Below are 55,912 nucleotides of genomic sequence, written 5' to 3'. Positions count from 1 at the left end.
CAACTGGCCCTGATCGGCCTGGCCGCGTTCACAGTGCTGGCCACATGGGGAATCAACTCCGATGATGTTCTCGGCTCCGTCTCGTCGGCGTTCTTCGGCTTCTCGATAGGGCAATTCACCATCTCGCCTTCGGCCATTCTCGGTGCCATCGTCGTTCTGATCGTCGGCATGGCAGCGACAAGGGCGTTGCAACGATGGCTCGATGGCCGTTTCCTTCCGGAAACCAATCTGGATCTCGGCGTCCGCAGCTCGATCCGTACCGGCGTCGGCTATCTCGGCATCATCCTGGCCGTGATTGTCGCGCTTTCATATGTCGGCCTCAACCTGCAGAATATCGCGATCGTCGCGGGCGCGCTGTCTGTCGGTATCGGGTTCGGTCTGCAGTCCATCATCAACAACTTTGTCTCGGGACTGATCCTATTGGTCGAGCGACCGATCAAGGTTGGGGACCGGATCGAGGTTGGTGCCCGCATGGGCGTTGTCAAACGCATCAATGTCCGTGCCACCGAGATCGCGACCTATGACAATGTCTCAGTCATCGTCCCCAATGCCGATCTCATCAGCGGCCAGGTCGTCAACTGGATGCACGGCAGCTATACGGCGCGCCTGTCGGTCATGGTGCGCACCGCCTACGACACGGATCCCGACCAGGTCATTGCAACTCTGCTTGATATCGTCAGCCAGCATGAGCGGGCGCTGAAGATACCCGAGCCATTCGCCATCCTTGGCAATTTCGGCGCTGATGCGCTGGAATTCACCGTGTTCTTCCATGTCGGCAATATCAGCACCGATGCGGGCGTCGCCAACGACGTCCGGCTGGAGATCTTGAAACGATTCCGGCGCGAAGGCATCGAGATCCCGTTCGCGCAGCGCGATCTCCGACTGCGCGACCTCGATCGGATCGAGGCGATCTTTCACCAGGCGGGAAAACCTGACTCCAAGAGCGAGGGTGCGAGTGGATAGAGTCGTCGACCATCAGCACATTCTGCAGCCGCACGATCGGTTTGAGGTGCTTCGTCAAGCCGATTGCTGGAAGATACGGGACAAGGAAAGCGACACGGTCGTGCCGGTTATCCAAGGGCAGGGCGATGCCATCCTGCGAGGAGAGGCTCAGTTGATCTGTGACTGGCTGAACCGGACCTGCAGCGATTTTGCTGGCAACGCAGCATGAACTCGCAGCCGACACATCCTTCCAAGGTGAGGCAACATAGATCGACGTTCGGTGCGGTGTATCAGCGCATGCACGCCAAACCTCGCAGCAATTATCGATCCTGCCAGCGAGAGAGAAGTTATCTCATTGGTCAATATGTTGACTTCGCCTTGGATCGCATGATCTGATTTCGAAAAATAAACATATCTCGCTCGACGAGAAATTCAGGAGGACGCCTCGATGCCCGATCATGGCAAGACGATCAACCGACGTAACCTTGTGGGGGGATCGCTGGCAGCGGCATTGGCAATGCCTGCGATTGTAAGCTCGGCCAACGCTCAAGAGAAAGTGTCCTGGAAGGTACAGGCGCATTGGCCAAAGGCGTCGGGGTCTTACAACGACAGTCTCGTCGTGTTGCAGAAGGAGCTTGAGCAGCGAACCGGCGGCCGCTTCAAGCTCGAATTGTTCGGTGCCGGCGAGATCGCCAAGGATCGCGAGATCTACAATATCGTGCGCCGCGGCGTCGTGCCGATGGGGACGATCTCGCCCGGCTATGTGCTCGGCGAGGCGCAGGCGATGGGCCTATATTACGGCGTCCCGGGTGCGCTGCGCGAGAGCTGGGAAATGATGCATGTCACCAAAAATCTCGGCATCGAGAGGATGGTGAATGACGAGCTGCAGCCGAAAGGTGTGATGATGCTCGGCGACAAGGCTTATCCGACAGAGATCGTGTTGAAGAAAAAGATCACGTCGGTCGCGGATCTTGGCTCGTTAAAGGTTCGCTCTGCGGGGACGATGCTTGAATATCTTGCCGCAGCAGGCATGGCGCCGCAGCAAGTCGCCGGGCCCGAGATCTATCAGGCGATGTCGACGGGGGTGGTCGATGGTGCCCATTGGGGCGCTGCGGTCGGTGCGTTGTCGATGAAGTTCTGGGAAGTCGCGCCATTTCACATGAAGCCTGCACTCGGCTTCACGAACGACGTCTATGTCTTCAATCTCGCGGCTCTGAACAAGCTTCCAGCCGATCTTCGGCTCATCCTGACGTCCCTCGTTGAGGAGCGCTATTACCGGCGGACGATCGAATACCTACAGCAGGAAGCTGTGGCCCTGAGCACGGGCCGGGCAAAGATGAATGTCGAGGTCGTCCGTTTTCCCGATGACGTTCTGAAGAAACTTTCCGAAGCCTCGAAGGTCATCATGCAGAAAGAGATCGACAAGGGGCCCATTGCGGCGGCGGGCGCCGAGGCGATGAACAAGCTGAGGGGCGACCTCGGTTACGTCTGACATCGAACCGGCCGGTGAGATCACCACGAGCATGTGCGACTGCGCGCAGGGGGAGGCGGGTTCGATCCGCGTCCCCGCTGCCGCTCAAGAGGTTCGGATGACGAGATGCTGAAACTGGCCAGAGCTGTGACATCGCTTAATGCGGTGATCGGACGGGTTGCCTCATGGCTGATCGTGCCGATGTTCGTCCTTCTGCTCGCCGACGTCGTCATGCGCTATGTGGTCGGTCGGGCCGCGATCTGGACGGCGGAATTCGCCCAGCTCATTTTCGGCGTCTATGCCGTCATCGCGGGCGGCTATCTGTTGGTCGAACGCGCGCATGTCAATGTCGACATCATCTATGGCCGCTTTAATCGCGTGAAGAAGGCCATCGTCGATCTCGCGACCTCGTTCCTGTTTTACATCTTCATGGGCGTGCTGGTCTATCAGGGGATCGATATGGCCTGGGAATCGGTGGCGCAGCGCGAGACGTCGTCGAGTATCTGGGATCCGTATATCTGGCCCGTCAAGATGGTCATTCCGGTGGCCGGCATTCTTCTGCTTTTGCAGGGCATCGTGCGAACGGTGTCGGACATCCGCACCGTGAATGGGGCAGAGAACGATCCGGCCACATTCGGCAAGCAGGCCTCCGACGAACCCACTCATTGAACGAACGGACCCATCGTGTCAGTCGAGCTTCTCACACTGCTGTTCTTCGGCTCTCTGCTATTCTTCCTTTTCGTCGGAACTCCGCTCGTCTTCACCCTGGGCGGCATTTCCTGCATCTTCTTGTATTTCACGATGGGGCCGGTGGGCTTCTATATCGTCGCCTCCAAGTTCTGGGACTCGATGATGAGCTTCACGCTCATCGCCATCCCGATGTATGTGTTCATGGCGATGCTGCTGGAGAAGTCCGGCGTCGCCAACAACCTCTACCGGATGATGCATGTCTGGTTCGGTGGGTTCCGCGGCGGCCTCGCCATCGGAACAGTCGCAATCTGCGCGGTATTCGCTGCGATGAGCGGCATTAGCGGAGCTGCGGTGGTTACTATGGGCACGATCGCGTTACCGCGGATGCTGGAGCGCGGCTACGACAAACGTTTGGCAGTGGGGGCGATAAATTGCGGTGGCGGCTGGGGAATTCTCATTCCGCCGTCAATTCTAATGGTGCTCTATGCGATGTTGACCGAGGTCTCGGTCGGACGACTTTTCGCATCGGGCATCGGGCCCGGAATTCTGCTGTTCGCGCTTGTGTCGATCTATATCGGCCTTCGTGCTTGGCTCCAGCCGTCGCTTGCGCCGGCGTTGCCGATGGAGGAGCGCGGCGACTGGCGCTTGAAGCTGGAGTCGCTGAAGGCGGTGTTTTTGCCGTTGTTCATCGTGGTCCTTGTGCTTGGTGCGATCTTCGGCGGTTTTGCGACGCCTACCGAGGCGGCTGCGCTCGGTGTTTTCGGCGCCCTGGTGGCCTCTGCGGTCCACCGCAAATTGACGGCGGAGGTGCTGAGTGACGCTGCGATCCAGACATTGCGTCTCACCGCGCTGGTGATGTGGATCCTGTTCGCGGCGCATGCCTTCTCGACAGCCTATACGACACTCGGGGCCAATGAACTCATGAACCAGCTGATGACCCTCGTGCCCGGCGGAAAGTGGGGCTCACTGGCGTTCATGCTGGTCGTGCTGCTGATCCTCGGAATGGTGTTGGACCCAGTCGGCATCATGTTGATCACGTTGCCGGTGTTCCTGCCCGTGATCCAATCGTATGGTTTTGACGCAATCTGGTTCGGCGTGATCTTCATCATCATGATGGAGATTGGATATATGACACCACCATTCGGCTTTAACTTATTCTACTTAAAGAGCGTTGCGCCGCCCGAAGTTACGATGAGCGACATTTATTGGTCGGTCATCCCATATGTGCTTGTAACGATGCTCGGAGTTCTCATCATCATCTTGTATCCAGACATCGCGCTGTATTTCCCGAACCTGTTCTTTGGTCCTGCGAAGTAGCATCGCTTCAGCGAACTGAGCAAACTAATTGGTTGGCGGCGTCGGGTGTTGTCCGAATGCCGACGAGCCAGGGGCGATGGCGCCATCATCAATGGCGTTATTTGTCCAGCGCCAGAAATGCCGAGCTTTCGGTTATCGGTAGAGCCTGTGCTGAAGTCCCGCATAGGATCGCCGGTAGCTGTGTCTTCACCGTCGCAACTGGCGCAAAGCTGACGTCGCGGTCAACCCTGTTCGAATATGCGAGGCTGAATATGGTGCTCATATTAACGGAGCGCCCTACTATGTCTCTTGGAAGACAAGCGAAGACCCTAACCAAAGGTCAAGCCGAAGCTATTCTCGGCTTTCTCCTAAAGTCTCGATACCCCATTCGAAACCGAGCCATCTTCCTCTTGTCCCTCAAAGCTGGACTGAGGGCCAAGGAGATTGCCCTCCTGTCCTGGGAGATGATCACCGATGCGGACGGGCAAGTCGGTCAGGCCATCCACCTTCAGAACAAGGCGAGTAAAGGCAGGTCAGGCCGGATCATCCCTATGAACGGTGAGCTCAAGTCGGCCCTTCAGGATCTGAAGGATCATCTTGGACCCAAAGTCGGGAAACACGTCATTTCAACTGAGAGGTCAGATCGAGTCAGCCCCCAGACAATCGTGAACATGTTTTCTCGCTGGTACGAGGTGCTGGGCTTCACCGGCTGTTCAAGCCACAGCGGCCGAAGAACGTTCATCACTAATGCTGCTCGGAGGATCTCGGCGGTGGGCGGATCAATCCGTGACGTTCAGGAGCTGGCTGGCCACACGAATCTTCGCACCACGCAGCGTTACATCGACGTCGATGCAGACGCGCAGCGAAAAGTCGTTCAGATGCTATAAGACGGCAGCGCTCACGATTGTTGCATTCGAGTCAGCCAGATGAGCACGTGCGGCCCGACGTTCCAATTTTTCGGTTTACGGAGAGTAGGTGATCCCGTAGAGCACATTTGTGCTCTACGTTGCTTGCTCAATGTACGTCGTGGCGTCCTGCGGCTCAGCTCCCATCGTTATTGCTCACCATGAAAAAGCCCGGTCGCAAGACCGGGCCTTCGTCGTCAATAGTCGCTTCGCAGTAAGCCTTACCAGCCCATTCCGCCGAATTTGTAGTTCAAACCGGCGCGGACAATATGGCCATCGTTCCTGAAGCTAGAGATGTAACCGCCAGCGCCCGCAACGCCTGGCAATACCGGAACAGTCACGTCGTTACGGCCGAGATCGTAGTAGAGATACTCTGCCTTGACGGTCCAATTTCCGGTCCATGCATGCTCGATGCCGCCGCCGACCGTGTAGCCGGTGCGGGTGTCGCGGCTGCTGCCAGCGAATTGCGCGACGTTGGCGGCGTTGTTGAAGACCGCCGTGTTCTCGACGCGGCCATAAGCGAAACCGCCGGTGGCGTACACGAGGGTGCGATCCCAAGAGTAGCCGACGCGACCACGCACCGTGCCGAAGTAATCCATGCGCGACGACAAAGAATTGTTTAGTGGCGAACCAGCCGGCGCAGCACCGCCGAGGGCGGGCGGCAGGATCGTCACAAAATTCGTCGTCGAGTTGACGTCGGTATACGAGATGTCAGTCTCAAAGCCCCACACCCAAGGGGTATTGGACTGCCAGTTCCAACCCATTTGGCCGCCGCCGATAAAGCCGTCACGGTTGACGCCCACTGACGGAGCGCGAGCGCCAGCGGCTACGTTGGCGATGTTGCCGGCAAGGATGCCCGACGTTTCGACGCCAGTGCGATCACCGAACGTGTAGCCCGCGTGAAGACCAGCATAAAAGCCCGACCAATTGTAGATTGGAGCAACAACAGGCGCGGCCTTGGTGTACATGCGCGGTGCCATGTCAGCGGCGAGAGCAGGCGCGGTCAACGCGACTACTGCAACAGAACCCAGCAAGATCTTCTTCATAACGTTCCTCATTCCCAAGCCATTGCGGCGAGAAACCATAGGTGAGGCGGGAAGATTCAGGTGTGGCGGATTTATCGCAGCCGATCCGGAGCTATGGCTACGCTGGGTGCGTCTCTGGTATCCTGCTGTCGGATTCAGTCGTGAGTGGTAATTCGCTCTTGTGCGTCAAGTGCGCGCACCGTGCTTGTTGGGTCATGGTCGATAAGGATGCGAGGAATTATGGGCGTCGATCTCTTGAATATCGAGGGGCTGTCGACACCGAAGCAGGACGATCCTGTCGTCATGATTAATTTCATGCGCTTCCGAAAGACATCGTTGGATGGGGATGGTTCTGGTTGGGACGCCTACCTACGATACAGCGCTCTAACCGTTCCGATGATAAAGGCCCGTGGCGGCACGTTGCTCTGGACTGGCAACGCACAGGCCGTCGCATTGGGCATTCCTGACGCGCATCGCTGGGACTATATAGCGTTGGTTTACTATCCGACGGTGCGTACATTCATCGAAATGATGACATCTCCGGATTACGAGCTGCAATGTGATCCGCATCGCCTTAACGGATGCGAGGACCACGTCATCCTCTGCACGACGGAAGCCTACAGCAAATTCAGGCATGGTCCGTAGTCAGGGGCAAGCTCTCCGCCCGGCGCCGATGAACCCCGCGAGTGACAGCTATTCGTCGCCAGAAAAACCGAGGGCGGGACTGGCTATACTGCGCGTGCACGCAGGGCTCAGCTCGTCTCATTGTTCACCACGAGGACGGCTTGCGAGATCGGCTGCCGGTCGCGATCACCGTCGCGACCAAAGTGAAGAATATGATCAATGTAATGACGTCGTGAAGGTGGTCGTCGATCATCAGGGAAGTGCCCTCCTGCCAGCCTCAGTCGCGACGAGCTGGCCGTCCCGATCTTCGACCCATCCGAGCTCTCGGAGACGCTGGATCTTCGCGTCGCTGACCTTCAAGAAGTCTTGCCGTCCCGCAATGATATCTCGGAGCACCCAGCGAAGAGCGATCTCATCCATAATTTCAGTCATGCAGTATCCAATGTTGGGGACTCACCGGCCGCGTGACGGCTACTAGGATGGCTTCCACTTTTCGATCCGGTCTAGCGCCGTCCGAAAATAATCGATCACCTCTGTAACGTCTTTGGGGTTGGGCGGCGCCCCGCCCGTATCGTCCAGAAGAGCCAGGATATTACGTTCGTACTCGACGAAGTACCCGTCGCCTATGAGAAAGTCGTGTTGTGGAAAGCGATCTTCAAGTTCGGACATCATCCGCGTTTGCTGAGCGCTTGTTGCCCTAGGGCTCATTAGAAATATGAATGTCGTCATTGCCGAACCCGCGCGGCGGCGAGGCGGGGTCGCCGGCTGCAATCATCGGCGACCCCGCGCGCGCCAAGGCTGAGTGGGGGCAGCCAAGTCTGCGTAGCTTGCTTTTTGAGCGATTGCGCGACGCTTCTCATCCCGCAATTTGTCGCAGGGCAAGGCGGTTCGGCACAAGCAAAAACAGGCGCGTAAGCGACCGAAGCCAGTTGATACTAAGCCAAACGACGCTTTTCTCGAAGCCTCTTGGCTGCCTGAACTCCTGCGCCTGTCAGGCTGTAGTGAATGGCCTTTTTGGTCGAGCGCCCCTTGGCCCAGCCGAGGTCTTCCAATCGTTTGAATGGGTTCAGCGCAGCGTCCACCGCCACGCGAATGGAACTGCCGAGGGCATAGATATCCATGGCTAGTTGTTTGTCCTGCTCTTCTGGACTCGGCATGGCGCCTCAACAATGAAACCGGTTAAAAAACAGCCCTCAAGCGACTGAGGGCTGGCAATGGAAAATGGCTAGATGAAACTACTTTGCGGGGAAATGTTGTCTCGGCCGACATTGCCCGAAAATCATACGAACACTGGCCCTACTGTCGGGCCGCTAGCGGACACTTCTGCGGATTGTCCTCAATGATTATTCGGTAACGATGGGATTTTGCTGCGCGTCTGCCGCCCGGCAAAGCGCCTTACTGTAAGCCTGAGGTCTCTTCGTGCCATCTTTGAGTATGTGCCACCACTGTCCGACCCGACCTTCTCCGACGATGACACCAGTGAAGTCGTTAAGAGCGAATGCGGCCTGAGATCGTACCTTGCTTCAAGTTTACGGTACACGGCATGCCAATCGGTTGCTCAGTACCCGGACCAAACAGGCCTTTATCAGTCGCGCAATACTTCCCAATCCCGTCAGGCACCACACGGCCACGGTACAGTTTCCCGGTAGGGTCTCGTCCTATACATGCGCTGTTAATCGGGCGCACCTCGCCAGGTCCAAAAAGGCCGACCCGCGTAGCGCAGAGTTTTCCTACAGCTGAACCTGGTTGCTGCTCATCTCCTGCGGGGAGATTGCGGTGTCGCACGTAATCGCTCGCCACCGGACCCTGTATTTCACTTGCGTAGATCGGCGGGCTGCCGCCAAGCACGCTGCGTTCCGTGCTGTCGGCCTCTTCGGCGGGCGCCGCTGATCCAAAGAGGAGAACTACAGTCGCAAGGCTGAAGGCGAGGTGCTGTGTCATACAAATCTCTATCACCAGCTATCGGTCGGGCTTCGCCGCGGCGAAAAATAGAGGATCGATCAGGCGGCCATACTGCCGCTCGACCACCTGACGTAATTCGCCGAGGACTGCATCATAGCGTGCATCGGTCGGGGCGATATGACCAAAATCTGCGGCATCTGGGCTCGCCTCCGCAAGACGTCGCATTGCTACCGGCAGCGCCACCGGAATGAAGGCATTGGCGACGAGGTTGCTCACCGTCAGCAGTAGGCCCCGCATGACAGGCTCGCCCAGCATCGTGGACAGCACGAAATTGCGGCCATGGCCTTCGGGCGCCTGGATATGCACCAGCGGCGAGCGCTCATGCGGGATCGCGAGATGGCCAATGACCTGGCCCTTGGTGAATTTGCGGCCGGACTTCTGCACCAGCACCATGCCCGGCACGCTCTCGTCCCACTCGATGGCGACGCAGAGCGCATCTACATGGCCGGCCTCGGCGATCGAGGGTAGCACCAGGCGATAGGTCTGCAGATAGCCGGTCCAGGCGGCGCGGGAATAGCCGCCGAGATGCTTCGCGGCGTAGCTGTTGTTGCGCACGAAGCCGGTGCGCTCGAGCACGATCTGCAGCGTGGCGTCCGAATAGATGCCGGTCATCAGCTTGTCGATGGTGCTCTTGCCGAGCTTGGTCTGGAAGCTGAATTCCTCGCGCGAGATCCGGTTCACCGCCAGATAGCGCTTGATGTCCCGGCCCACGCGGCGCTTGTCGTCATCCTCAGCCATCGGAAAGTGCTCCGGAAATATCGGAAGGTTTTGGAAGGATATTGGGAAATGCGGAAATTGTCGATGATATTCGCGGAAAGACCGGCGTCCTACACATGAACCGTCAGCAACGAGCTGGCTCATTCAAAACCAACCAGGACACAGGAGCTACCCCATGAAACTCTCCCTCATCGCCGCCGGTCTCGCCATCGCCGTCTCCACCTTCGCCCTCGTCGAAGTCCGCAACATGGTTCCCGCCACCGCGACCGCCAATGCGGCAACGGACACCGCCATTGTCGCCCCGGCCCCTGCCCCGCTGCCGGTGCTGCTGCCGGTTCCGGCCCAGATCGGCGGCCAGAAGATCGCCCCCGCCGCGCAGGAAGGCATGTCGTGCCTGATCGACAAGAAGAACGACAAGGATGCCTGCGGCGACGTCGCCATGAAGCGCGAGATCGCCAAGTGCGTCGCCGGCATCGGCGTGCAGGGCGGCTGCTTCGACTTCTTCAACAAGAAGCCGATCCCGGCCGAAGCCGCCAAGCCGCAGCCGCGCCGCACGGAACAGCGCCGCAGCCACAACCACTTCCACCACATCCACCACATCCAGCACCTGCGCACGGCCGACCTGCGGATGCTGGCCCGCGGCTGGTTTTAATGGGAGGCGCTTTGTTGTAGGCTTGGGACATTGCGCGCTTAAGCTTAGTCATTTTTGACCCCACAGGCTTTGTCCCGAGATGTCGTTATTGACCGGTTGTTCTATACGCAGCACGCCCGCCCTTTTCCCCATGCGATCTTCCTCAGGCGCGACAGTGGACTGTCGCGCCTTCGGGCGTGTGCTGGCCACCTTGCTACTTCTGTTCATGGCGCTGCTGGAGAGCGCGCCGCACGCCAAGGCGCAGTCGCGCGAAGCCGCGCTCGAAGCCTGCCGCGCGCGGGTTGGACGGCCGATCGTCGGCCCTTGCATGCGCGCTGGTGGCGATCTCGAATCGTGCCGTGCACGCGCTACCCCTGCAGTGCGCCAATGTATGATGAACACGTTTGGCGGCGGCGGTTTAGGTGGCGGCGGTGGCCGCTTACAGGAAGCCGCCGCTAGCGGACGAGCACGGACCGCTCGCGTTGCTGAAGCCCCAAAGCGACGCGACGCGGCAAAGCCTTCGAAGACCGCCGTTGCGGCGGCTCCTCCAGCCGTGCCTGCAATTGCGCCAGCGGCGATTACGCCGCCGACCAACGATCGAGTTGCTGTGACGGGTGGACGACGTGTCGCGCTGGTGATCGGAAATAGCAACTATGGCCACGTCCCAGTGCTGCCAAATGCCGCAAATGATGCTAGAGCTCTACACCGCGAACTCATGGAGGCCGGCTTTCAATCAGTCACCCTAAAGCTCGATCTAAGGCGGGAAGATCTCGTAGTTGCACTGAGCGAGTTTGCCCAGGTAGCGGACAACGCAGACTGGGCGGTGATTTACTACTCGGGCCATGGGATCGAATACAAAGGTAACAACTATCTTATCCCAATAGATGCGAGGTTGCGCGTCGACCGCGATATCGATCTTGAGTCGATCGATATCGGGAAGGTGCTAAGCGCTGCCGAGTCGGCGCGTCGCCTCCGTCTGGTGGTGTTAGATGCTTGTCGGAACAATCCATTCCTTGATCAGATGAAGCGTACTGTGGCAACTCGCGCGCTGACTCGCGGACTGGCACGCACTGAGCCAGATGCCGGTACGCTTATCGTGTATTCGGCCAAGCACGGCGAGCTGGCGCTCGATGGCGACGGTGACAATAGCCCCTTCGCGCTCGCGCTGCTACGCCGCCTCAAGACACCCAACCTAGAAATTCGGCGACTGTTCGATCTGGTGCGCGACGATGTTCTGTCGGCAACCAACAAAAAACAGCAGCCTTATAGCTACGGGTCGTTGTCTGGGAGCGAAGATTTCTTCTTTACTGCGCGCTAGTGTCGCTCCAGCGGGGTATCGGACTAAGATCACAGCAATGGGGACGTTTGCGTGACCCGAGTACGCCAAAAAAAATTCAGCGATGATTAAATTTCTTTGGATCTTCAATCGGGCTTTCTGCGCGCGATAAATACAATTGAAATCTCAGTTATGGATGCATTTGAGCGTCCCCGCGACGGTCTGAAACTCACGGACTTATCGCGAAGGAAAAACACGGTGGCCTGAGACACCGGACGGTCGTGAGCCGTACGACGCACGAACGACTAAAGCTGGCAATGGTCGCAAAACGAAGCCGGCAAGAGAGATGGGAAAGCTTTGGTCCATCTAGAACCGCGATGATCGATGAAATGGTCCGCAGGTTTGAGCGTCACAAGCAGAGGGTGAAAGATCGATCCGCAAGACCCGGTCTTACCAATTGGTTCCTCTATTTCATCGATGCCGATGTCGCTCACAGACTTCGGCATGGCTTTGCTAGAGAACAGTAGCCGTAACGTCAAAAATGGCTACTCTCCGATAGCAAAGCTATATCCACTGACGGGCGCTACCCTACCGTGCGGTTTGGATCGGATTGAACAAGAAAATCTGAAGTGCCGAAGGCTCACCCGAACGAAGTGAGGGTGAGAAATCGTGAGTACACAGTCACAACTGGTGAAACCAAGATTTAGACAATGCCCATACATCCTTACAAACAAAATTTCGAGAAGATGCTCGCAGCATTCGGAGAAGACGATAGCTGGTTGGATCCATCAGAGTCGGGCGAGCTGGATAATGAGACAGTAGTCGATATGTTCTTCTGTATCCAAGAAAGCGCGACTAACGAAGAGAGCATCGTTGGCAGGCTGTTTCGAGAAGCAAAGCTTGATCCTAAAAATCCATTTCATTGGCTCGATTTAATGGATGGCATCGGCTCTGTTTTTTACTATGAGAAACAGAAAGCTGGAGCACCGCTGAAGTGGTCGCCGGAATTTCGCGAGACGCTAGGAGCTCGCTTCGATCAGGAAGCTGGCAACAACCCATACGCGACCGATGAAGAGGTTGCGGCGTCCCTCCGTCGCAAGTTTAAGGAGTATACACAGGAACCGAAGACGATCACCCGGATTATTGGGCAGTTGCGGAAGAGTGGGATCGTCAAATCTCTGCCAAATCGCAATACTCGGTCGCAAAAATAGGTTTCCGTATTGATGCGCAGCGCACCAGCGTATCCCAATGGACGACCAGGCGTGGTGCCTGGTCGGCATTTTGGAGCACGCACCTTGAAGTCGATTAAACAAATTCGCATCGACCACGTTCTGAACCGAATTCGCTATCAATGCGAAGAGGAGTATGAAGAGTTACGTGGCTCGGAGGTCAAAGACGAGCTGGACTACGACCATGAGAGCGAAGACCTGAGAACTCGAGAGTTTCTCGAACAGGCTCACATCGCCCTCCGCAAAAGAACCGTAATGGCGAAGATGTTGGGTGTCGATTACATCGACCATGATACATTCGCCTCAGCAAAGATCGCTATCAACGGCGTCACTCGCGATCTCCCGCACACCGAGATCGCAGAGCTGGATCGAGCGTTCAAGGCCATCGGTGCCTTCATTGCTCACCATCCGTCATACAGTTCAACATAGGTCAGCTGGGCAAGTCATTGAAGAAAACCGAAAGGCTACCGCTTCACAGCGGTAGCCTTTTTCATGCTTTCCGATTCGCGAAATCAAGTTTCGGTATTACCGCGAGTAGGGTCCCCGTATCCCGTTAACAGTCGACGGTCGCCGTGACCGCGATGACAACAGGAGCATTACAATGAAGTCCAAGACCCGCATAATTGTCGATTCGACAATGAGCATGATCTGTAACGCAGAAATGGAGGCTTTCGAAGATCTCCAAGACGAAGGTATTGTGAAGTCGTTGCAATACGACCACGACTACGCTGACTTTCAAGCGCAAAATCTGAGCGAGATTGTTCACCAAGCGATGCGCAAATCGTCTTCGATGGCCAATCTGTTTTTCATGAGATCCATTGATGACGTCACGTTTGAAGCTTTGAAGGCATCTGTCGAGGCGTCCGTTCCGGATGGAGAGTACCGGGAGAGTCCTGACCTTGACCGGACATTCCTCGCAATGGCGCTCTTCTTGCGGTCCCATCCAGCACATGCCGCCTTTTTCGACAAGAGCGGAACGGACAAAAAAATCGTCGCAATCGGGTAAGCGATGCACTGCTTCAAGAGGCCACCGCTAGTGCGGTGGCTTTTTTTATTTCGCCATTCGCACATTTAGGTTTCCGTATTAGTGCGAGCGACAGGCGGCGATATCAGTCCAGCCAGAATGGCTGGCGAAAGATAATGCAGGAACGATCAATATGAAGAACACGACGTTTGAGGTGCCGGACCATGCCGGCTCAGCGGAGGATGAGGACGGGCGCGCACAGACGCCAAATCGCGAGAGTGCGCAAATCATTCCTTTCCCCAAAGCGCAGCCCGCATGGATGCAAGGGGAGGCAGACTATTACGATCTGCACGACGGGGATGACGACACGCCGCAACACACGAGCATGCCTTTGGACTACCACACGCGCGAAGATCGTCACTCCACGGAGGCGCTGGACTACCCGGGCGCTGTAAGCCGCGTTACGTTCGATGATCTGGTGGACGGTTTTGAAGATGTGGAGGCCTGTAAGCGGCTCTTTGGCGTTTCCATGTTGGACAACGACCTCGAAGAGGCATTGCTCGCCTCCATCCGCCAATTCGACCATTGTACGCGAGATCCGGCAGCGACGTTGTGCGGCACATTCGTCGCAACCATGATTGTCTTCCTCCATAAGCATCCCGCGTTTCAGCGCAACATTGGAGGCCCGGTGCGTCGTTTGACCGGTAACAACGGGTAGGGCGACAGGGGATCTCACGAGGCAGAAGAGCGCGGTTCTGACCGCGCTCTTCTTATTTGTGATCTTAGCGCATCATCGAACGGGCGCTTTGTGATGCTCTGTGATCAGCGATCGCCTGCATTCTGTTCAGCGCGATTTCGTCCAGCTGATAGCGATATATCGTCTTGCCTCCCGCGACTGCTTTAGCCTTGGTTTTGCCGGCAGCTAGCTGGTCCAACCCGACCAGCTTCAGGAGCTCGCGGAGCTGATCACACCCCCTGCTGTCGTCCATCCGCACCTCGACGCCTAGTTGGCCCTCAATGATCGGTTTCAGCTTAATCGCGCGCCGCATCATCGAGACTAGCGACAGCCGGTCGTAAGCGACATTGGCCAGGAATCTGCCGTCGGCATAGACGCCGGCAAGCGTGAGCAGCTCAGCCAGCAATGCGCCGGAAGATCGCCAGTCCGTGACAAATCGGAGCTTAAGCGCATACTCGCTACCCTGGTCAAGAATTCGTGCGTCACGCAAGCTCTGGTGGTCTGATAGCTGCTCGAACCGCATCACCTGTTGACGGAGGCGCCCTCGATTATCGTCGTCGATCATCTTGTCGGTGATCGGCTCGCGGTAGAAGCGCTCCATTCGATATCTGTCATATGCCGCGTGCTCACTCTCTGTGACGTCATCGCGAGCCTTGATCCGTTCGTCTATCTCCGTCGCTTGTTCCTCTGTTAGCCTCAGAGCCGCCTTGAGTTTTTCCCGATACTGCCGGTCGGCAAGACGCTTGCCGATCTCGTTCAGATCACGACCATATCCTGCCGCGGTCTGGTCACGGTCGATGAACTCGATCGCATGTCCGTGCTGCCGTTTCATCGCGAGGAAGTTGCGCTTAAGGTTGTTCTTCGACATGCGCTGCTGGGAGGTTGCCAGCACCGCCATATCGATAAACTCGTCGTTGGTGTGATATTCTGGCCTTAGGTTATCGTCGTAATCGCTGAGAACACTTTTGAAGAGCTGCTTCTGCTGGATCTCGCGTCGCACAACATCCGCAGACGTATCGAACGACGCTGTTCTCGGACTGATCCAAACCTTCACTTCGCCGGGGTGACGAACCCGCCAGAGCTGCTGATCCATGTCAAAGTGTGTCGTGATGCCCGTCTCGAAGATCCCGTACACAACATCGATCAGCTCGGCCTGCTCTGGAAAGGTAATGTCAACGCCAGTGCCGAGTGAAGGCGACGTCAGGATCACATCGTATTTCAAGGCCTCTGCTGGGGGATCAGCGACGAAAGCTTTCGCCTCATCGGCCTTGACGGTCTCCGAGGTGATGCGAATGCATCGGAGTTCGTCGGTTGCTTGCTCCATTAGGCCCTGATGCAACCGGTCGATCTGTCCCATTGAGTTCGATGTGACGAACACGCGTTTACCGTCGTTGACCATCTGCTTGAGGTCACCAATCAGGTGATCCTTTGACGCGAAGACCTGCAGCTTTGAACCGATCTTGCGTTCATTGAGATACAGTGAACTTGGCTTTCTCGTGCTATCGTCCATCCGTTGCGCGAGCTTGGTGATCGTTTCGAACGTGAGCCAGCCAAGGTCAGCATCAAGCGTGATAATGCGCTTTGCTCGACGGAGAAGCCGACAGAAGATCATGAAGATCGCGTTGCGCGAACTGTTATCGATGAGCGGAGACAAAAAATGAGAGAGAACCTGCTCCGACTCGTCAATTACGACCGTCTCAAACAAATTCTCGCGTGACTCAGACTTGTAAGTGCTGACCTGCTCAGTCCAGGTAAGTCGCTCGAGGCTGTCGAGGCAAACACCGAGCGCTTTGCTCGTCAGGGGGCCTTCGAAGTCGAGATAGCACTCGAGCCCAAGTCGACTGCAGGTCTGCCTGATAAGCGCTATCCGGTGTCCAATCAGCAGTGTCGACCCACGGTGTGTGCGGAGCCGCGAGTCGGGGGTGTCAGGCCCGTCATCGAGCAAGTCGAGCAGATCGTGACTCGAAGCTTCCTTTGCGGCTGTTCTCTGCTGCATAGCGCGCGCAAGCTCAGCGGTCTTTCCGGTGCCTTTGGGGCTTTTGATGAAGACAAGGCCTTCGGGAAGCTTTTCCGGTAGTTTCAGGAATTGGCCTTCGGTGCGATAGATGCGTGAGTGGGCCAAGCCGGGATGATGGATCACACCAGTCAGGAGTTTCTGGAACGGTCCAATATCCACATTGCCAGCGAAGTAGTGTTCGGCTTCCTTCACTCGTTCATCAAAGTCGGAGAAGTCGTCAAACTGTGTCGCAGAGGGCGGCCAGAACGATTGTCGGCACGTCATGCAATGGATTCCGTTCACACCGGCCTGCGAGGTGGTGACGAACGCGCTGGCGTTTCGATCGTAGTGAAACGGGCAGCAGATGCGCGTCTTCGGCTCCAGTTCGCGGAACAGCTGTGTCCGCCCGTCCTCAAGGGTGATGATTCGATCGGGGGAGATCCGCTGCTTCGAAACGGTGGTGGTCCGTCCGCTCTTGGGGCTTTCGCGTTGATCAGCTTCCAGTCCCTGCGCGATAAGCTCATCGAGGACGTCGGCAGTGATCGCTCTTTCAAAGACCTGCGGATTGGAGCCTCGGGAGCCATAGAACAGGCGGGCCGGATCGGTTGCCGATCGATCGCCGCCAAAGCGGAGAGCAAGGCTCCGCAGCGCGGCCCGCATCTCTTGCGGTGTCTCAATGGACCTCGGCAGCGCAAAGATGAGGCGAAAGCGGTGGCGACTCTCGCTGTGGCTTGGTGTGGTGTAGAGGATCGTCAGGTGTTGCTGGGCGAAGGGCAGCTTCTTCGCTTCGGAGATCGAAAGATCCTGGTCGATGTCCACGGACAGGATGTCTGACCTAACGAAATTTGCAGCGCTGCGGGTTCCCGAGAGCTGGCAGGCATAGGCATGGCCCTGATCGACTTCGTCGGCGAGCTCCCGGGGCGTCAGCTCGACGTTCTCCCAGCCCTGCTTGAACAGGCTCTCGTTGCCGGCCTCGTTCTTGTTGATGAGGGCACGATTCACCGATAGACGCAATTTTTGGTCGAGAACACTCGGCTGTGGCACGCAAGACTCGCAGTGGGGATAGCGCCCCGATTTTTATAGAATCCCAGAAAATCTGACCCTGTTATCCCCGGACTGGGGGCGCGGCGAAACCAGAGTGGAGAGCAAATGGCGCAACTTTTTGAGAATCAGCAATGGCGGGTGACGCACAGTGGGCTCGAGGCCAAATCAGACGTCCCGACGGTCTATATTCCGGCAGCGGAGCTGCTGCGGAAGCGCGTTGTCTCCGACGGCTGGTTGTACGAGTGGCCGCTTCACGTCGCCGAAAACTCTTGGGTCGATTTCCCTGCTTTTGCAGAAGCGTTCAAAGAGGCCCTGAGCCACCACCAGCTCGCATTCAACGAAGAACTGCTTCATCGCAGCATCGCCGAAGGTCAAAATCGCAAAACGGAACTCTGAGAAGCGGGGTTAATTGTCTACCTTATTATGAAATTCGGAAGGCCCGGCACGACCTGCACCTGCACGTCCACCGCGCGGGCCTCGATCCCCTCGAATGCGACCGTCGCGACATGCTGCATCAGGCAACCTCTGACATTCAATCAAAGGTAGCAGTGTATTTTAATGTCGACAAGAACGTTAGCGCTGCATGGTGCAGATCGTCGCGACCGACATCGATCCGCTTGCAGCAAATCATAAACTCGGCCATGCGAAGAACGACGATCATCGAGTGACGACGAAGTCCGGGCCCACGCCGCATGTCAGATTGCCCATCCAGGCAAACCGTTGTTTCCGACGACGCCGAACTGATAGCCGCCTTGCGGGCGCAGGTCGCCGTACAGCAGGCCGAACTCGAACACCAGGCGACCAGGCTCGCCCATAGCCAGAAGATTTTCGATCGCGCGTCGGCGGCTGCACGCATCGGCGTGTGGGAATGTGAATTGCCGAGTGAAGCGCTGACCTGGACCGACGTGGTCTATGACATTTTCGATCTGCCGCGGGGCTCCGCGCTGGACCGCGGCGCCACCTTCAGATGTTATCCCGAAGAGTCCGCCAGAGAGCTGACCAAGCGGCGCAGCAAGGCGATCGAAGATTGCACCGGCTTCACGCTCGATGCGGAAATCATCAGCTTCAAGGGCAACAGGCGCTGGATCAGGATCACGGCCACGGTGGAATCCGTTGACGGCGTGGCCGTTCGCATCTTCGGCATCAAGCAGGACATCACGGAAGAAAAGATTCTCTCCGACCGCACCCGCTATCTCGCCGAATTCGACGTTCTGACCGGTCTCGCCAATCGCAGCCAGTTTCAGACGAGGCTCTCGGCGCTCGATCTTTCGTCACCGCAGATAGCAAAGCCGTTCGGCGCGCTGTTGCTGATCGATCTCGATGAATTCAAGCCGGTCAACGACAGTCTCGGTCACGCTGCCGGCGATGAATGCCTGAAACAGGCCGCCGAGCGGATCCGCGATGTCTGCGCCGATGCCGATCTGGTCGCGCGTATTGGCGGCGACGAATTTGCTGTGCTGCTCGGCTCCGACGCCAGGCTCGCGGAAGCGTCCGATACGGCCCGCGCGATCATCGCCCAGCTCGGCTATCCCATGAAGTATCGCGGCCATCAGCTGAAGATCGGCGCGTCGGTGGGCATCGCACTCGCGGACAGTCACACGCCGTCAGTCCAGCTCAATGTGATGGCAGATGCGGCGCTCTATGCGGCCAAGAAAGCTGGCCGCAACACCTTCCGCATCCATAAGGCCGGCCTCTCCGCATTGACCAATGGTTCGCTTGCGAGCACGGATCGGTCGGGCGATGCGCATCCTGCGGCATCCTCTGCCGCAGGACTGTCGCCGGCGTTCCGGGCGCTTACAGGTTCATGATCATCGGCTCGGCGATATAGCGGAAGCCATCGCCAGCCTTCACCACATGACCATAGCCCGGCCAGGCGAAGTGATAGGACATCACAGCGGTCTTGTTCGCAGCCAGCATGTCCAGCATCTTGACCCGCGAAGCCGCTGCCATTTTCGGATCGGAATCGTAGGAGAATTCCATCCGTGGCTTCTCGAGCAGAAGCACCTGATGATGCGTGAGATCGCCGAGGAAGGCGAACGACTTCCCGGCCGAGGTGATCATGAACATGTGGTGGCCGAAGGTGTGGCCGGGCGCATGCATGGCGGTCACGCCGGGCAGGAATTCCTGATTGTCCTTGAAGAAGACCAGGCGATCCTTCACCGGCATCAGGTTCTTGCGCGCATGGACGATGAAATCCTTCAGCGGCGAGCCCATCTTGCCTTCGTCGGTCCAGAACTTGAAGTCTTCCTCGCTGATATAGACCTGCGCATTCGGGAAGAGAGGCTTGTCGTCGGCGCCGACGATGCCGCCGATATGATCGATATGCGCATGCGAGCAGACGATGGCATCGATCTGCTCGGGCTTGATGCCCGCCTCCGAGATGCTCTTCATCAACCGGCCGGTGGTGGGACCAAACAGCTTCGACGTACCCATGCCGGTGTCGAACATGATGAGCTTGTCGTTCATGTTGATGATCGGCACGTTCTGTTCGAGGATGACATTGCTGGGGGACAGGAAATTGTCCGTCAGCATTTTTTGCACGTCTTCCTTGGGCACGCCGACAAAGGTGCCGGAAGGATCGCCAAGCGGTAGCGGTCCATCGGAGACCACGGAGACTTCAGCGTCGCCAAAGGTAAAGCGATGGAAGTAGGGTGCCTGTGTGCCGAGCTTCGGCGCTTTCGCCGATGCACTGCCGATCAGGCCGGGAGCGATGAGGTTTGCGCCGAGCCCTGCGCCCAATCCGGCACCGAGAGCGAGCAGCGAACGTCGCGAGACGTTTGAAGTCATGCGTTCCTCCAACACTGTGCTTTTGTTAGCCGCCAAACAGCGGGCCGCTCGATTGAGTGAGCGTGCAGCATCATGCTGCGCCTGCCGATACGAACTGGCAAGCGAAAGCACGTGAGAGAAGCGCCGTAGAATTATTCAATCTGTTGCGATGCAATGCAGCGCAACGAAGCGCCGGCTACTTCCGCTTCGCCTCGATCACATCCCAAATCCGCGCCGCCACATCCGGCCCGCCAAGCTTAGAAATGGCGCGGATGCCCGTGGGTGACGTCACATTGATCTCGGTGAGATTGCCGTCGATCACGTCGATGCCGACAAACAGCAATCCGCGCTTGCGCAGCTCCGGGCCGACGCGTTCGCAGATCTCGCGCTCGCGCGGCGAAAGCTCGGTCGATTTCGCAGCCCCTCCCCGCACCATGTTGGAGCGCAGGTCGTCGTCCGCGGGCACGCGGTTCACGGCGCCGGCGAATTCGCCGTCCACCAGGATAATGCGCTTGTCGCCATGCTTCACCTCGGGAAGGAAGCGCTGGATCACCCATTGTTCCTTGAAGGTCACGGAGAACAGATCGTAGAGTGAGCCGAAATTCATGTCCTGCGGCAGCACGCGGAAGACGGCGGCGCCGCCATGGCCATGCAGCGGCTTCATCACCACCGCACCATGCTCCGCGCGAAAGGCGTTGATCTCGTCCTTGTCGCGCGAGATCAGCGTTGGCGGCATCAGGTCGTTGAAGCCCATCACGAAGATTTTTTCCGGCGCGTTGCGCACCGAGGCCGGATCGTTCACCACCAGCGTCTTCGGATGGATGCGCTCCAGCAGATGCGTCGAGGTGATGTAGGCAAGATCGAACGGCGGGTCCTGCCGCAGCAGCACCACATCAAAGCTCTCCATATTGACGCGCTCGGGCTCGCCCAATGTGAAGTAGTCGCCCTCGATATCGCGAACATCCAGCGGCTGCACCGGCGCCACCACGTCATTGCCGCGCAGCGAGAGCTTGTCCGGGGTGTAATAGGACAGCCGATGGCCGCGCTTCTGCGCTTCGAGCAGCATCGCGAAGGTGGAATCGCCCTTGTGATTGATGCGGGCGATGGGGTCCATCTGGACGGCGATGTTCAGGGTCATGAGATCATTCCGAAGTGAAGCGTCAGGAGGCGGCGTCGAATGCTGCTAACAGATGGCGTGGCAGATGTTTCGGCGCAATGAGAATGACGTCGAAGCGCATGTCGAAATCCGCATGTTCGGGATGTGCCATCAGCCAGCCCTGCGCGGCATTGCTGATGCGCACCTGCTGCTGCGGGGTGACGGCATAGGCGGCATCGTCGAGCGTCTCGCGCGCCTTCACCTCGACAAAGGCGATCAGGTTGCGCTTGCGCGCCACAATGTCGATCTCGCCATGGGGCGTGCGGAAGCGGCGGGCGAGGATGCGATAGCCTTTTGCGAGCAGCATGGCACTGGCGCGGCTTTCCGCGGACAGGCCGGTGGCAAAGGCGGCGACGCGCTGCGGCGATGGTGCCTTGCTGCGGCCGGGCGCCGAAACCTCCCTGGGCTTAACCATCGCCGGTTTCCCTCGCGAGTTCGAGCGCGCGGGCATAGACGGCGCGGCGCTGCCGGCCGGACAGCTCGACCGCATGCGCGACGGCATCCTTGACGCTGTCGCGCTGCAGCGATGCGCGCAGCAATGCGTCGAGATCGTCATCGGTCATCGCCTCAGCATCCGCTGCGGGCGGGCCGAGCACGACGACGAATTCACCACGGGTTTCCAGTTCATCGGCGGTCTTCGCCAGTTCAGCCACAGGGCCGCGCGAAATCTCTTCATGCAGCTTGGTGAGTTCGCGGCAGATCGCCACATCGCGCTGGCCCATGATGTCCGCGAGATCGCCGAGCATTTCCTGCACGCGATTGCCGGATTCGAACATCACGATCGTGGCATCGACGCGCGACAATTCCTCGATCCGGCTGCGGCGCGCCACCTGTTTGGAGGGCAGAAAGCCCTCGAAGAAAAAGCGGTTTGTCGGCAGCGCCGACACGGCGAGTGCGGTCAGCACCGAGGATGGCCCCGGCAGCGCGAACACATCGAAGCCGGCCGCCGTCACTTCGCGCACCAGCTTGAAGCCGGGATCGGAGATCAGCGGTGTGCCGGCATCCGACACCAGGGCGATCGATCCGCCTTCCGCAAGCTTGGCGAGAATTTTCGGCCGCGCGGCCTCGGCATTGTGCTCGTGATATTGCTTGAGATCGGCGGATATGCCGTAACGTTCCATCAGCCGGCGGCTGATCCGCGTATCCTCGCAGGCCACCACATCGGCTCCGGCGAGCACTTCCAGCGCGCGCAGCGTGATGTCGCCGAGATTGCCGATCGGCGTCGCCACCAGATGCAGGCCCGGCGCGGCTTTCGGCGCCGTCAGCACATGGCCGGACACCGTGAAGGTCCGCTTCGGGGCATTGGTTTCGGAAGACATCGGGTTCGCACGCATGGGGGCAATCTAGAGGGAATCACGCCAAAGAGGGACAGTCGTTTTTCGGCCGTCGTTCCCCGTTACCGGAGAGCGCGGCTGGCGGCGCCGCCAAATATAAACCTTTTGTTTCGGTTAACTAATCCCGAACAGTATGTCTGAATCCATCCTCCCGCTATACACTGGGAGGGCGCCGGCTTGCCGGCCGAGAAGAAGAGAAGCAATGGCCGATCCGTTCGATCCGAAAATGACATCTCCGGGCGCCACCCGGCGAACGGCGTTGGGCCTCCTGCTCGGAGCGCCCCTGCTGTCGGCCTGTTCTGGCATCCAGCAGACCCTGACCAATAATTACAGCACCGGCCCCGCCAACGAACAGCCGCCGGGCCCGGCCGGTCCGGCGCAGTCGCCGCAGGCGATCGGCTCCGGTGCCGTGAAGGTCGGTCTCATCCTGCCGCAATCGGCGTCGGGCAATGCCGGCCTCGCCGCGCAGTCGATGAAGAATGCGGCCGAGATGGCCTATTCCGAATTCCAGAACCCGAACATCCAGCTGCTGGTGAAGGATGATGCCGGCAGCGCTGCCGGCGCGCAGCAGGCGGCGCAACAGGCGTTGAACGAAGGCGCCGAGATCATCATCGGGCCCCTGTTCGCCGTGTCGGTGCCTGCGGTGGCGCAGCTCACGCGGGCGCGCAACATTCCGGTGATCGCCTTCTCGACGGATTCGAGCGTGGCGGGTCGCGGTGTCTATCTGCTCAGCTTCCTGCCTGAGTCCGACGTCAATCGCATCATCGATTACGCCTATGGCACCGGCAAGCGCTCCTTCGCGGCACTGCTGCCGCAAAATGCCTATGGCAATGTGGTCGAGGTCGCCTTCAAGCAGGCGGTGGCGCGCAAGGGTGGCCGGGTGGTTGCCTTCGAACGCTATGGCGCCGATCGGTCGACCGCCGCGAAGAACATTGCGGCCCAGCTCACGGGTGCTGATGCCTTGCTGCTTGCCGATGATGGCGAAGCGGTGGTGGCGACGGCCGATGCCCTGACCACGGCGGGCGCCAATCTCCGCAATGTTCAGCTGCTCGGCACCGGTTTGTGGGACAATCCACGCGTCTTCGGCAGTGCGTCGATGCAGGGCGGCCTCTATGCCGCTCCCGATCCCGCGGGTTTCCGCGCCTTTTCCGGCCGCTATCGCACCAAGTTCGGCAATGATCCCGTGCGCACGGCGACGCTCGCCTATGATGCTGTCGCCCTCGTCGCTGCGCTCGCGCGCACGCAAGGCGGTCAGCGTTTCACGCCGGAAGTGCTCACCAATCAGTCCGGCTTCGCCGGCATCGACGGCCTGTTCCGCTTCCGTCAGGACGGCGGCAATGACCGCGGACTCGCCGTGATGAAGGTGGCGTCGGGTGGCGGCCAGCCGGTGGCAGGCTCGCCGAAGAGTTTTGGGACTTAGCGTCAGGCGGCCAGGTCAGCGACGACAGCATCCAGCACCGGGAACCCTTCCTGCGTGACGCGCAGGCGGCCGTTCTCGATGACAATCGCGCCTTCTTCACAGAGATTCTGCACGCGCACCGGATCGAACGGCCGGCCAGACAGTGCCTCATAGCGCGCGGGATCGATGCCTTCGACCAACCGCAGTCCCATCAAGAGATATTCATCGGCGCGTTCTTCGCTGTTGAGGCTTTCATCCAGCGTGACGCCGTGACCGGTGGCCTCGACACGCATCAGCCAGGTCTCCGGACGCTTCTCGGTTGAGGTCGCATGACGGATGCCATCGATATCGATGCGGCCATGCGCGCCCGGCCCGATGCCGGCATATTCCTGACCGCGCCAATAAACGAGATTGTGTTTGCACTCGGCGCCGGGCCGCGCGTGATTGGAGATCTCGTAGGTCGGCAGACCTTGTTGCGCACAGACCTCCTGCGTCACATCGTAGAGCACGCGCGAGAGGCCTTCTTCCGGCGTCTTCAGTTTGCCCGCGGCATGCAGGCCGAAGAACGGCGTGCCTTCCTCGATTGTCAGCTGATACAGCGACAGATGTTCGGCGGCTTCGGAGATCGCAAGCTTCAACTCGCTGGTCCACATCTCCGGCGTCTGGTCCGGCCGTGCATAGATGAGATCGAAGGAGTAGCGATCGAATGCGCTGCGCGCGATGGCGACGGCATCGAGCGCTTCACGCGCTGAATGCAAACGGCCCAGCGATTTCAGCGAGGCGTCGTCGAGCGCCTGGACACCGAGCGAGACGCGATTGACGCCGGCAGCGCGATAACCATGGAACCGTGTTGCATCCACCGATGTCGGATTGGCTTCCATCGAAACTTCGACGGCGGAATCGACGTTCCAGTATTTTGCGATCGAATCGAGGATCGAGCCGACGGTCTGCGGCTGCATCAGCGACGGCGTGCCGCCGCCGAGAAAGATCGACGTTACCGTGCGGCCGGGAATCCGCGCTGCGGTGGTTTCGATCTCGCGCGCAAAGGCGCGGGCAAAACGTTCTTCATCGATCTGCTGATGCCGCACATGGCTGTTGAAGTCGCAATACGGGCACTTCGACAGGCAGAACGGCCAATGCACATAAACGCCGAAAGCGTCCTGCTGTGCGTTAGCGTTGCTCAAGGCAGATCTCCGCGAGCTTCACAAAGGCTTTTGCACGATGCGACAGGCCCTGGCCGAGCGGCGGCAGGCCGTGTTTTTCGACAGCAGTCATCTCGCCATAGGTGCGCTCATGGCCATCGGGGAGAAATGTCGGATCATAGCCAAAGCCGGCGGTGCCGCGCGGCGGCCAGACCAGCGTGCCATGGGCATGCGCTTCGACTTCCTCGAGATGGCCATCAGGCCATGCCACGCAAAGTGCCGACACGAAATGCGCGGTGCGCTTGTGCGGTGTGGTCGCACCGCGCTCCTGAAGCAGGCGCTCGATGCGCGTCATAGCCGCATTGAAGTCCTTGGATTCGCCGGCCCAGCGCGCCGAATAGATACCGGGTGCACCGTCGAGCGCATCGACGACTAGGCCGGAGTCATCAGCAAAAGCAGGGAGCTGCGCGACATTGGCCGCAGCGATCGCCTTGATCGCGGCATTGGCCTTGAAGGTGTCGCCGGTCTCGTCGGGCTCTGCGAGACCGAGTTCGCCGGCCGACACCGCCTCGATGCCATAGGGCGCCAGCAGGTCGCGCATCTCGGCGAGCTTGCCGGGATTGTGGGTAGCGATCACGAGCTTGCCGGTGATTCGACGATGTTGAGTCATGGAGTCTTATAGCCCAGAAACCGTCATTCCGGGGCGCGCATCGCGCGAACCCGGAATCTTGAAGTAGTGAGTCTCATCAGGAGATTCCGGGTTCGCGCCTTGCGCGCCCCGGAACGACGCGTGTGTGGCTTACGCCACCGCCATCTTCTGCAATTCGACCAGCTTGCCGACGCCCTGCTGTGCCAGCGCCATCAGCTTCATCAGCTCGTCCTGGGTGAACGGCTCCTTTTCCGCGGTTCCCTGGATCTCGATGATGCGGCCGTCGCCGGTCATGACGAAATTGGCGTCGGTATCCGCCTCGGAATCCTCGGCATAATCGAGATCGAGCACCGGGGTGCCCTGATAGATACCGCAGGAAATCGCAGCGATATTGGTGCGCAGCACCTTGTCCGCCACGTCCTTCTTGAACATGTTGCGGCTCTTCATCCAGGCGATGCAGTCGGCCAGCGCCACCCAGGCACCGGTGATCGAGGCGGTGCGGGTGCCGCCATCGGCCTGGATCACGTCGCAATCGATGGTGATCTGGCGCTCGCCAAGGGCTTCGAGGTCCACCGCGGCGCGCAGCGAGCGGCCGATCAGGCGCTGGATCTCGACCGTGCGGCCGCCCTGCTTGCCGGCGGCGGCCTCGCGGCGGGTGCGTTCCAGCGTGGCGCGCGGCAGCATGCCATATTCGGCGGTGACCCAGCCACGGCCCTGGCCCTTCAGCCATGGCGGCAGGCGCTCTTCCAGCGTCGCGGTGACCAGCACATGGGTGTCGCCGAACTTCACCATGCAGGAGCCTTCGGCGTATTTGACGACGCCGCGTTCCAGCGAGACAGCGCGCAATTCATCGGGCGCACGACGGCTTGGCCGCATGAGAAAAATCCTTCCAAATGGTCCGATAGAGTGTGTTTGCGCGCCTTTTAGGGGCGCGCGGCGGCAGCGGCAAGGGCGGCCCGGTTCCACCGTTGCGAAGGTGCTTGTATCCGGCGGCCCGCGACGACAGATTAGGCCCGACAAGGAGTGTCCGAGTGGCGCATCACGATCCGATTGGCCTGATTTCGCCGCGAGCCGGGCTTGCCCAGCTCAATGAGCGGTCGCGCGAGATTTTCCGGCAGATCGTCGAATCCTATCTGGCCACCGGCGAGCCGGTGGGCTCGCGCAACATTTCCCGCCTGATCACCGTGCCGCTGTCCCCGGCCTCGGTCCGCAATGTGATGTCGGATCTGGAGCAGCTCGGCCTGATCTATGCCCCGCACACCTCGGCCGGACGTTTGCCGACCGAACTCGGCTTGCGCTTCTTCGTCGATGCCCTGATGCAGGTCGGCGATCTCACCGAGCCGGAGCGGCAGTCAATCCAGCAGCAGCTCTCATCCGTCGGCCGTTCGCAATCGGTCGAGGCCGCCATCGGCGAGGCGTTGACGCATCTCTCCGGCCTGAGCCGCGCCGCTGCGGTGGTGCTGACCGCCAAATCGAATGCGCGGCTGAAACATATCGAATTCGTCCGCCTGGAGCCCGAAAAGGCACTGGTAGTGCTGGTTGCCGAAGACGGCCAGGTCGAGAACCGCGTGCTGACGCTGCAGCCGGGCGTGCCCTCGTCTGCGCTCACCGAGGCCTCGAATTTCCTCAATGCGCGCATCCGTGGCCGTACCTTGGCCGAGGCGCGGCTCGAACTCGAAACCACGCTGAAGCAGAATCAGGCCGAGCTTGATCAGCTCACGCAGAAGGTGATCGCGGCTGGTCTCGCGAGCTGGTCCGGCGGTAATGGCGATGATCGCCAGCTCATCGTGCGCGGACAGGCCAACCTGCTGGAAGACCTGCATGCGCTCGAGGACCTCGAACGCGTCCGCCTGCTGTTCGAGGATCTGGAGAGCAAGCGCGAGGTGGTCGATCTGCTCGGCCGCGCCGAAAGCGCGGAGGGCGTGCGGATCTTCATCGGCTCGGAGAACAAGCTGTTCTCGCTGTCCGGTTCCTCCACCATCATCGCGCCCTATAGCGACGGCGCCGGCCATATCGTCGGTGTTCTCGGCGTGATCGGGCCGACCCGGCTGAATTATGCCCGCGTGATCCCCATGGTGGATTACGCAGCCCGTATCGTCAGCCGCATGCTGGGCGGCTGAACGCGCATGACCTCGAAAAGAGGGGACCGGTTCTCGGGCAAGGTCATGCGCAGACAACCGAAAAGGCTTGGATTGGCTTGATTTTTCGGCTGCAAACCAACATATGCGGGGTCAGCAATCCCACCAATTTAGCGTGTTTCGAGAAGGCAGTGTCATGACTGAGTCCAACGGGCAGAACGATAACCACGACAAGACGGCAGAGGCCGCCGAGCCGGTGGTCTCGAAGCCTTATGTCATGCCCGATGATCCGGAACCGAATTCCGTCGAGGCGCTGCAGAAGGAAGTTGCGGACTCGCGGGATCGCATGCTGCGCACGCTGGCCGAGATGGAAAATCTCCGCAAGCGCACCCAGAAGGAAGTCGCCGATGCGCGGGTCTATGGCGTGTCGAAGTTTGCCGGTGATATCGTCGATATCGCCGACAATCTGCAGCGTGCGCTCGATGCCGTTCCGGCGGATGCGAAGGCATCGGCCGATCCCGGCCTCAAGGCGCTGATCGAGGGCGTCGAGCTCACCGAGCGCTCGCTGCTCAACGCGCTGGAGAAGCATGGCGTGAAGAAGGTCGATCCGACCGGCGAGAAGTTCGATCCGAACTTCCATCAGGCCATGTACGAAGTGCCGGATGCGTCGGTGTCGTCGGGCACCGTGGTTCAGGTTGTGCAGGCCGGCTACACCATCGGCGAACGCGTGCTGCGTCCGGCGCTGGTCGGCGTGTCGAAAGGTGGCGCGAAGGTCGCGCCGGTTTCGGAATAATACTCAATCTGTCATCGCCCGGCTCGACCGGGCGATCCAGTAAACACAGTCCTTACAGTGTCTACTAGGTCACCCGATCAAGTCGGGTGACGACAGTGAGAGTTTAGCTAGCTGAGCCCACCTGCCCGGCTTCCCAGCCGATCATCGCCTGTTTCCGCGTGATGCCCCAGTGATAGCCCGTGATCGCGCCGGATTTGCCCATGGCGCGGTGGCACGGCACCACGAAGGAGATCGGATTGCGCCCGATCGCGCCGCCGACGGCACGCGAGGCTTTCGGCTTCTCGATCTTGCAGGCGATGTCCGAATAGCTGACGGCGCGGCCCATCGGAATCTTGAGCAGCGTTTCCCAGACACGCACTTCGAAATCCGTGCCGATCAGCACCACGCGCAGCGGCTGGTCCGGTCGCCAGAGTTTCGTATCGAAGATGCGCCGTGCGAGCGGCGCCGTCGCTTCCATGTCCTCGATCAGCGTGGCCGCCGGCCAACGGCGGGCCATGTCGGCAAAGCCGGTTTGCTCCTCACCTGGATCGGAAAAAGCCAGCCCCGCCAGCCCGCGATCGCTGGCGATCACGATGGCGGTGCCGAAAGGCGAAGGATGAAAACCGTAGCGCAGCTCCATGCCGGCGCCGCCGGTCTTCCATTCGCCCGGCGACATCGCTTCGTGCGTGACGAACAGGTCGTGCAGCCGGCCCGGACCTGAAAGTCCTGAGTCGAGTGCGGCATCCAGCACGCTGGCGGAATCGCGCAGCAGCATTTTGGCGTGGTCCAGCGTCAGCGCCTGCATGAAGGCCTTTGGCGTGAGGCCGGCCCAGCGGCGGAACAGGTGATGCAGCTCGTCGGGCGTCACGCTGGCCGCATCGGCGACATCCTCGATGCTCGGCTGGTCCTTCCACTGGCCATGCATGAAGCCGATAGCGCGGCGGACACTGTCGTAATCGCGCAGGGCCGCATCTCGCAGGCCCGGCTTGATGGGGCGATGGTCATTCATCGCAATGTCTCGTGCAAGATTCATCATGCTGCCGATCTAGGCCCGGCAGCCCCGGTAAACCACCCGATTCCAGATCAGCCATCATGTCACCGGATTATAGGTCGGGCCGCGCCTGGCATCCTGCAGCGCTTCGAGCAAGGCACTGAGGAAGCTCGCTTTTTCCTCCGCGCCGAGGAACCGGGCAATCGACACCCGGCGGCCGCGCGAGACCAGGAATAGCTGCTCGATGCCGAATTCGGCATGCTCGACCCGATCCACTTGCACCCAGAGCGGATTGAACGCCCATTCGACCACGTCGCCGCGCGGGCTGACGCGCCGGACACGGATTTCCGAAGCCGTGACGGTGATCTCCTCCGTGGCCTTGGCGTGGCGGTCGTAGATCTTGAATGCGGCGTAAATGGCCAGCACGTCGAGGCCGAAAAAGCCGAACACCGGCCAGGCGCCCATCCAGAGAAACACCATGCCGGCGCCGAACGAGATGACGCTGAAGCAGGCCATCAGCACGAGAAAGCCCTTGCGGCTCAGCGCGCGATGCGGACGCAGCAACGCGGTGAACAGCTTGGGCTCGCCAGCATCTTCAAAGTCGTTGCCCTGTGTCATCGCTGCCCACTATATCCCCCTGATGCCGAAAATCACCCGCCAGCCAACTGCCCGCGCGAAGACCTCCGTTGCAAAAGCCGCCGTGGCGAAAAAGGCGCCGGCCAAGGCCAAAGTGGTCAAGAAGGCGGTCAAACCGAAGACCACAAAACTGAAGCGTTGGACCGCGGCCGAGGTGCATGAGGCCTTCTCGCGCTTCCAGAAGGCCAATCCCGAGCCCAAGGGTGAGCTCGAACATCTCAATCCCTATACGCTGCTGGTGGCTGTGGTGCTGTCCGCGCAGGCCACCGATGCCGGCGTCAACAAGGCGACGCGGGCGCTGTTCCCCATCGCCGATACGCCGCAGAAGATGCTCGATCTCGGCGAGGAGACGGTCCGCGAATATATCAAGACCATCGGCCTCTATCGCACCAAGGCGAAGAACGTCATCGCGCTGTCGGAAAAACTAATCCGCGATTTCGGCGGGGTGGTGCCGCGCACCCGCACCGAGCTCGAATCGCTGCCGGGTGCCGGGCGCAAGACCGCCAATGTCGTACTGAATATGGCTTTTGGCGAACACACGATGGCGGTGGACACCCACGTGTTCCGTGTCGGCAATCGCACCAATCTCGCGCCGGGCAAGACGGTGCTCGATGTCGAGCTCGAACTCGAGCGCGTGATTCCGGACGAGTTCATGCTGCATGCGCATCACTGGCTGATCCTGCACGGCCGCTACACCTGCCTTGCGCGCAAGCCGCGCTGTGAGGTGTGTTTGATCAGCGATCTGTGCCGGTGGCCGGAAAAGACGGTCGTCTAATCTCGTCATTGCGAGCGCAGCGAAGCAATCCAGAAGCCAAGAAAAGAAAGTCTGGATTGCTTCGTCGCCGCGCTCCTCGCAATGACGGAGACGAGCAATGGAACTCGCCCTCGCCTGATTTCGGCCCATTTTCATCACATTGCCGACCACAAATGTGAGGGATTGGGAGACATTGATGCTCAAGGCAATTCTGCTGCTGGTGGCTTCGCTCGTTGTGATCGAACCGACCATCACCCCCGCTTACGCCGATTTCGACAGCGACAAGCGCACCTGCGTGAAGCCCGGCATGGATTTCGACGAGGAGATCCGCGCCTGCGATCGGCAGCTCGCCTCCGGCCGCTACAGCGGCGTCAACCGCGCCATCGTCTATCGCAACCGCGGCATCAAGCTGATGAATCGCTGGGCCAACACGGCGCAGCCCGCGGATATCGCGTCTGCCCTCGCCGATTTCACCCGCGCGCTGGAGATGAATCCGCGTTACGCCGACGCCTATGTCAGCCGTGGCAAGGCCCATGGCGCCAAGGGCGACAGCGATCTCGCGCTGGCCGATCTCAACGAAGCCATCCGCATCGATCCGAAATCCGCTGAGGCCTATGTCAGCCGCGGCATCGTGTTGCGCAGCAGGAACGAGCTGGATCGCGCGATCGCCGACTACAACGAGGCGCTGCGCGTCGATCCCCGCAATACGATGGCGCTCAACAATCGCGGCATTACCTGGCGTGCCAAGAAGGATGACGACCGGGCGATCGCCGATTACAGCGAGGCCATCCGCGTCGATCCGCGCTATGCATTCGCCTATAACAACCGCGCGCTGATCTATCGTGCAAAAGGCGATAGCGATCGCGCGCTTGCGGATCTCAGCGAAGCGGTTCGGATCGATTCAAACTACGGACAAGCGTTCCAAAACCGCGGCGATCTCTATCGCAGCAAGGGCGAGTTCGACCGCGCCATCGCCGATTTCAGCGACGCAATCCGCGCCAATCCGCGTTCGGCGACCGCCTATATCGATCGCGGTAATGCCTATCGCGAGAAAGGCGAGCATGACCGGGCCATCGCGGATTTCTCCGAGGCCATCCGGATCGATCCGAAGAACGGCCCCGCCTTTCGCAATCGCGGTTTCGCCTACAGCCAGAAAGGCGATCCCGGCCGCGCCCTTGTCGAATATAACGAGGCGCTGCGTCTCGATGCCAATGACGTCGTCGCCTACAACAATCGCGGCACGATCTTTCTCGGTCGCAATCTGATCGAACGGGCCATCGGCGAATTCGATGAATCGATCCGGCGCGATCCGCAATTTCCTCTCGCTTTCACCAATCGCGGTCTCGCATGGGAGAAGGCTGGCGATATCGCGGCGGCACGCGCGGACTACAACAAGGCACTTTCGCTGCCGGAAAAGCTCGGCAGCGGCAAATGGCCTTATGAGAAGGCGCGCGAACGGCTCGCGGCTCTGCAAGGCGTGAGCGCCTCCACCGCGAAGCCTGCCATGCCGCCTCCGGCGCCCGCCCCGAAGCCCGCGGATATCGCGATCCCTTCGATCAGTGCGCCGGCGGTTGTCGCCGCCCCGCCTCCGCCGCCGAAGCCGCCCGTGGCCGCGGCGGCGCTCACCCCGGCGCCGATCACGACGGGTGATCGACGGATCGCGCTGGTGATCGGCAACTCCGCCTATACGACTGTCTCGGCGCTCACCAATCCCCGGCGCGATGCCGCGCTGGTGGCCGATACGCTGAAGAAGACCGGCTTCTCGACCGTCACCGTGCTCACCGATCTGCGCAAGGATGCGCTGATGACGGCGCTGCGCGAATTCGCGGCGCAGGCGGAAGCGGCCGATTGGGCGGTGGTCTATTATGCCGGCCACGGCATGGAGGTCGGCGGCGTCAATTACCTGATCCCGGTGGATGCGCGCATTGCGGTCGATCGCGACATCGAATTCGAGGCGGTGCCGCTCGGCCAGATCCTCAACGCCGCCGAGCGCGCCAGGAAACTCCGTCTCGTCATCCTCGATGCCTGCCGCAACAATCCGTTCGCCAACAAGATGAAACGGACTCTCGAAGTGGCCTCGCGCTCCACAGCGCAGGGACTGGCGGCTGTCGAGCCGGAAGCCGGCACCATGGTGGTCTATGCGGCCAAGGATGGCGAGGTCGCGCTCGATGGCGCCGGCGCCAACAGCCCGTTCGCAACGGCCCTGGTGAAGAACCTGCCGACGCCCGGTCTCGAGGTGCGGCGGCTGTTCGACTATGTGCGCGACGATGTGATGGATCTGACGAAACGCAAGCAGAAACCGTTCAGCTACGGCTCGATCTCGGGGCGGCAGGATTTCTACTTTGTGGCGGCGAAGCAGTAAGTCCTCCGACCCCTCATGGTGAGGAGGCGCGACTTGTCCGCCGTAGCTCGAAGAGCGAAGGCGGAAGCGCCGTCTCGAACCATGAGATGGCCGGATTCTGAGCTTGCGGCCATCCTTCGAGACGCCGCTGCGCGGCTCCTCAGGATGAGGGATGGAGTATGGACCGAATTATCAGTCAGGCTCTCAGGATGAGGGTGGAGTGAAAGATATTAAACCACCGGCGCCTTCGCGCGCCCCGGCTCGATCAGCTCCGGCCGTGGCCCGCTCAGCCGCTTGTGCATGTGAACCATGAAGGCCATGCCGAACAGCGGGGTTGCAAGATTGACGATCGGGATCGACACGAAGGCCGCGATGAACAGGCCCGCCATGAAGACGGTGGGCGCGTGCTGCCGTCGCATCGCCTTGGCCTCTGCGGGTGAGCGGAAACGCATCGCCGCGAGCTCGAAATATTCACGCCCGAGCAGCCATGCCGTCGCGATGAAGAAAATGATGAAGCCGATACCGGCAAAGAAGACGAAAGGCAGCGCGATCAGATAGACCGCGATGGTCAGCAGCGCCGTCTTGCCGCCCTCCCACACCGCTTGGCCGAGCGGCAATGCCGTGCCCGGGCGCTCCGCCGGATAATGTTCGCGCTCGACGATGTCAGCGACATCGTCGACGAAGAAGCTTGCCACCAGCGACGTGATCGCCGGCATCAGGAAGATCGCGCCGGCAACGACGCTGAGGCCTGCCGCGATGGACAGGATCCATGTCAGCACCGTGACCATGCTGTGATAGTCCGAGCCGACCATGCCTTCGGCCCAGATGCCGCCGGCCGTCGCCGCCCAGTTCAGAAGGCGCTGCATGCCGATCGCCAGCACGGTGATGAACACCAGCGCCATGCCGATCGATTTCCAGAGGATGCTGCGCATCGGTGGCGACAGAATTTGCGAAAGCGCCTTGGCGGCAGCAGCGAGCATTCCCATTCTCTCCTTGCGATCACGAACACGTAACAAGTCGAAAGTTGTCAGACAAGTGCAGCGCAGCATCGACTTCTTCACTGGACGGATAAATAGAAAGCGCTAGTCTCCCCAAAAAACAATCATCAGGGAGGACGACGTCTTGATCAGCAAGGGTACCCGTGCGCTTTTGATTGCCACTGCCGCTTCCGGTCTGTTTCTGAGCGCGGCGCCTGCCTTGGCGCAGCAGAGCATCACCGTCTGGTTCAGCAAGGGATTCTATAAATCCGAAGACGAGTCGCTGCTGGCGGCGATCAAGAAGTTCGAGGAGAAGACCAAGATCAAGGTCGAGCTCTCGCAATACGCCATTCAGGACATGATCCCGAAGACGGTGGCCGCGCTGGATTCCGGCACGCCGCCCGATGTTGCCTATGCCGACACCTATGACGTGCAGGCCTCCGGCAAATGGGCGTTTGAAGGCAAGCTCGAGGACATCACTGACATCCTCAAGCCGATGATGGACAAGTTCGCGCCCAACACGGTCGAAACGGCTTTTCTGATGAACGGCCAGACCAAGAAGAAGGGCTATTACGGCTTCCCGCTGAAGCAGCAATCCATGCATGTGGAGATCTGGAGCGACATGCTCCAGCAGGCCGGCTTCAAGGTCGAGGACATTCCGAAGGACTGGAAGGGCTATTGGTCGTTCTGGTGCGACAAGGTACAGCCCGCCTATCGCAAGGCGTCGGGCAGCCGTGCCTATGGCGTCGGCCAGCCGATGGGCGTGGAATCCACGGACTCGCTGCAGTCGTTTTACACCTTCATCGATGCCTATAACGTCAAGCTGGTGGATGACGATGGCAAGCTCACGGTGGACGATCCGAAGGTCAAGGAAGGCCTGGTCGGCGCTCTGAAAGACTATACGGATACGTATATCAAAGGCTGCACGCCACCCTCCTCGACCACGTGGAAGGACCCCGACAACAATGTCGCCTTCCACAACCGGTCGATCATCATGACCCATAACTTCACGATCTCGATCGCGGCGAAGTGGTATGAGGATTCGCAGAACCAGACGCTGACGCCGGAGCAGCGTGCCGCCGGCAAGAAGGCGTATGAAGACACGATCATCACCGCGTCCTTCCCGCTGAAGCCCGACGGCACGCCGATCAAATATCGCTCGGATGTGAAGACCGGCATGATCTTCTCGCAATCGAAGAACAAGGCGGGCGCGCGGGAATTCGTCAAGTTCCTGCTCGAGGAAGCAAACCTGCAGCCTTATGTGGAAGGCGCGCTGGGCCGCTGGTTCCCGGTGACCAAAGCGGGCCAGGCCTCGGCCTTCTGGCAGGCCGACAAGCACCGCAAGGCGGTCTACACCCAGTTCATGGGCGGCACGACGCCGTTCGATTTCACCAAGAACTACAAGTTCACCATTCTCAACAACGAGAATGTCTGGGCCAAGGCGATGAACCGCGTGGTCAGCGAGAAGGTGCCGGTGGAGAAGGCCGTGGACGAGCTGATCGCGCGTATCAAGGAGATCGCGGGCTGACCGTCATTCCGGGGCGCGCGTAGCGCGAACCCGGAATCCCATTCGGCTCTATCACCTGCGGGGGCTTTCAACAGAGCTCCGTCACTTCGAGATTCCGGGTTCGGCCCCGACGCCTCCGGCGTCGATCCCGCCCCGGAATGACAGGCAAATCCCATGACGGCGATCACCTACACCACACCCTCCACCACCTCTCGCCCCCTCTCCGCGCGGCTCTCCACGCCGCAGGTCTGGGGCATCGTGATGCTCGCGCCCTATTTCCTCGTCTTCCTCGCTTTCGTCGTCTATCCGATCAGCTATGGCCTCTGGCTGGCACGGCATCCCGCCAGCTATGTCGCGCTCTACAACGATCCCGTCTTCGCCCGCGCCGTCGTCAACACGCTTATCTTCCTGATCATCGGCATCAACGTGAAGATGCTGATCGCCCTCTTCCTGTCCGGCTTCTTCGTGCAGACGCGCGCCTGGATTCGCTGGCTGTCGGTGTTGTTCATCCTGCCCTGGGCGGTGCCGTCGATCCCGACCATCCTGTCGGTCCGCTTCATGTTCAATCCGGAATGGGGTGTGATCAACAATCTGATCTTCAAGTTCACGGCCGAGGATGGGCCAAACTGGCTCAACGATCCCGCCATGGGCCTGACGCTGGCGATACTGGTCCATATCTGGAAGTCGCTGCCGTTCTGGACGCTGATCCTGATGACCGGCCGTCTTGCGATATCCAACGACATGTTCGAGGCCGCCGATGTGGACGGCGCCAGCTGGTGGCAGAAATTCCGTTTCATCACCTGGCCGTCGATGCAGACGCTGTATCTCACCTGCACCCTGCTCTCGATGATCTGGACGCTCGGCGATTTCAACAGCGTCTATCTGCTCACCGGCGGCGGCCCGGCCGATCTCACCCATGTGCTGTCGACGCTCGGCATCCGCTATCTCCGTCTCGACCAGCTCGACCTGGCCATGGCCTCCATCGTCTGCGCGATGCCGCTGGTGTTGCCGCTGGTCTATTTCATGATGAAGAGGCTGTCGCGATGAAGGCCGAAGCGGTCAAGGCCTCGACCCTGCGCATGCCCACGCTGCGCGAGATCGGAAATGAAGCAAAGCTCCTGCTGATCGGCATTCCCGTGCTGATCTGGACGCTGATCCCGATCTACCACATGTTCCTGTTCGCGATCTCGCCGAAGCAGGATGCCTTTGCCGGCAAGCTGTGGCCCGATCATCCGACGCTGCAGAACTTTCGCATTGTCTTCAATCAGCAGCATTACTTTCTGCGTGATTTCTGGGTGCAGTTCGGCAATTCGGTGGTGATCGCCATCGCTGCCGGCGTGATTACGCTGATTATCGCGACGCTGGCGGCCTTTGCCATCTCCCGCCTGCGCATCCGCGGCGGTCGCACAGTGATGAATCTGGCCTTGTTCACCTACTTCATCCCCGCGGCATTCCTTGCGGTGCCTATGTATCGCACCATGGGCAATTACGGCCTGCTCAACAATCACTGGTCGCTGATCCTGGCGATGGTCACTATCGCCTCGCCTTACGCGATCTGGGTGCTGAAACAGGCGTCCGACAAGCTGCCTGTAGAGCTGGATGAAGCCGCGATCATGGATGGCGCCACGCCGCTGCAGCTGTTTCGCATGGTCTATGTGCCCTTGATGCTGCCCTCGCTGGTGGCCGTGGGCACATACGCGCTGCTGCTGGCCTGGAACGAATATCTCTATGCATTCCTGCTGCTGTCGAAGGACACCGAGATCACGCTGCCGGTGGCGCTCGGCAATTTCCTCGCCGCTGACGACTCGCCATGGGAATTGCTGATGACCACCGGCTTCATCTATGCGCTGCCGCCGGCTGCGGTTTACTACGCCTTCCGGCGTTACATGGTGGGTGGACTGACGGCGGGAGCGGTGAAGTCGTAGGAATAGCTACGCAACCGCCCTCAACCCTTCCTGATCCAGCGTCGTCGCTTGCCCAGCGGTTTCAGCCGCGAACTGCGCGGGCGCGGTTTGTCCGGGAAAATCGACCCGCCCTGGAAATGGGTCAGTGGAGCCCGCCACCTCCCGGAGCGGCTTCGGCTTGTCGGCCCAATGCAATGATGTGTAGTCGAAGCCGAGCTCGATGGTCGGCTTCACGACTTCGAAATAAGGCGAGATATCGAAGTCACGCGGCATGTAGAGTGACGAATGCCGGATATGCAGGATCTCGCGCCGTGCCTGCCGACTGCCGGCGCGCGTGATCTTCGGCAGGATCGGATAGCGCACCGCCTCGAAGGCCTGCGCGATCAGCGCAGAGCAGATGATTTTTGTCGGATCGCCGGAGCCAATCGCGATCATGCGCCGGCGCCAGCGCTGCGGAATCGGCAGCGGAATGAGAAAGCGCATCAGATCGATGATGTTCTTGGTGTCGTAGCCGAAGCCGACGCGATTGATCGCATAGCGGCACACCGTGGTGCGATCTTCATAGGAAAGGCCGACCGGCCGACAAAGCCGCGTATGAAACGAGAAATATTTCGACAGCGGCGCGGTCGTGACGCCCTCGCCGATATTGGCCTCGATCAATACATGCGGTTCGCCATTCGGCTCCACCGCGCCATCGATCGGCCCGACATAGAGCGCGGCATGTGACCAGGTCGACTGGGTAAGATATTTGATGATGCCGGACACGCGGTTGTTGCCTTCGACCAGCAGCACATCGCCTTCCCGGATAATGTCATGCAGGCGTTCGGGGTCGCTGGGCGTGAACGGCTCGTAGCCCGGCACTTCCTTCTGCAGATATTTTGCGATCAGTTTCCCGACCGTATCGAGCATGATGCCCATGACGTTGACCCCGGTTGCGGTTCGTATCGACCGCTTTGTCCCTGTCTCCATCATGGACGCCAGCCATTGCAATTTGGTTCATGGGTGAGCTCCGGCATAAACGTGCGATTCACCATGAGGGTTGCTGCAGGCAGGCGAATGCTGCAAGGTTCGCGGGACGTTCTCATGCTCAGTACACTTTCGGAAACCATGCCATGACTTTCTCACGCCGCGCATTTCTATCGGCGTCGGCTGGATTGACGCTTGTGCCATTCACGTTTGCATCATGGCCCGGCGCAAGGGCGAGGGCTGCGGCATTGCCGCGCGATGCCGATGTGGTGGTGATTGGCGCGGGTGCTGCGGGTATCGCAGCGGCGCGGCGCGTTCAGGCTGCGGGGCGCAAAGTCATCGTGCTGGAGGCATCCGCGCAAATCGGCGGTCGCTGTGCGACGGATAGCGCAACCTTCGATGTGCCGCTCGATCTCGGTGCGCGCTGGCTGCATACGCCCGAGTCCAATGTGTTGGTCAAGCTCGCGCGCGGCGCCGGCATTGATGTCGCACCCTCACCGAGCCAGAAACTGCGCATCGGCCGCCGCAACGCGCGCGCTGCGGAAACCGAAGAGCTGCTCGCCACTTTTGTGCGCGCCACCCGCGCCATCGATGAGGCTGCGCGCCGCGGCGATATGTCCTGCGCGTCCGTTCTGCCGAAGGACCTCGGCGACTGGTCCGGCACGGTCGATTTCGCGCTCGGCGCCTACGCGACCGGCAAGGATTTGAAGGACCTCTCAGCGCTCGATCAGTCACGCTCGGAGGATCGCGCGATTTCGGTCGCAACTCGGCAGGGCCTCGGCGCACTGATGGGCAAGCTTGGTGAAGGCGTGCCGGTCGTGCTGTCGACACCGGCAACACGCGTGACATGGAGCGGCCGCGATGTCGGCGTCGAGACGCCGGCAGGTCGCGTGGCGGCGCGTGCGGTGATCGTGACGGTGTCGAGCAATGTGCTGAATTCCGGGGCGATCAAGTTCTCGCCGGAGCTGCCGAAGCGACAGCTCGATGCGGCGGCCAAACTCACGCTTGGCAGTTACGACCGCATCGCGCTCGAGCTGAAGGGCAATCCGCTCGGGCTTGGCCGTGATGAATTGATGATCGAGCAGAGCATGACGACGCGCACCGGCGCATTGTTCGCCAATATCGGTGGCTCCTCGCTCTGCACGATCGATGTGGCAGGCTCGTTCGGCCGCAGCCTTGCGGCCCAGGGCGAAGCCGCGATGACAGGCTTTGCGACGGAGTGGCTGACAAAGCTGTTCGGCAGCGACGTGAAGAATGCGATCCAGCGCAGCAAGGTGACGCGCTGGGATACATCGCCCTTCATCCTCGGCGCGATGTCGGCGGCAGCACCGGGCGGCCAGACTTCGCGTCGCGTGCTGGCGGAGCCCATGGGCAGTCTCTTCATGGCCGGCGAAGCGACGCATGAGACCCTGTGGGGCACCGTCGATGGCGCCTGGGAAACCGGTGAGCGCGCTGCGGACGCCGCGCTGAAGAAGATCGGCGCGGTCAAGGAGCCTGAAACGGAACCGAAGCCGGTGAAGAAGCAAAAGCGCCGCACGGCTCCACAATCGAGCAATGCAAGCGGGTTTGGCGCGAATTAGCGGAACAGGCCGTCGAACAGCGGCAAGCCGACCACCGCCGAAACGGCGATCAACGCATAACAGATCCGCCGGAATGTCTCGTCGCTCGCGACGCCGAACAATTTCGAGCCGATCGACAGGCCAAGCCCGAATAGCGGCCCGGTGATGACGGCGAGGCCGACGACCGTCGTCGTCCAGAGGCCGCCGAAGAAGTAGCTGATCACGATCAGCACATCACCGATGGCGAAATAGAGGATGATGTTGGCGCGCGTGACGGCAGCGACCGCGGCTTCGCGCAGCCAGTACAGGACGACAGGCGGTCCGCCGGCCTGCGCAAGGCCGCCGAAGAAACCGCCGGTGAAGCCAACGGAGATGGTGAGCGGCACCGTTGGCTGGCCGTGAAAACGCCAGCCGGACATCAGCAGCACCAGCAGCGAGATGATCAGCAACGCGATGATCCACCGCACGAGAAGCGGATCGGCGAGCGCGAGCACCATAGTGCCGAGCGGAATCCCGATCAGTGCGCCGATGGAGATGATGCTGACATCGCGCTTGTCGGCGCGTTTCGCCGCGTTGGGGATCAGGGTCAGCGTGGTCAGAAAGTCGATCAGCAACAATAAGGGTGAAGCCAGTTGTGCGCCGATCACGCTGGAAGCCAGCGGCATGAAGATCAGCGCCGACCCGAACCCGGAAAATCCGCGTGCGAGGCCGGCGATGAAAGCAGTGACGATGAGAATGACGAGCGAGGTCGTGGAATATTGCGCGAGACCGAGAGTCTCGATCATGCGCGCAACATGCCGCTCGTCTTCTTGGTCACTTCAGCCACGATTTTCGCCGCCACTGCCTCGATCTCCTGATCGGTGAGCGTCTTTTCGCGCGGCTGGATGGTCACGGCGATGGCCACCGACTTCTTGTCGTCGTCGATGCCCTTGCCTTCGTAGACGTCGAACACGGTGACCCCGGTGACCAGCTTCTTGTCGATGCCAGCCGCAGCCTTGACGATATCGCCGGACTTCACCTTGCGATCCACGATGAAGGCGAAATCGCGCGACACCGGCTGGAACGCGGAGAGCTCCAGCAGCGGTTTTGCGCGGGTTGCCTTCTGCTTGGCATCCGGAATGCGATCGAGGATCACTTCGAAGGCCAGCAGCGGACCATCGGCCCCGAGTGCTTCCAGCGTGCGCGGATGCAATTCGCCGAAATAGCCGAGAATGTTCTGCGGCCCGATCTGGATGGTGCCTGAACGGCCGGGATGCAGCCAGTCGGCGCCGCCGGGAACGATTTGCAGCGCTTGCATCGGCGCGCCCGCAGCCGCGAGCACCGCGAATGCGTCGGCCTTGGCATCAAGCGCGTTGGCGGCGCTGGCGCCGGTCCAGTGACGGCCGGTGCCATTTGAAGAAGCGAGGCCACGACGCACGCCCGCGGCGGCCATGAACTGATCCTGCGGACGATCGCCCTTGAAGACCTGGCCGACTTCGAACAGCGCGATATCGGACGAGCCGCGATGCGCATTGGCCTGCGCCACCGCGATCAGGCCCGGCAGCAGGCTTGGCCGCATGTCGGAGAGATCGGCTGCGATCGGATTGGCGAGCGCGAGTTCGGGCTTGCCGCCACCGAACACTTCGGCGTGCGGCTTGGAGATGAACGACCAGGTGACAGCCTCGACGAGGCCGCGCGCGGCCAGGCCGCGCTTGGCGCGACGGGTCCGCTGCTGGATCTGGGTCAGCACAGGCTTGCGCTGCGCATCGCCGCGCGGGAACGGCGTCAGCGGCACCTTGTCGACGCCGACAATGCGCATGATTTCCTCGACGATGTCGGCTTTCCCCGTGACGTCCATGCGCCATGACGGTACAGCGACCTTCACCACGGGACCATTGCCGGCGACGGAGAAGCCGAGCCGGTTGAGGATCATCCGCATTTCCGGGAATGGGACGTCGATGGCCGCGAGGCGCTTCACTTCCGCGATCGGAAAATCGATCAGGCGATCGTCGCCATAGGTCTTGCCGACCACGATGCTTTCCGACGGCGTGCCGCCACAGAGCTCCATCACCAGCTTGGTGGCGAGTTCGAGGCCGGGCACCATGAAGACGGGATCGACGCCGCGCTCGAAGCGATAGCGTGCGTCCGAATTGATGCCGAGCTTGCGGCCGGTGTGGGCGATGTTGATCTCGTTCCACAGCGCGGATTCGATCAGCACATCGGTGGTGTCGTCGGAGCAACCCGAGGCCTCGCCGCCCATGATGCCGGCCAGCGATTCGACGCCATGCTCATCGGCAATGACGCAGATCTTGTCGTCGAGCTTGTAGGTTTTGCCATCGAGCGCGGTCAGCGTCTCGCCATCCTTCGCACGACGGACGACGAGGTCGCCTTTCACCTTGGCGGCGTCGAACACATGCAGCGGGCGCGCGCGGTCGAAGGTCAGGTAGTTGGTGATGTCGACCAGCGCATTGATCGGACGCAGGCCGATGGAGGTCAGCTTCTTCTGCAGCCATTCCGGCGACGGGCCGTTCTTGACGCCACGCACGAGGCGCAGCGCAAAACCCGGACACAGCTTGCTGTCTTCGACCGTCACTTTCACCGGGCAGGGGAATTCACCCTTGATCGGCTTGATGCCGGGATTCTTGAAGGTGCCCGTATCGGCCGCCGCAAGATCGCGCGCGATGCCGGCGACGCCGGTGCAATCCTGGCGGTTCGGCGTCAGGTTGATCTCGATGACGGGATCGCCAAGCTTGGCCCAGTCCGGATACACCGCGCCAACCGGCGCATCGGCCGGCAGCTCGATGATGCCATCGATCGCATCGGGCAGGCCGAGTTCACCGGCCGAGCACAGCATGCCCTGGCTTTCGACACCGCGGATATTGCCGAGGCCAATGGTGAAATCCTTGCCCGGAATATAGGTGCCGGGACGAGCCAACACCGTCTTCAGCCCCGCACGCGCATTCGGCGCACCGCAGACAATCTGCAGCGGCTTGTCTTCACCGGCATTGACGGTGCAGACGCGCAGGCGATCAGCATTGGGGTGCTGCACGGCTTCCACGATCTCGGCGATCGTGAACGGCGCCAGCAGTTTTGCCTTGTCCTCGATATGCTCGACCTCGAGCCCGATCATGGTGAGCTTTTCGCTCAACTGATCGAGTGTGGCGTCGGTGTCGAGATGATCCTTCAGCCAGGAGAGGGAGAATTTCACGTGCTCAGTCCTCCGGCCAGAGTCGGCATTTCAAGCGGCTTGAAGCCGTAGTGATTCAGCCAGCGCACATCGCCTTCGAACAGCTGGCGCAGGTCGGCCATGCCGTATTTCAGCATCGCGATGCGATCGATGCCCATGCCCCAGGCAAAGCCCTGATACACATCGGGATCGATGTCGCAGGCGCGCAGCACATTCGGATGCACCATGCCGCAGCCGAGAATTTCCAGCCAATCCTCGCCTTCGCCGAAGCGGATCTCGTTCTTGTCGCGGCGGCACTGGATATCGACTTCCAGCGACGGCTCGGTGAACGGGAAGAAGGACGGGCGGAAACGCATATTGACGTGATCGACCTCGAAGAACGCCTTGCAGAATTCCTGCAGGATCCATTTGAGGTGGCCGAGATGCGAGGTCTTGTCGATGACGAGGCCTTCGACCTGATGGAACATCGGCGTGTGTGTCTGGTCCGAGTCGCTGCGATAGGTGCGGCCCGGACAGATCACGCGGATCGGCGGCTTCTGGCTCAGCATGGTGCGCACCTGCACCGGCGACGTATGCGTACGCAGCAGCAGGCGCGAGCCGTCTTCCTTCGGATTGAAGTAGAAGGTGTCGTGCATCTCGCGGGCCGGATGACCCTCGGGGAAGTTCAGCTTTGTGAAATTGTAGTCGTCGGTCTCGATGTCCGGGCCTTCGGCGACGGCAAAGCCCATATCGGCGAAGATGGTTGTCAGCTCGTCCCAGGTCTGGCTCAGCGGATGCACGCGGCCAAGCTCGGCAGGGTTTTCACGCAGCGGCAGGGTGACGTCGATGGTCTCGGAGGCGAGGCGCGCATCGAGCGCGGCGCTCTTCAGCACGTCGCGGCGCGCGGTCAGCGCCTGCGAGACGGCATCCTTGGCGAGATTGATCGCGGCGCCTTCGGTCTTGCGCTCCTCCGGCGTCATCTTGCCGAGGGTCGCGAGCAGTGCGGAGATCGAGCCCTTCTTGCCGAGTGCTGCGACGCGCACGGCTTCCAGTGCGGCTTCATCGCTGGCACCGGCGATATCAGCAAGAATCTGTTGTTGGAGCGTCGTCAGGTCGGACATCGGCAACCTCGATTGAAGAGGCGGGCGCCTCTTGCTGTCGTCGTCCCCGAAACAGTTCGGGTGCGCCGTTCTACAGCACGGTTTGCAGGGATTTAAGACGCCAATGGCCGGAACAGGAGCGCTCCTAAGAGCGCTTCTGCCCGGCCATGACAATGTCGATAGATCCGCGGGAGCGGAGAGGTTTAGGCTGCGAGAGCAGCCTTGGCCTTCTCAGCGATCGCGTTGAACGCCGCCGGCTCGTTGATCGCGAGATCAGACAGAACCTTGCGGTCGACAGTGATGCCGGACTTGGCAAGACCGTTGATAAACACGCTGTAGGTCATGCCGAGCGGACGGACGGCAGCGTTGAGGCGCTGGATCCAGAGGGCGCGGAACGTACGCTTCTTGCGCTTGCGATCGCGGAACGCATATTGGCCGGCCTTGTCGACGGCAGCCTTTGCGGCGCGGATGGTGTTCTTGCGACGACCGCGGAAACCCTTGGCGGCCTTGTAGACTTTCTTGTGCTTGGCATGAGCCGTCACACCGCGTTTAACGCGAGCCATGACTGATCTCCTTCATCTGAAATAACAAAAGGGGTGAATGCACCGCGCTGTTCGCGCAGTGGCAGGGGATCAGGCGTTTGGCAGGAAGTACTGCTTGATATTGTCGCCGTCGGTCTTGAACAGCACGCGGGTACCGCGGAGCTGACGAATCTGCTTCTTCGTCCGCTTGATCATACCGTGGCGCTTACCGGCATGGGCCGACACAACTTTGCCGGTGCCGGTGACTTTGAAGCGCTTTTTAGCGCCCGACTTGGTCTTCAACTTGGGCATTTTGCTCTCCTCTAGCCACGCAGAAAACGCCCCGGAGGGCGCTGCATCGGCCGAAAATGCTCGTTAGAGCGTTGATTGTGCTCAGCTAATTTCCGAAATGAAATGAAGCCTGCACGGTCGTCGCCACGGCAGCCCTTGATCAGCCGGTCGACGAAGCCGGGCTTATGGCAGAGATGCGACAGCTTGGCAACGTTTAACCCGTCGCAACTTTTAGCCGAAAAGATGGTTCTGGTCTGGCCGACTCGGCTATGCATGCCTATCTGCTGCCAAGCACTCGCTCATTGAAAGGACACCAATAATGGTCCGCAATCGACGCACCGCCGCCCGCGCGGTTGCTATCCAGCAAGAATCCGCCGCGCAAGCTGCCGCAGGGTGGCTGTTCGTGGCCGCTGGCCTCGCCGCCGTGACAGCACTGGCCGGGGCGCTGTCCTTCGTTCTGGGCTGAGCCGCCCGGCCAACCTTCCGCTGATTGCCAAAAGAAAAGGCCCGCCAAATTGACGGGCCGAAACTCTTGATAGGTCTGATCGCGTTACCGCGGGGCTAGAACCATCACCACCTGGCGGCCTTCGAACTTCGCGTCCTGCTCCACCTTGGCGAATTCGGCGACATCCGCCTTCACCTTGTCGAGCAGCTTGGTGCCGATCTCCTGGTGGGCCATTTCGCGGCCACGATAGCGCAAGGTGATCTTGACCTTGTCGCCTTCCTCGAAGAACCGCTGCATCGCCTTCATCTTCACGCCGTAGTCGTGATCGTCGATCATCGGGCGGAGCTTGATCTCCTTGATTTCGACGGTTTTCTGACGCTTGCGCGCTTCGGCAGCCTTCTTCTGCGCCGAATATTTGAACTTGCCGTAGTCCATGATCTTGCAGACCGGCGGGCTCACATTCGGCGAAATCTCGACGAGATCCATGCCGGCTTCGGCAGCCATCTTGATCGCAACCATCGTCTCGATGGTACCGTGATTGATACCTTCCTGATCGATCAGCTGGATCTGGGCGTTCCGGATTTCATCGTTGGTGCGCGGCCCATCTTTGGCTGCAGTGGGCGGGGCTCTGTTCGGACGGCGAATGGGATATTCTCCAAGGTTGTGATGGAAGGCGGCATTTTGTCGGAATAAGGCGTTTCGAGCAAGCAAACTCACGCTACGCGGCGCCAGATCGCTCAAGTCAGCGGCATTTGCGCCACGCCGGACCCGACAATCGTCCGCCAACCGGACGCAGCCCACATAGAGCGCCGCGGCCTGTTCCGCAAGCGCCAGTTCCATTCGGAAACGCCGCACCGGCGTTGACGTTCCAGCCTCGGTCCAGCAAACACCACGCAGTTCCAGCAGGATGGAGATCGTCCATGAGCACGGCGGCGGCGCCCGATCCCAGTTTCATCACCGTCGGCAGCGGCGCGGCCTCCCGACAGATCGCCATGCGCGTCCGCGAAGGCGCGACGCCGGGCGTGTTCTGGATGAGCGGCTTCAAATCCGACATGCAGGGCGGCAAGGCCGTCGCGCTGGACGAATGGGCTGCGCAACACGGCCGCGCCTGCGTGCGCTTCGATTATTCGGGCCACGGCGAATCCGGCGGCAAGTTCGAGGATGGCACCATCGGCGACTGGCTCGCGGACGGTCTCGCCGCCTTCGACGCCGCCTGTCAGGGCCCGCAGATCGTGGTCGGCTCCTCCATGGGCGGCTGGATGGCGCTGCTGCTGGCGCGTGCGATTGCCAGGCGCGGCAAAGCGGGCCGTGCCTCGCTGCGTGCGCTGGTACTGATCGCGCCGGCGCCGGATTTTACCGAAGAGCTGATGTGGAAGCAGTTTTCGCCGGAGATCCGCGCGGAGATCGAGACCACCGGGCAATGGCTGCGGCCGTCGGACTATGGCGAGCCCTATCCGATCACCAAGCGGCTGATCGAGGAGGGGCGCAATCATCTGCTGCTCGGCGGCTCCATTGATGTCGGTTGTCCCGTCCGCATCCTGCAGGGACGGCAGGATCCCGACGTGCCATGGCAGCATGCGTTCCGGTTGGCCGAACGGTTGCCAGCTGAGGATGTGGTCCTGACCATGATCCAGGACGGCGATCACCGCCTGTCGCGGCCGCAGGATATCGGGCGGCTACTGGCGACGGTGGCGGAGTTTTGATGGAGTCGTAACCCGGGGCCGGCGAATTGCCGAGGCTCTGAATCCCGGATTGCGCTGCGCTCCATCCGGGCTACAAAAACACAAACGATAAAATCAGGGAGCAAAGCCATGAATACGACCGCCCTGCTGCGGACGTTCTGCACATCCGTCGAGACGCGCGATGGCAAGAGCTTTGCCGACCTCTTCACCGAAGACGGCGTCTATCACGACGTGTTCTACGGCGCCTTCGCAGGGCGGGCGAAAATCGCCGACATGATCGATCATCATTTCTACGAGACCGCCGAGGAATTTCGCTGGGACATGCATGATCCCGTCAGCAATGGGCGCACGCTCTATGCGCGCTACACGTTCAGCTATCGCTCAAAACTGCCGGAAGCGGGCGGCAAGCGCGCGATGTTCGAGGGCGTTGCGATCATGACGCTGCGCGACGGATTGATCGCGAGCTATCAGGAAGTCGCAAACACGGCGCCGGCCTTCGTCGATCTGAATTTCGCACCGGAGCGGATCGCGAAGATCGTCGGAAAGCAGGGCGCAGCGTTGAAGGTGCGGGAAGAGATGAAGCGGCATCTGTAGGGTGGGCAAAGGCGCCATTGTGCCGTGCCCACCTTCAAGTGCTCGGCTGGTGAAGGTGGGCACGCTTCCGCCGTCGCGCTTCGCGCTATGGCGGACAAGTCGCTTTGCCCACCCTACGATGTGCGTGCGTCTCGCCATTCGGCGCGCACAGTTTCATCTTCATCGTTGGTGATCGCGAGCTGCGCAAACGCATCGCCCGACATCAACTGTCCCAGTGCCCAAACCGCGGCCCCACGCACCAATGCGCTCTCATCGCTCAACAACCGCTTCGCATCATCGATCAGCGTCGCATCGCCTGAATTCCCGATCGCGATCAGCACGTTTCGCAAGAATCGGTTGCGACCGATGCGCTTGACCGGCGACTTCGTGAACAGCGTGCGAAACGCAGCGTCATCGAGCTTCGATAATTCGGCGAGCGTCGGCGCGCGCAGTTCGTCGCGTGCCGCAAGCTTCGTCTCTCGGCCTTCCTGCGCGAACTTGTTCCACGGGCAGGCCGCCAGGCAATCGTCGCAGCCATAGATGCGGTTGCCCATGGCCTTGCGGAATTCGTGCGGGATCGGGCCCTTGTGCTCAATGGTGAGATAGGAAATGCAGCGCCGAGCATCGAGGCGATAGGGCGCGATGAAAGCCGATGTGGGGCAGCTGTCGAGGCACGCGCGACACGAGCCGCAGCGATCGGTGATCGGCTCGTCGCGCGGCAGCTCCAGCGTCGTGAAGATCGCGCCGAGAAACAGCCATGAGCCGAATTCGCGTGACACCATATTGGTGTGCTTGCCCTGCCAGCCGAGACCGGCCGCCGACGCCAGCGGCTTTTCCATCACGGCGGCCGTATCGACGAAGACTTTCACCTCGCCGCCGGCCTCGGCAATCAGCCAGCGGGCGAGCTGCTTCAGACGCTTCTTGATCAGGTCATGATAATCGTCGCCGCGGGCATAGACCGAGATCGCGGCACGCGATCGTTCGGCCAGGATCGCTATCGGATTCTCGTCCGGTCCGTAATTCATGCCGAGCATGATCACGGAGCGGACGTCCTGCCACATCACTTTCGGATCGGCGCGGCGGCTGGGATTGTCGGCAAGCCATTCCATCTCGCCATGGGCGCCGGCTTGCAGGAAAGCCTCGAGCTTTTCTTGCACGCCGTCGATGGCGGCGGGATCTGTGATGCCAATGGAATCGAAGCCGAGCACCCGCGCTTCGCGCGCAAGCCTGTCCTTCAGATCGGCAGGGAGAGGCGTTGCGCCGTCAGGGCTTAGAAATCGAGATCCACATAGGTCCGCGAGGCCGGCACGCCCGCCAGCCACTCGCTCAGCAGCGGTCGGAACGACGGACGCGACTTGATCCGTGCGTACCACGCCTTCGCTGCGTCGTCCTCGCTCCATGGCACATCGCCCAGGTAATCGATCGCCGACAGATGTGCCGCCGCGACCAGATCCGCATAGCTCAGCCGATCACCGGCCAGAAAATTTCGCGTCCGCGCCAGCCAGCCGATATAGGCCAGATGATAGCGCACATTGGCATTGGCTGCGCGAATCACATCCATCGATGGCGCGCCGCCGCCGATATCCTCGCTCATGAAACGCTTATAGATGCGTTCGGTGACCAAAGGGCCAGAGGCCTCTTCAAAAAATTTCTCGTTGAACCAGGCCATCAGGCGGCGCACTTCGATGCGCTCGGCCATGGAGGTCGGCAACAGGCGTCGATCCTTCGCCTCGTGTCCATGCATCTCGTCGAGATATTCGGCGATGATGCTGGCGCCGGGGATCGGCGGCGTGTCCTCGGCAACAAGCACCGGAGTGGTTCCGGCCGGATTGAGCTTCAGGAAATCCTCACGCCGATCCCACGGACGCTCGTCGACCAGCGTCAAGTCAAGGCCATATTCGCCGAGAACAAGACGCACGAAGCGCGAATGCGGACAGAAGGCGTGATGATAGAGCGTGTACATGCGGGCCTTGGTTAGTAAATCGACGTTAACAAAGCGTCTCGGCGGCGGCGGTATAACTGGCGCGCGAAGCGCGTCAAACTAGCGAAGCGCGCATGAGAGGCAAGGCGCGATTGCAGGCTTTTTGCGATTGCAGCAGTGCAACGAATAGGCGAGAAGAACCCGGCTTTTTGAGGCCGCCAGTGGGGACGACAAGTCAATGATGTCTGATACGTTGAGGGCGGTAATTCTCGGTATCGTCGAGGGCGCCACCGAATTCCTCCCGGTTTCCTCCACGGGCCATGTTCTTCTCGTCCAGCGTATCCTGGGAGTCGACGAGGTCGGCCTCTGGAAGAGCTTCGCGATCCTGATCCAGCTCGGCGCCATTCTCGCCATTCTCTCGATCTATTTCGGCAAGCTGTGGCGAATCGCGCTCGACATGTTCAAGGGCGATGCTGCTGCTCGCCGTTTCGTGATCGGCGTGCTCGTCGCCTTCCTGCCCGCTGCCGTGCTCGGGGCGGCCTTTGGCGGCTTCATCAAAGGTTACCTGTTCAATCCGTGGGTCGTCTGTTTCACATTGATCGTGGGCGGCGCGATTCTGCTCTGGGTTGATCAGCTCGATCTGCGGCCGGTGCATCACGATGCCACCGAATTTCCGCTGATGACCTATCTGAAGATCGGGTGCTGCCAGTGCGTGGCGATGATTCCCGGCGTGTCACGCTCGGGCGCCACCATTGTCGGCGCCATGCTGATGGGTGCCGACAAGCGCGCTGCGGCGGAGTTCTCGTTCTTCCTGGCGATCCCCACCATGGTCGGCGCCTTTGCCTATGATCTGTTCAAGAGCCGCAACGACATTACGTCGGATGGGGCGGTGATCATCGCCATCGGCTTCGCCGTGTCGTTCATCACGGCGCTGTTCGTCGTGAAGACGCTGCTGAATTACGTCACCCGCCACGGCTTCGCGCTGTTTGCCTGGTGGCGTGTGATCGTTGGCACGTTCGGCCTGATCGCGCTCGCGCTCGGCGCGTAACGACCGGGTCGGTAAACAACTTGTTAAAGCCTGCCGTCTAGGGTCGCCGCGATCAGCGGACGATCGCAATGACCATCAATCTCGAAGTCGGCAGGCCTGCGGCGCCGGCGATATCTGATGACTATCGATCTTTCGCCGGTTGGCTCGCATTGGCGGGCCTTTTCGGAATCGCGATCGGGCTGCGACATGTGTTCGGTACGAACACCGACGTGAGCTGGCTGCTCACTGCGGGCGAACGGGTGCTCGACGGTGCGCGGCTTTACGTCGATGTCCTCGAAACCAACCCGCCGATGTCGGTGCTCGCTTATCTGCCGGCCATCACGCTCTCGCGGTTGACCGGGATGATGGCGGAAGTCGTTGTCGATGCGCTGGTCTTTCTCGGAATTTTCGCATCGCTGGCCTGTTGCGCGTTTCTGCTGCGGCGAAATGCTGATTTCACCGAGGCGCGAGGCTGGCCGCTGACGCTGCTCGCCTTCGCCGTGCTTGCCATCCTGCCAACCCAGGTTTTTGGCCAGCGCGAGCACATCGCCCTGATCGCCTTGCTGCCTTTCCTGGCGGCCTTGATCGATCGCATTGCGGGCGGCCAGCCGCCGCGATGGTTCGCAATCGTCGCGGGCCTTGGCGCGGCCGTGACATTGGCCTTCAAGCCGCATTTCGCGCTGACCGTCTATGTGCCGCTCTTCGTGCTGGCCAGCGTGACGCGCTCGTCATGGCGGGTGCTGTGGTTGCTAGAGCACCTTGTCGCTGCAGCTGGCGGCATTGTCTATGTCGCGGTTACCGCAATCATGTGGCCGCAATTCTTCACGGAAGTCCTGCCGCTGCTGCGAGACATCTATGTCCCGGTCAAGCTGCCGATGACGGCGCTGCTTGAAGCCCCGGCCACAGCGCTTTGGGCCGTCGCTCTGCTCGCGATCTTTGCCCTGCATCGAAAACAGCGCCTGTCGCCTGCTCTGATCCTGCTGATGGCAACATCGGCAAGCTTCGCCGCAGCGTTCGTGCTTCAAGGCAAGGGCTGGCCCTATCAGTCATACCCGGCCATCGCGCTGGCCCTGTTTGCCCTCGGCTTCACGCTGACACGGGACAACGGCGCCTCCCGCGGCTGGCTGCTTGGCGCGGGCGTCTTGCTGCTCGCGCTCTTCATACGGTCGATGCTGTGGTTCTATCTGGCCTTCGATGCGCGACCACTGCAGGAGCGCGTTGCGCAACTCGGCCAGAAACATCCGGCCATTCTTGCGATCACGGCCGAGCCGGCCATCGGTCATCCGCTCACCCGCATGGTTGGCGGCAGCTGGGCGTCGCGCCAGCAGGGTCTATGGATCGATACTTATTACACTTTCATGCTCCGCACGGGCATGTTGGACAATGTCCGCGCCGCGGCAGCCGAAGCGCATGCGGAGCGCGAACGGAAGCGATTGATCGAGGACATCCTCCGCCTGCCGCCGACGATCCTGATCGTCGATGATCCCACCGGTAGCGGCGGCGATTGGTTGAAGGCGCATCCCGATGTCGCCGGCCTGCTAAGCGATTTCGAGCTGGTCGATACGGTGGACAAAGTCGGGATCTTTACGCGGCGGGCATCAGGCGGCTAGGTCGCCCGACGTGATGCGCTTCACGCCGGCCTTGGCCATGTCGGCCCAGGCCTTCGCCAGCGAACCCTGGGTGTCGATGCCACGACAGGCATCCTCGATCACATAGGTTTCGAGGCCCGCCTTGCGCGCATCCAGTGCCGACCATGCCACGCAGAAATCCGTGGCCAGTCCGACCAGGAAAACACGCTGCAGTTTCCGTGATTTCAGATAGCCGGCAAGGCCGGTGGTCGTCTTGCCATCGGCTTCGGTGAAGGCCGAATAGCTGTCGACGGCCCTGTCGTAGCCTTTGCGCAGAACGAGCTGGGCATGCGGGATGGCGAGGTCCTTGGACAGCGCCGCACCTTCGGTGCCCTGCACGCAGTGATCGGGCCACAGCACCTGCTTGCCATAGGCAAGGTCGGTGGTCTCAAACGGCTTCTTGCCGCTGTGGCTGGAGGCGAACGAGATATGGCCAGGCGTGTGCCAGTCCTGGGTCAGAACCACATGGGCGAATTGTTTCGCGAGACTGTTGATGACAGGGATGACCTTGTCGCCATCTTTCACCGCGAGGCTGCCGCCGGGCAGGAAGCAGTTCTGCACGTCCACCACGAGCAGCACCGAATTGCGGTCGACCGTCACTTTGCCGGCGGCCTCGAGTGCTTTCGGCATCATGCCGGTCGCTGCCATCGCACCAAATCCCACAAGAAGCTGACGTCGGTCGACCATCGCAACATCTCCCGCCGGAATGGCATCAGCAAATCAGGCCGGGAGATGGACGTAAAGAGGTGTGATTCGCCCTCTCGCTCCCTCGCCCCGCTCTTGCAGGGAGAGGTAAAACGATCACTTCGGCTCGATACCGTCGCGGACGGCGCGGAAGCGCGGGAAGGCTTTCGACCAGTCATCGCGGGGCGCGCTGGCGATGATGCGCATGGCGGTCTTGCCGGTGCCGAAACGCAGCCACTGCACCACCGTGACCGGCGTGTTGCCCTTGCCGCTGATGGCGTCGATGCGGGTCTCATAGCCGGGCATGCCGTCGATGCGCTGCGGTTCGGACAGGGTGATGCGGGCCTCGCGCAGGCCGGGGATCTGGGCAGCGGCCTGCTGGGCGAAGCGACCGCGGTCGTCGGCGCGCTCCGGCGCCGAGCCGACGCTGCCGAGAATCATGAACGGGCTCTGCTCGATGCCAGCCTCGTCGGCGGAGTCCGCCAGCAGGATCGCCGCGCCCGGCGCCAGCATGCGGACGGTCTTGAATGCGCTGAGTTCGGCGATCTTGAACGGCATCATGCCGAGCTGCTCGTCCAGCGGCACTTCCTTGCGGACGGTGACGCTGGCGAACATCTGGCGGACGGCATCGTCGGTATAAATTTTCTGCGCGTTTTCCGGGACTTGGACGGCGACGTAGCCTGAGAAGGTGCCGCCATTGACGATCATCGAATAGCGCCGCACCGGAACGCCCGCAGCGTCCTTGGTCGGCTCGACAGTGTAGAAGGCCTGGCCGGCTCCGGTCTCGATGGTCTCCGGTTTCAGCGCCATGCTGGCCGGATTGGTCTTGAAGGCGGTGTCGACCTCGGTGAAGGCGGATGCCGGCAATTCGGTCATCAGCATTTTCACGCCCTGGTCCGAGGTCTGGAAGCCGGTGAAGGTCTTGGACGGCTCCAGCCCCACCGATGGGGTGATCCCGATCCGGACCCCCGCGGGATAGATGGGATCGGCCGCATGGACCGTGGTAGAGGCGGCCAGCAACACGGTCAGGGCGAACAGGGGCGCGAGGTGTCTCATCAGGCTCTTACTTGGTTCGGTGTTGCGGCGGGTCTTTGAGGCGGCGGCCAGAGCGGCCAGTCTGCCGAAAGGGGCTTAGGTTGCCCTGTTCCAGCAACAGATCAAGGCACAAATCCGTTCCCGCAAGGTCCCGCGCCGATCCGCCGCGTTGCCTGTTTCGGACCGCGCATTCAGAGTTAATTAATTTCCCGAATACCCTATGATTTCCGCGCCTAAGCCCCTCTGGGATGCCTTGCGGCAACCTAGCCCCCTCCTATATGACGCTCAGCGTCGCAATATCGCGAGCATGTGATTGATTTGGGGGTTTGAGCGGGGTGCCCGTTGGGCCCGGCCAACCTGCCGCAGAAAAAGGAAGTATGAGCATGGGAAAGGTCATCGGTATCGACCTCGGTACGACGAACTCCTGCGTCGCCGTCATGGATGGCAAAACGCCGAAGGTCATCGAGAACGCAGAAGGCATGCGGACGACCCCGTCCATCGTCGCCTTTACCGATGATGGCGAGCGCCTCGTCGGCCAGCCGGCCAAGCGCCAGGCGGTGACCAATCCCGAGCGCACGATTTTCGCAGTGAAGCGCCTGATCGGCCGCCGCTACGAAGATCCGACCGTCGAAAAGGACAAGAAGCTCGTCCCGTACAAGATTGCCAAGGGTGGCAATGGCGACGCGTGGGTCGAAGTCGACGGCAAGACCTATTCGCCCTCGCAGATCTCCGCCTTCACCCTGCAGAAGATGAAGGAAACCGCGGAAGCCCATCTCGGCCAGTCGGTCGATCAGGCTGTCATCACGGTTCCCGCATACTTCAACGACGCCCAGCGTCAGGCCACCAAGGATGCCGGCAAGATCGCCGGCCTCGAAGTGCTGCGCATCATCAACGAGCCGACTGCGGCTGCGCTGGCCTATGGCCTCGACAAGTCGAAGTCCGGCACCATCGCCGTGTACGACCTCGGCGGCGGCACCTTCGACGTCTCGATCCTCGAGATCGGCGACGGCGTGTTCGAAGTGAAGTCGACCAACGGCGACACCTTCCTCGGTGGTGAAGACTTCGACATGCGTCTGGTCGGCTATCTCGCCGACGAGTTCAAGAAAGAGCAGGGCATCGACCTGCGCAACGACAAGCTGGCCCTGCAGCGCCTGAAGGAAGCCGCTGAAAAGGCCAAGATCGAGCTGTCGTCCACAACCCAGACCGAAATCAACCTGCCCTTCATCACGGCCGACGCTTCCGGTCCGAAGCATCTGACCCTGAAGCTCACCCGCGCCAAGTTCGAAGCGCTGGTGGACGATCTCGTGCAGAAGACCATCGAGCCCTGCCGCAAGGCGCTGAAGGATGCCGGCCTCACCGCAGGTGAAATCGGCGAAGTGGTGCTGGTCGGCGGCATGATCCGCATGCCGAAGATCCAGGAA

At 60.7% G+C, this 55,912-nt stretch carries 57 protein-coding genes and 1 pseudogene (1 of these 58 cut by a window edge); 31 read left to right on the top strand and 27 right to left on the bottom strand.

What is annotated here, in order from left to right:
• The 6 genes from ACIQ17_RS01110 to ACIQ17_RS01085 form a co-directional block, all read left to right on the top strand.
• Positions 1-963: the end of a DUF3772 domain-containing protein gene (locus ACIQ17_RS01110; protein WP_398464472.1), read on the top strand. It extends 1,566 nt beyond the left edge of the window; only the last 963 of its 2,529 coding nucleotides appear in the window; its start codon lies beyond the left edge, outside the window; it ends in the stop codon at positions 961-963.
• On the top strand, positions 956-1,171 hold the full coding sequence (locus ACIQ17_RS01105; protein WP_398464470.1) for a hypothetical protein: 216 nt from the start codon (positions 956-958) through the stop codon (positions 1,169-1,171). Before ACIQ17_RS01110 ends, ACIQ17_RS01105 begins: the two co-directional genes overlap by 8 nt.
• Before the next feature lie 219 nt (positions 1,172-1,390).
• Positions 1,391-2,434 carry a TRAP transporter substrate-binding protein DctP gene (gene dctP, locus ACIQ17_RS01100; protein WP_398464468.1) on the top strand — a complete coding sequence of 348 codons (1,044 nt, stop codon included), beginning with the start codon at positions 1,391-1,393 and terminating at the stop codon, positions 2,432-2,434.
• Between the two features lie 105 nt (positions 2,435-2,539).
• Positions 2,540-3,082 (top strand): TRAP transporter small permease subunit, encoded by a 543-nt coding sequence (locus ACIQ17_RS01095; protein WP_398464466.1) that lies wholly within the window; start codon positions 2,540-2,542, stop codon positions 3,080-3,082.
• Positions 3,083-3,097: 15 nt separating this feature from the next.
• Entirely contained in the window at positions 3,098-4,420 is a 1,323-nt protein-coding gene (locus tag ACIQ17_RS01090; protein ID WP_398464464.1) for a TRAP transporter large permease subunit, read from the top strand.
• Positions 4,421-4,476: 56 nt separating this feature from the next.
• A complete protein-coding gene (locus tag ACIQ17_RS01085; RefSeq protein WP_398464462.1) occupies positions 4,477-5,286 on the top strand; it encodes a tyrosine-type recombinase/integrase in 810 nt (269 codons plus the stop codon).
• Positions 5,287-5,525: 239 nt separating this feature from the next.
• Here ACIQ17_RS01085 and ACIQ17_RS01080 read toward each other — a convergent pair whose 3' ends face one another.
• Positions 5,526-6,350, bottom strand: a complete 825-nt coding sequence (locus ACIQ17_RS01080) for an outer membrane protein (protein ID WP_398464460.1) — start codon at positions 6,348-6,350, stop codon at positions 5,526-5,528.
• Between the two features lie 219 nt (positions 6,351-6,569).
• Between ACIQ17_RS01080 and ACIQ17_RS01075 the strand changes: the two genes are divergently transcribed.
• On the top strand, positions 6,570-6,974 hold the full coding sequence (locus ACIQ17_RS01075; RefSeq protein WP_398464458.1) for a DUF1330 domain-containing protein: 405 nt from the start codon (positions 6,570-6,572) through the stop codon (positions 6,972-6,974).
• Positions 6,975-7,427: 453 nt separating this feature from the next.
• On the opposite strand, the gene ACIQ17_RS01070 is transcribed toward ACIQ17_RS01075, so the two are convergent.
• The 3 genes from ACIQ17_RS01070 to ACIQ17_RS01060 all read right to left on the bottom strand — a co-directional run bounded on the left by ACIQ17_RS01070 (position 7,428) and on the right by ACIQ17_RS01060 (position 9,653).
• Positions 7,428-7,622, bottom strand: coding sequence for a hypothetical protein (locus tag ACIQ17_RS01070; protein ID WP_398464456.1), 195 nt, complete (start codon positions 7,620-7,622; stop codon positions 7,428-7,430).
• A gap of 266 nt (positions 7,623-7,888) precedes the next feature.
• The gene (locus tag ACIQ17_RS01065; RefSeq protein ID WP_398464454.1) at positions 7,889-8,074 is read right to left on the bottom strand and encodes a hypothetical protein; all 186 of its coding nucleotides are present in this window, start codon (positions 8,072-8,074) and stop codon (positions 7,889-7,891) included.
• Between the two features lie 838 nt (positions 8,075-8,912).
• Complete coding sequence (locus ACIQ17_RS01060) at positions 8,913-9,653, bottom strand: hypothetical protein (protein ID WP_398464452.1); 741 nt, start codon at positions 9,651-9,653, stop codon at positions 8,913-8,915.
• A gap of 154 nt (positions 9,654-9,807) precedes the next feature.
• On the opposite strand from ACIQ17_RS01060, the gene ACIQ17_RS01055 reads away from it, so the two are divergent.
• The 6 genes from ACIQ17_RS01055 (at position 9,808) to ACIQ17_RS01030 (ending at position 14,450) form a co-directional block, all read left to right on the top strand.
• Positions 9,808-10,284, top strand: a complete 477-nt coding sequence (locus tag ACIQ17_RS01055; RefSeq protein WP_398464450.1) for a hypothetical protein — start codon at positions 9,808-9,810, stop codon at positions 10,282-10,284.
• A gap of 79 nt (positions 10,285-10,363) precedes the next feature.
• Positions 10,364-11,581: a caspase domain-containing protein gene (locus ACIQ17_RS01050; protein WP_398464448.1), complete on the top strand. Its 1,218-nt coding sequence runs from the start codon at positions 10,364-10,366 to the stop codon at positions 11,579-11,581.
• Between the two features lie 668 nt (positions 11,582-12,249).
• Positions 12,250-12,750, top strand: a complete 501-nt coding sequence (locus tag ACIQ17_RS01045; protein ID WP_398464446.1) for a hypothetical protein — start codon at positions 12,250-12,252, stop codon at positions 12,748-12,750.
• An 84-nt stretch (positions 12,751-12,834) separates the two neighbouring features.
• Positions 12,835-13,197 (top strand): hypothetical protein, encoded by a 363-nt coding sequence (locus ACIQ17_RS01040; protein WP_398464444.1) that lies wholly within the window; start codon positions 12,835-12,837, stop codon positions 13,195-13,197.
• Between the two features lie 172 nt (positions 13,198-13,369).
• Positions 13,370-13,774, top strand: coding sequence for a hypothetical protein (locus ACIQ17_RS01035; RefSeq protein WP_398464442.1), 405 nt, complete (start codon positions 13,370-13,372; stop codon positions 13,772-13,774).
• A 151-nt stretch (positions 13,775-13,925) separates the two neighbouring features.
• Positions 13,926-14,450, top strand: coding sequence for a hypothetical protein (locus ACIQ17_RS01030; RefSeq protein WP_398464440.1), 525 nt, complete (start codon positions 13,926-13,928; stop codon positions 14,448-14,450).
• A 64-nt stretch (positions 14,451-14,514) separates the two neighbouring features.
• On the opposite strand, the gene ACIQ17_RS01025 is transcribed toward ACIQ17_RS01030, so the two are convergent.
• Positions 14,515-17,508, bottom strand: a complete 2,994-nt coding sequence (locus ACIQ17_RS01025; protein ID WP_398464438.1) for a plasmid replication protein, CyRepA1 family — start codon at positions 17,506-17,508, stop codon at positions 14,515-14,517.
• A 105-nt stretch (positions 17,509-17,613) separates the two neighbouring features.
• Between ACIQ17_RS01025 and ACIQ17_RS01020 the strand changes: the two genes are divergently transcribed.
• Positions 17,614-17,904, top strand: a complete 291-nt coding sequence (locus ACIQ17_RS01020) for a hypothetical protein (RefSeq protein ID WP_398464436.1) — start codon at positions 17,614-17,616, stop codon at positions 17,902-17,904.
• Positions 17,905-17,927: 23 nt separating this feature from the next.
• Here ACIQ17_RS01020 and ACIQ17_RS01015 read toward each other — a convergent pair.
• Positions 17,928-18,026 (bottom strand): annotated as a pseudogene (locus tag ACIQ17_RS01015) (ATP-binding protein); the annotation flags it as partial.
• Positions 18,027-18,260: 234 nt separating this feature from the next.
• On the opposite strand from ACIQ17_RS01015, the gene ACIQ17_RS01010 reads away from it, so the two are divergent.
• The gene (locus ACIQ17_RS01010) at positions 18,261-19,316 is read left to right on the top strand and encodes a diguanylate cyclase domain-containing protein (protein WP_398464434.1); all 1,056 of its coding nucleotides are present in this window, start codon (positions 18,261-18,263) and stop codon (positions 19,314-19,316) included.
• Here the strand turns inward: ACIQ17_RS01010 and ACIQ17_RS01005 are convergent.
• The 4 genes from ACIQ17_RS01005 to rsmI form a co-directional block, all read right to left on the bottom strand.
• A complete protein-coding gene (locus tag ACIQ17_RS01005; RefSeq protein ID WP_398464431.1) occupies positions 19,303-20,295 on the bottom strand; it encodes an MBL fold metallo-hydrolase in 993 nt (330 codons plus the stop codon). The genes ACIQ17_RS01010 and ACIQ17_RS01005 overlap by 14 nt on opposite strands.
• Before the next feature lie 175 nt (positions 20,296-20,470).
• Positions 20,471-21,412, bottom strand: coding sequence for a glutathione synthase (gshB, locus tag ACIQ17_RS01000; protein WP_398464429.1), 942 nt, complete (start codon positions 21,410-21,412; stop codon positions 20,471-20,473).
• Positions 21,413-21,434: 22 nt separating this feature from the next.
• Entirely contained in the window at positions 21,435-21,845 is a 411-nt protein-coding gene (locus ACIQ17_RS00995; protein ID WP_398464427.1) for a YraN family protein, read from the bottom strand.
• On the bottom strand, positions 21,838-22,764 hold the full coding sequence (rsmI, locus tag ACIQ17_RS00990) for a 16S rRNA (cytidine(1402)-2'-O)-methyltransferase (RefSeq protein WP_398464425.1): 927 nt from the start codon (positions 22,762-22,764) through the stop codon (positions 21,838-21,840). The genes ACIQ17_RS00995 and rsmI overlap by 8 nt, the downstream gene beginning before the upstream one ends.
• 202 nt (positions 22,765-22,966) lie before the next feature.
• Here rsmI and ACIQ17_RS00985 point away from each other — a divergent pair, with 202 nt between their 5' ends.
• Complete coding sequence (locus ACIQ17_RS00985) at positions 22,967-24,184, top strand: penicillin-binding protein activator (protein ID WP_398464423.1); 1,218 nt, start codon at positions 22,967-22,969, stop codon at positions 24,182-24,184.
• 2 nt (positions 24,185-24,186) lie between these two features.
• Here the strand turns inward: ACIQ17_RS00985 and hemW are convergent, their stop codons facing one another.
• From hemW to rph, 3 genes are all read right to left on the bottom strand, one after another.
• Entirely contained in the window at positions 24,187-25,347 is a 1,161-nt protein-coding gene (hemW, locus tag ACIQ17_RS00980) for a radical SAM family heme chaperone HemW (protein WP_398464421.1), read from the bottom strand.
• On the bottom strand, positions 25,334-25,975 hold the full coding sequence (gene rdgB, locus ACIQ17_RS00975) for an RdgB/HAM1 family non-canonical purine NTP pyrophosphatase (protein WP_398464419.1): 642 nt from the start codon (positions 25,973-25,975) through the stop codon (positions 25,334-25,336). Before rdgB ends, hemW begins: the two co-directional genes overlap by 14 nt.
• Positions 25,976-26,104: 129 nt before the next feature.
• Positions 26,105-26,830, bottom strand: coding sequence for a ribonuclease PH (gene rph, locus ACIQ17_RS00970; RefSeq protein ID WP_398464416.1), 726 nt, complete (start codon positions 26,828-26,830; stop codon positions 26,105-26,107).
• Between the two features lie 155 nt (positions 26,831-26,985).
• On the opposite strand from rph, the gene hrcA reads away from it, so the two are divergent.
• A complete protein-coding gene (gene hrcA / locus ACIQ17_RS00965; RefSeq protein ID WP_398464414.1) occupies positions 26,986-28,074 on the top strand; it encodes a heat-inducible transcriptional repressor HrcA in 1,089 nt (362 codons plus the stop codon).
• 154 nt (positions 28,075-28,228) lie between these two features.
• Complete coding sequence (gene grpE, locus ACIQ17_RS00960; protein WP_398464412.1) at positions 28,229-28,825, top strand: nucleotide exchange factor GrpE; 597 nt, start codon at positions 28,229-28,231, stop codon at positions 28,823-28,825.
• Between the two features lie 103 nt (positions 28,826-28,928).
• Here the strand turns inward: grpE and ACIQ17_RS00955 are convergent, their stop codons facing one another.
• A complete protein-coding gene (locus ACIQ17_RS00955) occupies positions 28,929-29,813 on the bottom strand; it encodes a methylated-DNA--[protein]-cysteine S-methyltransferase (RefSeq protein ID WP_398464410.1) in 885 nt (294 codons plus the stop codon).
• Between the two features lie 81 nt (positions 29,814-29,894).
• Complete coding sequence (locus ACIQ17_RS00950) at positions 29,895-30,413, bottom strand: DUF2244 domain-containing protein (protein WP_398464408.1); 519 nt, start codon at positions 30,411-30,413, stop codon at positions 29,895-29,897.
• A 22-nt stretch (positions 30,414-30,435) separates the two neighbouring features.
• Between ACIQ17_RS00950 and nth the strand changes: the two genes are divergently transcribed.
• Entirely contained in the window at positions 30,436-31,206 is a 771-nt protein-coding gene (gene nth, locus ACIQ17_RS00945) for an endonuclease III (RefSeq protein ID WP_398464406.1), read from the top strand.
• Between the two features lie 175 nt (positions 31,207-31,381).
• Entirely contained in the window at positions 31,382-33,547 is a 2,166-nt protein-coding gene (locus tag ACIQ17_RS00940) for a tetratricopeptide repeat protein (protein WP_398464404.1), read from the top strand.
• 209 nt (positions 33,548-33,756) lie between these two features.
• Here the strand turns inward: ACIQ17_RS00940 and ACIQ17_RS00935 are convergent, their stop codons facing one another.
• Entirely contained in the window at positions 33,757-34,506 is a 750-nt protein-coding gene (locus tag ACIQ17_RS00935) for a sulfate transporter family protein (RefSeq protein ID WP_398464402.1), read from the bottom strand.
• 142 nt (positions 34,507-34,648) lie between these two features.
• Between ACIQ17_RS00935 and ACIQ17_RS00930 the strand changes: the two genes are divergently transcribed.
• From ACIQ17_RS00930 to ACIQ17_RS00920, 3 genes are all read left to right on the top strand, one after another.
• Positions 34,649-36,031 carry an ABC transporter substrate-binding protein gene (locus tag ACIQ17_RS00930; protein ID WP_398464400.1) on the top strand — a complete coding sequence of 461 codons (1,383 nt, stop codon included), beginning with the start codon at positions 34,649-34,651 and terminating at the stop codon, positions 36,029-36,031.
• A gap of 153 nt (positions 36,032-36,184) precedes the next feature.
• Entirely contained in the window at positions 36,185-37,057 is an 873-nt protein-coding gene (locus tag ACIQ17_RS00925; RefSeq protein ID WP_398464398.1) for a carbohydrate ABC transporter permease, read from the top strand.
• A 26-nt stretch (positions 37,058-37,083) separates the two neighbouring features.
• Positions 37,084-37,935 (top strand): carbohydrate ABC transporter permease, encoded by an 852-nt coding sequence (locus ACIQ17_RS00920; RefSeq protein ID WP_398464508.1) that lies wholly within the window; start codon positions 37,084-37,086, stop codon positions 37,933-37,935.
• Between the two features lie 6 nt (positions 37,936-37,941).
• Here ACIQ17_RS00920 and ACIQ17_RS00915 read toward each other — a convergent pair whose 3' ends face one another.
• Positions 37,942-38,832 (bottom strand): YiiX/YebB-like N1pC/P60 family cysteine hydrolase, encoded by an 891-nt coding sequence (locus ACIQ17_RS00915; RefSeq protein WP_398464396.1) that lies wholly within the window; start codon positions 38,830-38,832, stop codon positions 37,942-37,944.
• Between the two features lie 194 nt (positions 38,833-39,026).
• On the opposite strand from ACIQ17_RS00915, the gene ACIQ17_RS00910 reads away from it, so the two are divergent.
• Entirely contained in the window at positions 39,027-40,460 is a 1,434-nt protein-coding gene (locus ACIQ17_RS00910) for a flavin monoamine oxidase family protein (RefSeq protein WP_398464394.1), read from the top strand.
• Here the strand turns inward: ACIQ17_RS00910 and ACIQ17_RS00905 are convergent.
• The 5 genes from ACIQ17_RS00905 to rpmI all read right to left on the bottom strand — a co-directional run bounded on the left by ACIQ17_RS00905 (position 40,457) and on the right by rpmI (position 45,517).
• Positions 40,457-41,224, bottom strand: coding sequence for a sulfite exporter TauE/SafE family protein (locus ACIQ17_RS00905; protein WP_398464392.1), 768 nt, complete (start codon positions 41,222-41,224; stop codon positions 40,457-40,459). The genes ACIQ17_RS00910 and ACIQ17_RS00905 overlap by 4 nt on opposite strands.
• Positions 41,221-43,626, bottom strand: a complete 2,406-nt coding sequence (gene pheT, locus ACIQ17_RS00900; protein WP_398464390.1) for a phenylalanine--tRNA ligase subunit beta — start codon at positions 43,624-43,626, stop codon at positions 41,221-41,223. The genes ACIQ17_RS00905 and pheT overlap by 4 nt, the downstream gene beginning before the upstream one ends.
• Complete coding sequence (gene pheS / locus ACIQ17_RS00895) at positions 43,623-44,705, bottom strand: phenylalanine--tRNA ligase subunit alpha (protein WP_398464388.1); 1,083 nt, start codon at positions 44,703-44,705, stop codon at positions 43,623-43,625. The genes pheT and pheS overlap by 4 nt, the downstream gene beginning before the upstream one ends.
• 182 nt (positions 44,706-44,887) lie before the next feature.
• Positions 44,888-45,247 carry a 50S ribosomal protein L20 gene (rplT, locus tag ACIQ17_RS00890; protein ID WP_211911125.1) on the bottom strand — a complete coding sequence of 120 codons (360 nt, stop codon included), beginning with the start codon at positions 45,245-45,247 and terminating at the stop codon, positions 44,888-44,890.
• A gap of 69 nt (positions 45,248-45,316) precedes the next feature.
• Complete coding sequence (gene rpmI, locus ACIQ17_RS00885; protein WP_002717744.1) at positions 45,317-45,517, bottom strand: 50S ribosomal protein L35; 201 nt, start codon at positions 45,515-45,517, stop codon at positions 45,317-45,319.
• A 298-nt stretch (positions 45,518-45,815) separates the two neighbouring features.
• On the opposite strand from rpmI, the gene ACIQ17_RS00880 reads away from it, so the two are divergent.
• On the top strand, positions 45,816-45,962 hold the full coding sequence (locus ACIQ17_RS00880) for a hypothetical protein (protein ID WP_211911126.1): 147 nt from the start codon (positions 45,816-45,818) through the stop codon (positions 45,960-45,962).
• Positions 45,963-46,046: 84 nt separating this feature from the next.
• Here ACIQ17_RS00880 and infC read toward each other — a convergent pair whose 3' ends face one another.
• A complete protein-coding gene (gene infC, locus ACIQ17_RS00875) occupies positions 46,047-46,523 on the bottom strand; it encodes a translation initiation factor IF-3 (RefSeq protein WP_398464506.1) in 477 nt (158 codons plus the stop codon).
• On the opposite strand from infC, the gene ACIQ17_RS00870 reads away from it, so the two are divergent.
• From ACIQ17_RS00870 to ACIQ17_RS00860, 3 genes are all read left to right on the top strand, one after another.
• Entirely contained in the window at positions 46,476-46,634 is a 159-nt protein-coding gene (locus ACIQ17_RS00870) for a hypothetical protein (protein WP_398464512.1), read from the top strand. The two genes, infC and ACIQ17_RS00870, sit on opposite strands and share 48 nt — an antisense overlap.
• Positions 46,635-46,861: 227 nt before the next feature.
• Complete coding sequence (locus ACIQ17_RS00865) at positions 46,862-47,644, top strand: alpha/beta hydrolase (protein ID WP_398464384.1); 783 nt, start codon at positions 46,862-46,864, stop codon at positions 47,642-47,644.
• A 108-nt stretch (positions 47,645-47,752) separates the two neighbouring features.
• Positions 47,753-48,217 carry a nuclear transport factor 2 family protein gene (locus ACIQ17_RS00860; protein WP_398464382.1) on the top strand — a complete coding sequence of 155 codons (465 nt, stop codon included), beginning with the start codon at positions 47,753-47,755 and terminating at the stop codon, positions 48,215-48,217.
• Positions 48,218-48,330: 113 nt separating this feature from the next.
• Here the strand turns inward: ACIQ17_RS00860 and queG are convergent, their stop codons facing one another.
• On the bottom strand, positions 48,331-49,518 hold the full coding sequence (queG, locus tag ACIQ17_RS00855; RefSeq protein ID WP_398464380.1) for a tRNA epoxyqueuosine(34) reductase QueG: 1,188 nt from the start codon (positions 49,516-49,518) through the stop codon (positions 48,331-48,333).
• The gene (locus ACIQ17_RS00850) at positions 49,467-50,159 is read right to left on the bottom strand and encodes a glutathione S-transferase family protein (protein ID WP_398464378.1); all 693 of its coding nucleotides are present in this window, start codon (positions 50,157-50,159) and stop codon (positions 49,467-49,469) included. Before ACIQ17_RS00850 ends, queG begins: the two co-directional genes overlap by 52 nt.
• A gap of 196 nt (positions 50,160-50,355) precedes the next feature.
• Here ACIQ17_RS00850 and ACIQ17_RS00845 point away from each other — a divergent pair, with 196 nt between their 5' ends.
• Positions 50,356-51,165, top strand: a complete 810-nt coding sequence (locus tag ACIQ17_RS00845; RefSeq protein WP_398464376.1) for an undecaprenyl-diphosphate phosphatase — start codon at positions 50,356-50,358, stop codon at positions 51,163-51,165.
• A gap of 68 nt (positions 51,166-51,233) precedes the next feature.
• Entirely contained in the window at positions 51,234-52,754 is a 1,521-nt protein-coding gene (locus tag ACIQ17_RS00840; protein ID WP_398464374.1) for a hypothetical protein, read from the top strand.
• On the opposite strand, the gene pncA is transcribed toward ACIQ17_RS00840, so the two are convergent.
• Together pncA and ACIQ17_RS00830 are read right to left on the bottom strand one after the other, a co-directional pair.
• Positions 52,743-53,459 (bottom strand): bifunctional nicotinamidase/pyrazinamidase, encoded by a 717-nt coding sequence (gene pncA / locus ACIQ17_RS00835; RefSeq protein ID WP_398464372.1) that lies wholly within the window; start codon positions 53,457-53,459, stop codon positions 52,743-52,745. The genes ACIQ17_RS00840 and pncA overlap by 12 nt on opposite strands.
• 114 nt (positions 53,460-53,573) lie before the next feature.
• On the bottom strand, positions 53,574-54,512 hold the full coding sequence (locus tag ACIQ17_RS00830; protein ID WP_398464370.1) for a hypothetical protein: 939 nt from the start codon (positions 54,510-54,512) through the stop codon (positions 53,574-53,576).
• 362 nt (positions 54,513-54,874) lie between these two features.
• On the opposite strand from ACIQ17_RS00830, the gene ACIQ17_RS00825 reads away from it, so the two are divergent.
• A partial coding sequence (locus ACIQ17_RS00825) for an Hsp70 family protein (protein WP_398464368.1) occupies positions 54,875-55,912 on the top strand: 1,038 nt, incomplete at its 3' end.

It is taken from the genome of Tardiphaga sp. (genome assembly GCF_044340795.1).
Classification (GTDB): domain Bacteria; phylum Pseudomonadota; class Alphaproteobacteria; order Rhizobiales; family Xanthobacteraceae; genus Tardiphaga.
This window is presented reverse-complemented; position numbering and strand designations above follow the sequence as displayed.

Excerpts from the sequence above, each read along its gene's own strand:
- ACIQ17_RS01055 (WP_398464450.1), top strand. The coding sequence starts at position 9,808 with ATGAAACTCTCCCTCATCGCCGCCGGTCTCGCCATCGCCGTCTCCACC.
- ACIQ17_RS00840 (WP_398464374.1), top strand. The coding sequence starts at position 51,234 with ATGACCATCAATCTCGAAGTCGGCAGGCCTGCGGCGCCGGCGATATCT.
- ACIQ17_RS00995 (WP_398464427.1), bottom strand. The coding sequence starts at position 21,845 with ATGGTTAAGCCCAGGGAGGTTTCGGCGCCCGGCCGCAGCAAGGCACCA.
- ACIQ17_RS00850 (WP_398464378.1), bottom strand. The coding sequence starts at position 50,159 with ATGTACACGCTCTATCATCACGCCTTCTGTCCGCATTCGCGCTTCGTG.
- pncA (WP_398464372.1), bottom strand. The coding sequence starts at position 53,459 with ATGGTCGACCGACGTCAGCTTCTTGTGGGATTTGGTGCGATGGCAGCG.
- ACIQ17_RS01070 (WP_398464456.1), bottom strand. The coding sequence starts at position 7,622 with ATGTCCGAACTTGAAGATCGCTTTCCACAACACGACTTTCTCATAGGC.
- grpE (WP_398464412.1), top strand. The coding sequence starts at position 28,229 with ATGACTGAGTCCAACGGGCAGAACGATAACCACGACAAGACGGCAGAG.
- ACIQ17_RS00865 (WP_398464384.1), top strand. The coding sequence starts at position 46,862 with ATGAGCACGGCGGCGGCGCCCGATCCCAGTTTCATCACCGTCGGCAGC.
- ACIQ17_RS00925 (WP_398464398.1), top strand. The coding sequence starts at position 36,185 with ATGACGGCGATCACCTACACCACACCCTCCACCACCTCTCGCCCCCTC.
- ACIQ17_RS01030 (WP_398464440.1), top strand. The coding sequence starts at position 13,926 with ATGAAGAACACGACGTTTGAGGTGCCGGACCATGCCGGCTCAGCGGAG.
- ACIQ17_RS00880 (WP_211911126.1), top strand. The coding sequence starts at position 45,816 with ATGGTCCGCAATCGACGCACCGCCGCCCGCGCGGTTGCTATCCAGCAA.
- ACIQ17_RS01065 (WP_398464454.1), bottom strand. The coding sequence starts at position 8,074 with ATGGATATCTATGCCCTCGGCAGTTCCATTCGCGTGGCGGTGGACGCT.
- ACIQ17_RS01045 (WP_398464446.1), top strand. The coding sequence starts at position 12,250 with ATGCCCATACATCCTTACAAACAAAATTTCGAGAAGATGCTCGCAGCA.
- rdgB (WP_398464419.1), bottom strand. The coding sequence starts at position 25,975 with ATGACTCAACATCGTCGAATCACCGGCAAGCTCGTGATCGCTACCCAC.
- ACIQ17_RS01095 (WP_398464466.1), top strand. The coding sequence starts at position 2,540 with ATGCTGAAACTGGCCAGAGCTGTGACATCGCTTAATGCGGTGATCGGA.
- ACIQ17_RS00905 (WP_398464392.1), bottom strand. The coding sequence starts at position 41,224 with ATGATCGAGACTCTCGGTCTCGCGCAATATTCCACGACCTCGCTCGTC.
- ACIQ17_RS00985 (WP_398464423.1), top strand. The coding sequence starts at position 22,967 with ATGGCCGATCCGTTCGATCCGAAAATGACATCTCCGGGCGCCACCCGG.
- ACIQ17_RS00935 (WP_398464402.1), bottom strand. The coding sequence starts at position 34,506 with ATGCTCGCTGCTGCCGCCAAGGCGCTTTCGCAAATTCTGTCGCCACCG.
- ACIQ17_RS00940 (WP_398464404.1), top strand. The coding sequence starts at position 31,382 with ATGCTCAAGGCAATTCTGCTGCTGGTGGCTTCGCTCGTTGTGATCGAA.
- nth (WP_398464406.1), top strand. The coding sequence starts at position 30,436 with ATGCCGAAAATCACCCGCCAGCCAACTGCCCGCGCGAAGACCTCCGTT.
- rsmI (WP_398464425.1), bottom strand. The coding sequence starts at position 22,764 with ATGCGTGCGAACCCGATGTCTTCCGAAACCAATGCCCCGAAGCGGACC.
- dctP (WP_398464468.1), top strand. The coding sequence starts at position 1,391 with ATGCCCGATCATGGCAAGACGATCAACCGACGTAACCTTGTGGGGGGA.
- ACIQ17_RS01005 (WP_398464431.1), bottom strand. The coding sequence starts at position 20,295 with ATGACTTCAAACGTCTCGCGACGTTCGCTGCTCGCTCTCGGTGCCGGA.
- ACIQ17_RS01085 (WP_398464462.1), top strand. The coding sequence starts at position 4,477 with ATGCCGACGAGCCAGGGGCGATGGCGCCATCATCAATGGCGTTATTTG.
- ACIQ17_RS00830 (WP_398464370.1), bottom strand. The coding sequence starts at position 54,512 with ATGAGACACCTCGCGCCCCTGTTCGCCCTGACCGTGTTGCTGGCCGCC.
- rplT (WP_211911125.1), bottom strand. The coding sequence starts at position 45,247 with ATGGCTCGCGTTAAACGCGGTGTGACGGCTCATGCCAAGCACAAGAAA.
- rpmI (WP_002717744.1), bottom strand. The coding sequence starts at position 45,517 with ATGCCCAAGTTGAAGACCAAGTCGGGCGCTAAAAAGCGCTTCAAAGTC.
- ACIQ17_RS01060 (WP_398464452.1), bottom strand. The coding sequence starts at position 9,653 with ATGGCTGAGGATGACGACAAGCGCCGCGTGGGCCGGGACATCAAGCGC.
- ACIQ17_RS01075 (WP_398464458.1), top strand. The coding sequence starts at position 6,570 with ATGGGCGTCGATCTCTTGAATATCGAGGGGCTGTCGACACCGAAGCAG.
- ACIQ17_RS01080 (WP_398464460.1), bottom strand. The coding sequence starts at position 6,350 with ATGAAGAAGATCTTGCTGGGTTCTGTTGCAGTAGTCGCGTTGACCGCG.
- ACIQ17_RS01050 (WP_398464448.1), top strand. The coding sequence starts at position 10,364 with ATGTCGTTATTGACCGGTTGTTCTATACGCAGCACGCCCGCCCTTTTC.
- ACIQ17_RS00910 (WP_398464394.1), top strand. The coding sequence starts at position 39,027 with ATGACTTTCTCACGCCGCGCATTTCTATCGGCGTCGGCTGGATTGACG.
- ACIQ17_RS00845 (WP_398464376.1), top strand. The coding sequence starts at position 50,356 with ATGATGTCTGATACGTTGAGGGCGGTAATTCTCGGTATCGTCGAGGGC.
- ACIQ17_RS00950 (WP_398464408.1), bottom strand. The coding sequence starts at position 30,413 with ATGACACAGGGCAACGACTTTGAAGATGCTGGCGAGCCCAAGCTGTTC.
- rph (WP_398464416.1), bottom strand. The coding sequence starts at position 26,830 with ATGCGGCCAAGCCGTCGTGCGCCCGATGAATTGCGCGCTGTCTCGCTG.
- ACIQ17_RS01020 (WP_398464436.1), top strand. The coding sequence starts at position 17,614 with ATGGCGCAACTTTTTGAGAATCAGCAATGGCGGGTGACGCACAGTGGG.
- ACIQ17_RS00860 (WP_398464382.1), top strand. The coding sequence starts at position 47,753 with ATGAATACGACCGCCCTGCTGCGGACGTTCTGCACATCCGTCGAGACG.
- ACIQ17_RS00915 (WP_398464396.1), bottom strand. The coding sequence starts at position 38,832 with ATGGGCATCATGCTCGATACGGTCGGGAAACTGATCGCAAAATATCTG.
- pheS (WP_398464388.1), bottom strand. The coding sequence starts at position 44,705 with ATGTCCGACCTGACGACGCTCCAACAACAGATTCTTGCTGATATCGCC.
- ACIQ17_RS00955 (WP_398464410.1), bottom strand. The coding sequence starts at position 29,813 with ATGAATGACCATCGCCCCATCAAGCCGGGCCTGCGAGATGCGGCCCTG.
- ACIQ17_RS01035 (WP_398464442.1), top strand. The coding sequence starts at position 13,370 with ATGAAGTCCAAGACCCGCATAATTGTCGATTCGACAATGAGCATGATC.
- gshB (WP_398464429.1), bottom strand. The coding sequence starts at position 21,412 with ATGACCCTGAACATCGCCGTCCAGATGGACCCCATCGCCCGCATCAAT.